The 57,671-nt window shown below is 37.3% G+C and carries 53 protein-coding genes (2 of these 53 cut by a window edge); 28 read left to right on the top strand and 25 right to left on the bottom strand.

Features of this window, described 5'->3' with window-relative positions:
- The 3 genes in view from MKZ18_RS20605 to MKZ18_RS20595 are tightly spaced (at most 44 nt apart) and all read left to right on the top strand, a layout consistent with a single transcriptional unit that may run on beyond the window.
- Window positions 1-69: the final stretch of a methionine ABC transporter permease gene (locus MKZ18_RS20605; RefSeq protein ID WP_062687018.1), read on the top strand. The gene continues 594 nt to the left of window position 1, outside the view; the window shows 69 of its 663 coding nt (coding positions 595-663); the start codon falls outside the window, past its left edge; it ends in the stop codon at window positions 67-69.
- A gap of 15 nt (window positions 70-84) precedes the next feature.
- The gene (locus MKZ18_RS20600; RefSeq protein WP_061786064.1) at window positions 85-915 is read left to right on the top strand and encodes a MetQ/NlpA family ABC transporter substrate-binding protein; all 831 of its coding nucleotides are present in this window, start codon (window positions 85-87) and stop codon (window positions 913-915) included.
- A 44-nt stretch (window positions 916-959) separates the two neighbouring features.
- Complete coding sequence (locus MKZ18_RS20595; RefSeq protein ID WP_235932381.1) at window positions 960-1,172, top strand: hypothetical protein; 213 nt, start codon at window positions 960-962, stop codon at window positions 1,170-1,172.
- 65 nt (window positions 1,173-1,237) lie between these two features.
- Here the strand turns inward: MKZ18_RS20595 and ahpF are convergent, their stop codons facing one another.
- Both ahpF and ahpC read right to left on the bottom strand, forming a co-directional pair.
- Window positions 1,238-2,767, bottom strand: coding sequence for an alkyl hydroperoxide reductase subunit F (gene ahpF / locus MKZ18_RS20590; RefSeq protein ID WP_318757801.1), 1,530 nt, complete (start codon window positions 2,765-2,767; stop codon window positions 1,238-1,240).
- A gap of 13 nt (window positions 2,768-2,780) precedes the next feature.
- On the bottom strand, window positions 2,781-3,344 hold the full coding sequence (gene ahpC, locus MKZ18_RS20585) for an alkyl hydroperoxide reductase subunit C (RefSeq protein WP_025910435.1): 564 nt from the start codon (window positions 3,342-3,344) through the stop codon (window positions 2,781-2,783).
- 634 nt (window positions 3,345-3,978) lie between these two features.
- Here ahpC and MKZ18_RS20580 point away from each other — a divergent pair.
- From MKZ18_RS20580 to MKZ18_RS20550, 7 genes are all read left to right on the top strand, one after another.
- A complete protein-coding gene (locus MKZ18_RS20580) occupies window positions 3,979-5,715 on the top strand; it encodes a cache domain-containing sensor histidine kinase (RefSeq protein ID WP_225002283.1) in 1,737 nt (578 codons plus the stop codon).
- A gap of 55 nt (window positions 5,716-5,770) precedes the next feature.
- The gene (locus MKZ18_RS20575; protein WP_225002284.1) at window positions 5,771-6,943 is read left to right on the top strand and encodes a response regulator transcription factor; all 1,173 of its coding nucleotides are present in this window, start codon (window positions 5,771-5,773) and stop codon (window positions 6,941-6,943) included.
- A 24-nt stretch (window positions 6,944-6,967) separates the two neighbouring features.
- Window positions 6,968-8,242 (top strand): ABC transporter substrate-binding protein, encoded by a 1,275-nt coding sequence (locus MKZ18_RS20570; RefSeq protein WP_341344596.1) that lies wholly within the window; start codon window positions 6,968-6,970, stop codon window positions 8,240-8,242.
- A gap of 239 nt (window positions 8,243-8,481) precedes the next feature.
- Window positions 8,482-9,972 carry a glycoside hydrolase family 68 protein gene (locus MKZ18_RS20565; RefSeq protein WP_100346542.1) on the top strand — a complete coding sequence of 497 codons (1,491 nt, stop codon included), beginning with the start codon at window positions 8,482-8,484 and terminating at the stop codon, window positions 9,970-9,972.
- A gap of 145 nt (window positions 9,973-10,117) precedes the next feature.
- The gene (locus MKZ18_RS20560) at window positions 10,118-11,662 is read left to right on the top strand and encodes a glycoside hydrolase family 32 protein (protein WP_445936760.1); all 1,545 of its coding nucleotides are present in this window, start codon (window positions 10,118-10,120) and stop codon (window positions 11,660-11,662) included.
- A 125-nt stretch (window positions 11,663-11,787) separates the two neighbouring features.
- A protein-coding gene (locus MKZ18_RS20555; protein WP_144594449.1) for an IS3 family transposase occupies window positions 11,788-12,938 on the top strand; the annotation gives its coding sequence in 2 pieces (ribosomal slippage) (window positions 11,788-12,061 and window positions 12,061-12,938; 1,152 coding nt in all).
- A 161-nt stretch (window positions 12,939-13,099) separates the two neighbouring features.
- On the top strand, window positions 13,100-14,545 hold the full coding sequence (locus MKZ18_RS20550) for a DEAD/DEAH box helicase (RefSeq protein ID WP_341344595.1): 1,446 nt from the start codon (window positions 13,100-13,102) through the stop codon (window positions 14,543-14,545).
- 325 nt (window positions 14,546-14,870) lie between these two features.
- Here the strand turns inward: MKZ18_RS20550 and MKZ18_RS20545 are convergent, their stop codons facing one another.
- Entirely contained in the window at window positions 14,871-16,322 is a 1,452-nt protein-coding gene (locus tag MKZ18_RS20545) for an alpha-amylase (protein WP_119543857.1), read from the bottom strand.
- A 180-nt stretch (window positions 16,323-16,502) separates the two neighbouring features.
- On the opposite strand from MKZ18_RS20545, the gene proB reads away from it, so the two are divergent.
- The 3 genes from proB (at window position 16,503) to MKZ18_RS20530 (ending at window position 18,674) form a co-directional block, all read left to right on the top strand.
- Window positions 16,503-17,324 (top strand): glutamate 5-kinase, encoded by an 822-nt coding sequence (gene proB, locus MKZ18_RS20540; RefSeq protein WP_025910426.1) that lies wholly within the window; start codon window positions 16,503-16,505, stop codon window positions 17,322-17,324.
- A 117-nt stretch (window positions 17,325-17,441) separates the two neighbouring features.
- Complete coding sequence (locus tag MKZ18_RS20535; protein ID WP_025910425.1) at window positions 17,442-18,203, top strand: threonine/serine exporter family protein; 762 nt, start codon at window positions 17,442-17,444, stop codon at window positions 18,201-18,203.
- 15 nt (window positions 18,204-18,218) lie between these two features.
- Entirely contained in the window at window positions 18,219-18,674 is a 456-nt protein-coding gene (locus tag MKZ18_RS20530) for a threonine/serine exporter family protein (RefSeq protein WP_025910424.1), read from the top strand.
- A 56-nt stretch (window positions 18,675-18,730) separates the two neighbouring features.
- Here the strand turns inward: MKZ18_RS20530 and MKZ18_RS20525 are convergent, their stop codons facing one another.
- The 10 genes from MKZ18_RS20525 to MKZ18_RS20480 form a co-directional block, all read right to left on the bottom strand.
- Window positions 18,731-20,803 carry an alkaline phosphatase family protein gene (locus MKZ18_RS20525; RefSeq protein WP_340841882.1) on the bottom strand — a complete coding sequence of 691 codons (2,073 nt, stop codon included), beginning with the start codon at window positions 20,801-20,803 and terminating at the stop codon, window positions 18,731-18,733.
- Between the two features lie 168 nt (window positions 20,804-20,971).
- Window positions 20,972-22,345 (bottom strand): O-antigen ligase family protein, encoded by a 1,374-nt coding sequence (locus tag MKZ18_RS20520; RefSeq protein WP_340841884.1) that lies wholly within the window; start codon window positions 22,343-22,345, stop codon window positions 20,972-20,974.
- Between the two features lie 25 nt (window positions 22,346-22,370).
- The gene (murJ, locus tag MKZ18_RS20515) at window positions 22,371-23,876 is read right to left on the bottom strand and encodes a murein biosynthesis integral membrane protein MurJ (RefSeq protein WP_340841885.1); all 1,506 of its coding nucleotides are present in this window, start codon (window positions 23,874-23,876) and stop codon (window positions 22,371-22,373) included.
- A gap of 27 nt (window positions 23,877-23,903) precedes the next feature.
- Window positions 23,904-24,239, bottom strand: a complete 336-nt coding sequence (locus MKZ18_RS20510) for an EamA family transporter (protein ID WP_224840091.1) — start codon at window positions 24,237-24,239, stop codon at window positions 23,904-23,906.
- A complete protein-coding gene (locus MKZ18_RS20505) occupies window positions 24,229-24,570 on the bottom strand; it encodes an EamA family transporter (RefSeq protein WP_025910418.1) in 342 nt (113 codons plus the stop codon). The genes MKZ18_RS20510 and MKZ18_RS20505 overlap by 11 nt, the downstream gene beginning before the upstream one ends.
- On the bottom strand, window positions 24,567-26,273 hold the full coding sequence (locus MKZ18_RS20500; protein ID WP_318757799.1) for a DUF6020 family protein: 1,707 nt from the start codon (window positions 26,271-26,273) through the stop codon (window positions 24,567-24,569). Before MKZ18_RS20500 ends, MKZ18_RS20505 begins: the two co-directional genes overlap by 4 nt.
- Before the next feature lie 5 nt (window positions 26,274-26,278).
- Window positions 26,279-27,208 (bottom strand): glycosyltransferase family 2 protein, encoded by a 930-nt coding sequence (locus MKZ18_RS20495; RefSeq protein WP_061785891.1) that lies wholly within the window; start codon window positions 27,206-27,208, stop codon window positions 26,279-26,281.
- A 2-nt stretch (window positions 27,209-27,210) separates the two neighbouring features.
- Complete coding sequence (locus MKZ18_RS20490; RefSeq protein ID WP_035320951.1) at window positions 27,211-28,305, bottom strand: glycosyltransferase; 1,095 nt, start codon at window positions 28,303-28,305, stop codon at window positions 27,211-27,213.
- Window positions 28,306-28,566: 261 nt separating this feature from the next.
- Entirely contained in the window at window positions 28,567-29,355 is a 789-nt protein-coding gene (locus MKZ18_RS20485; RefSeq protein WP_061785892.1) for an endonuclease/exonuclease/phosphatase family protein, read from the bottom strand.
- A 2-nt stretch (window positions 29,356-29,357) separates the two neighbouring features.
- A complete protein-coding gene (locus MKZ18_RS20480; RefSeq protein ID WP_025910413.1) occupies window positions 29,358-30,995 on the bottom strand; it encodes a PTS transporter subunit IIBC in 1,638 nt (545 codons plus the stop codon).
- 220 nt (window positions 30,996-31,215) lie between these two features.
- Here MKZ18_RS20480 and pgmB point away from each other — a divergent pair, with 220 nt between their 5' ends.
- Together pgmB and MKZ18_RS20470 are read left to right on the top strand one after the other, a co-directional pair.
- Window positions 31,216-31,881, top strand: a complete 666-nt coding sequence (gene pgmB, locus MKZ18_RS20475) for a beta-phosphoglucomutase (protein ID WP_119543843.1) — start codon at window positions 31,216-31,218, stop codon at window positions 31,879-31,881.
- A 115-nt stretch (window positions 31,882-31,996) separates the two neighbouring features.
- Window positions 31,997-32,860, top strand: a complete 864-nt coding sequence (locus MKZ18_RS20470) for a Cof-type HAD-IIB family hydrolase (protein WP_061785894.1) — start codon at window positions 31,997-31,999, stop codon at window positions 32,858-32,860.
- Between the two features lie 21 nt (window positions 32,861-32,881).
- Here MKZ18_RS20470 and pdxK read toward each other — a convergent pair whose 3' ends face one another.
- The 3 genes from pdxK to MKZ18_RS20455 all read right to left on the bottom strand — a co-directional run bounded on the left by pdxK (window position 32,882) and on the right by MKZ18_RS20455 (window position 36,862).
- A complete protein-coding gene (gene pdxK / locus MKZ18_RS20465; RefSeq protein WP_061785895.1) occupies window positions 32,882-33,706 on the bottom strand; it encodes a pyridoxine/pyridoxal/pyridoxamine kinase in 825 nt (274 codons plus the stop codon).
- Window positions 33,707-34,240: 534 nt separating this feature from the next.
- Window positions 34,241-35,374 carry an alanine dehydrogenase gene (ald, locus tag MKZ18_RS20460; RefSeq protein WP_061786190.1) on the bottom strand — a complete coding sequence of 378 codons (1,134 nt, stop codon included), beginning with the start codon at window positions 35,372-35,374 and terminating at the stop codon, window positions 34,241-34,243.
- A 240-nt stretch (window positions 35,375-35,614) separates the two neighbouring features.
- Window positions 35,615-36,862, bottom strand: coding sequence for a PucR family transcriptional regulator (locus tag MKZ18_RS20455; protein ID WP_119543841.1), 1,248 nt, complete (start codon window positions 36,860-36,862; stop codon window positions 35,615-35,617).
- Window positions 36,863-37,091: 229 nt separating this feature from the next.
- Between MKZ18_RS20455 and MKZ18_RS20450 the strand changes: the two genes are divergently transcribed.
- From MKZ18_RS20450 to MKZ18_RS20440, 3 genes are all read left to right on the top strand, one after another.
- Complete coding sequence (locus MKZ18_RS20450; protein WP_025910296.1) at window positions 37,092-38,501, top strand: alanine/glycine:cation symporter family protein; 1,410 nt, start codon at window positions 37,092-37,094, stop codon at window positions 38,499-38,501.
- Window positions 38,502-38,681: 180 nt separating this feature from the next.
- Window positions 38,682-40,094, top strand: a complete 1,413-nt coding sequence (gndA, locus tag MKZ18_RS20445; protein ID WP_025910295.1) for an NADP-dependent phosphogluconate dehydrogenase — start codon at window positions 38,682-38,684, stop codon at window positions 40,092-40,094.
- Window positions 40,095-40,267: 173 nt separating this feature from the next.
- A complete protein-coding gene (locus tag MKZ18_RS20440) occupies window positions 40,268-41,845 on the top strand; it encodes an IS1182 family transposase (protein ID WP_272162960.1) in 1,578 nt (525 codons plus the stop codon).
- A gap of 164 nt (window positions 41,846-42,009) precedes the next feature.
- On the opposite strand, the gene zwf is transcribed toward MKZ18_RS20440, so the two are convergent.
- Window positions 42,010-43,512, bottom strand: a complete 1,503-nt coding sequence (zwf, locus tag MKZ18_RS20435) for a glucose-6-phosphate dehydrogenase (protein WP_340841892.1) — start codon at window positions 43,510-43,512, stop codon at window positions 42,010-42,012.
- 204 nt (window positions 43,513-43,716) lie between these two features.
- Entirely contained in the window at window positions 43,717-44,163 is a 447-nt protein-coding gene (locus MKZ18_RS20430) for a staygreen family protein (RefSeq protein WP_163071239.1), read from the bottom strand.
- 183 nt (window positions 44,164-44,346) lie between these two features.
- Between MKZ18_RS20430 and MKZ18_RS20425 the strand changes: the two genes are divergently transcribed.
- The 3 genes from MKZ18_RS20425 (at window position 44,347) to MKZ18_RS20415 (ending at window position 45,821) form a co-directional block, all read left to right on the top strand.
- Window positions 44,347-45,027, top strand: coding sequence for a uracil-DNA glycosylase (locus MKZ18_RS20425; RefSeq protein ID WP_025908702.1), 681 nt, complete (start codon window positions 44,347-44,349; stop codon window positions 45,025-45,027).
- Between the two features lie 101 nt (window positions 45,028-45,128).
- On the top strand, window positions 45,129-45,437 hold the full coding sequence (locus MKZ18_RS20420; protein WP_025908703.1) for a YwdI family protein: 309 nt from the start codon (window positions 45,129-45,131) through the stop codon (window positions 45,435-45,437).
- A 15-nt stretch (window positions 45,438-45,452) separates the two neighbouring features.
- Entirely contained in the window at window positions 45,453-45,821 is a 369-nt protein-coding gene (locus MKZ18_RS20415) for a DUF423 domain-containing protein (RefSeq protein WP_025908704.1), read from the top strand.
- A 40-nt stretch (window positions 45,822-45,861) separates the two neighbouring features.
- On the opposite strand, the gene gerQ is transcribed toward MKZ18_RS20415, so the two are convergent.
- The 3 genes from gerQ to hemQ all read right to left on the bottom strand — a co-directional run bounded on the left by gerQ (window position 45,862) and on the right by hemQ (window position 47,653).
- Entirely contained in the window at window positions 45,862-46,344 is a 483-nt protein-coding gene (gene gerQ / locus MKZ18_RS20410) for a spore coat protein GerQ (RefSeq protein WP_061786193.1), read from the bottom strand.
- 27 nt (window positions 46,345-46,371) lie between these two features.
- Window positions 46,372-46,794 (bottom strand): cell wall hydrolase, encoded by a 423-nt coding sequence (locus tag MKZ18_RS20405; RefSeq protein ID WP_061786194.1) that lies wholly within the window; start codon window positions 46,792-46,794, stop codon window positions 46,372-46,374.
- A gap of 115 nt (window positions 46,795-46,909) precedes the next feature.
- Window positions 46,910-47,653, bottom strand: coding sequence for a hydrogen peroxide-dependent heme synthase (hemQ, locus tag MKZ18_RS20400; RefSeq protein ID WP_025908706.1), 744 nt, complete (start codon window positions 47,651-47,653; stop codon window positions 46,910-46,912).
- A 276-nt stretch (window positions 47,654-47,929) separates the two neighbouring features.
- Here hemQ and pta point away from each other — a divergent pair, with 276 nt between their 5' ends.
- On the top strand, window positions 47,930-48,901 hold the full coding sequence (gene pta, locus MKZ18_RS20395) for a phosphate acetyltransferase (protein ID WP_025908707.1): 972 nt from the start codon (window positions 47,930-47,932) through the stop codon (window positions 48,899-48,901).
- Between the two features lie 33 nt (window positions 48,902-48,934).
- On the opposite strand, the gene MKZ18_RS20390 is transcribed toward pta, so the two are convergent.
- Window positions 48,935-49,789 (bottom strand): lipoate--protein ligase family protein, encoded by an 855-nt coding sequence (locus MKZ18_RS20390; RefSeq protein ID WP_025908708.1) that lies wholly within the window; start codon window positions 49,787-49,789, stop codon window positions 48,935-48,937.
- A gap of 124 nt (window positions 49,790-49,913) precedes the next feature.
- Complete coding sequence (locus MKZ18_RS20385) at window positions 49,914-50,579, bottom strand: RsfA family transcriptional regulator (RefSeq protein ID WP_025908709.1); 666 nt, start codon at window positions 50,577-50,579, stop codon at window positions 49,914-49,916.
- Between the two features lie 209 nt (window positions 50,580-50,788).
- Between MKZ18_RS20385 and MKZ18_RS20380 the strand changes: the two genes are divergently transcribed.
- From MKZ18_RS20380 to MKZ18_RS20370, 3 genes are all read left to right on the top strand, one after another.
- The gene (locus MKZ18_RS20380) at window positions 50,789-51,013 is read left to right on the top strand and encodes a DUF1450 domain-containing protein (RefSeq protein WP_025908710.1); all 225 of its coding nucleotides are present in this window, start codon (window positions 50,789-50,791) and stop codon (window positions 51,011-51,013) included.
- 112 nt (window positions 51,014-51,125) lie between these two features.
- Window positions 51,126-52,427, top strand: coding sequence for an HD domain-containing protein (locus tag MKZ18_RS20375; protein WP_025908711.1), 1,302 nt, complete (start codon window positions 51,126-51,128; stop codon window positions 52,425-52,427).
- Window positions 52,428-52,456: 29 nt separating this feature from the next.
- Window positions 52,457-52,972: a YwgA family protein gene (locus MKZ18_RS20370; protein ID WP_061785338.1), complete on the top strand. Its 516-nt coding sequence runs from the start codon at window positions 52,457-52,459 to the stop codon at window positions 52,970-52,972.
- Window positions 52,973-53,035: 63 nt separating this feature from the next.
- On the opposite strand, the gene MKZ18_RS20365 is transcribed toward MKZ18_RS20370, so the two are convergent.
- The gene (locus MKZ18_RS20365) at window positions 53,036-53,221 is read right to left on the bottom strand and encodes a 2-hydroxymuconate tautomerase (protein WP_025908713.1); all 186 of its coding nucleotides are present in this window, start codon (window positions 53,219-53,221) and stop codon (window positions 53,036-53,038) included.
- Between the two features lie 146 nt (window positions 53,222-53,367).
- On the opposite strand from MKZ18_RS20365, the gene MKZ18_RS20360 reads away from it, so the two are divergent.
- Together MKZ18_RS20360 and MKZ18_RS20355 are read left to right on the top strand one after the other, a co-directional pair.
- Entirely contained in the window at window positions 53,368-54,015 is a 648-nt protein-coding gene (locus MKZ18_RS20360; protein ID WP_025908714.1) for a site-2 protease family protein, read from the top strand.
- 18 nt (window positions 54,016-54,033) lie between these two features.
- Window positions 54,034-54,543 carry a YwhD family protein gene (locus MKZ18_RS20355; protein ID WP_025908715.1) on the top strand — a complete coding sequence of 170 codons (510 nt, stop codon included), beginning with the start codon at window positions 54,034-54,036 and terminating at the stop codon, window positions 54,541-54,543.
- 40 nt (window positions 54,544-54,583) lie between these two features.
- On the opposite strand, the gene MKZ18_RS20350 is transcribed toward MKZ18_RS20355, so the two are convergent.
- Window positions 54,584-56,656, bottom strand: coding sequence for a transglycosylase domain-containing protein (locus tag MKZ18_RS20350; RefSeq protein ID WP_100346558.1), 2,073 nt, complete (start codon window positions 56,654-56,656; stop codon window positions 54,584-54,586).
- Between the two features lie 368 nt (window positions 56,657-57,024).
- Here MKZ18_RS20350 and speE point away from each other — a divergent pair, with 368 nt between their 5' ends.
- Window positions 57,025-57,671, top strand: partial view of a spermidine synthase gene (gene speE, locus MKZ18_RS20345; RefSeq protein WP_025908717.1) — the 5' portion only. The gene runs 181 nt beyond the window's last position; 647 of the gene's 828 nt are visible here — the first part of the coding sequence; its start codon is at window positions 57,025-57,027; the stop codon falls past the right edge of the window.

Here is a 57,671-nt window from a genome sequence, read left to right as displayed (position 1 = left end):
ATGATTGTGTTGGTGCAGCTCGTACAATTTGTTGGAATGACTGTGGCCAGAGTGTTGGATAAAAGATAAATAATGGAGGAAAAAATGAAAAAACTATTCTTTTTTATGTTGGTGCTTGTTGTAGCACTAAGTGGTTGTGGCCAAGCAAACGAAACAAATGAAAATAAAGATAAGCAAGGACAAGATGGAGAAGAAGTTACGTTAAAAGTAGCCTCTTTAATACCACCAATGACAGAGATTTTAGACCTTGTAAAGCCAAAGCTAAAGGAAGAAGGCATTGACTTACAAGTAGAAGTCTTGAGTGATAACGTACAGCCCAATAGCGCGCTTGCAGCTAGAGAAGTAGATGCAAACTTCTTTCAACACGTGCCTTATATGGAAGAATTTAATCGTAATAACAACGCAGAATTAGTAGCCGTTGAGCCAATTTATTTTGCAAATTATGGCGTATATTCAAAGAACTATAAGTCAGTAGAAGAATTACCTGATGGTGCGACTGTGGCCATTGCTAATGACGTTTCTAATATTGATCGTTCTCTTTCTTTGCTTGCGCAGCATGATGTTATCAAGTTAGGTGACAAGAAAGATACGTATTATACGAAGGCGGACATTAAAGAGAATCCCAAAAACCTTAAGTTTAAAGAAGTTGATTTACTGATGCTATCGAGAATGTATGATGATGCGGATGCGGTAGTCATGACGCCAGCTTATGCCGCGCCTCTTGGTTTAACACCAAAAAGTGATGCACTTCTTACTGAAGGAGTAGACAATGATTTTGCAATTACCTTAGTAGCGCGCAAAGATAACGCTGATTCAGATGCAATTAAGAAGCTAGCTGAAGCAATGACAAGCCCAGAAGTTCGTAAATTCTTAGAAGAAAAGTACGATGAAACAGCTATTCCAGCCTTTAAATAAATAAAAAAGTCATTTGAATATTTGGGAGGGGATCTATTAAAGGTTTGGCAGCACCATTCATTTTAGCTTTTATTTTAGGTGGAATGATGGAAAATTCGCTTCGTCAATCGTTGACGATTTCAGGGGGATCCTGGAATATTTTCTTGACGAGTCCATTGGCTATGTCACTGATTGTATTAACGATCTTAGCAGTGATAGTGCCAGCATGGAGAGGGCGTTCTAAGCGTAAAAAAGAAAATACTCAAATTGAAATGTAACTATAAAAAAAGAACCCTTGTCCAAAGCAAGGGTTCTTTCAATTGGATAAATCGTTAACTTTTAATCAGTTACGGATTAGATAATCAAAAGCACCTAAAGCTGCTGTTGCACCTGAACCCATGGAGATAATAATTTGTTTATAAGCACTGTCTGTGCAGTCTCCCGCAGCGAATACGCCAGGGATGTTAGTCGCACCATGCTTATCAACAACGATTTCTCCCATACGTGTACGTTCTACATCATCGCCTAACCAATCAGTGTTTGGTACTAAGCCTATTTGAACGAATACACCTTCTAATTCAACGTGTTTTTCTTCCTCTGTCTCACGATCAATGTAAGTAATACCGTTTACTTTATCAGTTCCGGTAATTTCTTTTGTTTGAGCATTTTTCACGACAGTTACGTTTGGAAGGCTGTTTAGACGCTCTTGTAATACAGCATCGGCTTTCAGTTCAGGCATATATTCAAAAACAGTTACGTGATTTACGATACCTGCAAGGTCAATCGCTGCTTCCACGCCTGAGTTTCCACCGCCAATAACGGCTACGCGTTTACCTTCGAATAAAGGACCATCGCAGTGTGGGCAGTAAGCTACACCTTTGTTTTTGAATTCTGCTTCTCCAGGTACACCAACATTACGCCAGCGAGCACCTGTTGAAAGGATGACTGTTTTACTTTTTAAAACAGCGCCATTATCCAGCTCAAGTTCGACAAGGTCTTTTTTCTTTAAGCTACGAGCGCGTACTAAATTCATTACGTCAATGCCGTAATCTTTAACATGCTCTTCTAAGCTTGCTACGAGTTTAGGACCTTCTGTTTTCTTAACGCTAATAAAGTTTTCGATGCCCATTGTGTCCATAACTTGTCCACCAAAGCGCTCGGCTACAATACCCGTGCGAATACCTTTACGCGCTGCATAAATCGCGGCACTTGCACCAGCCGGACCGCCACCAACAACAAGTACATCGTAAGGATCTTTATCAGCAAACTCTGCTGCATCTGGGCCGCTGCCCAGTTTATTTAAAATTTCTTCGATTGTCATACGACCGCTGCCAAACTCTTCACCATTAAGGTAAACAGTTGGAACTGCCATAATATCTTTGCTTTCTACTTCTTCTTTATAAGCCGCACCGTCAATCATTGTGTGAGAGATACCATTGTTTAAGATACTCATTAAGTTTAGAGCTTGTACAACATCTGGGCAGTTATGGCAGCTTAAGCTGATATAAGACTCAAATTTGTATTCGCCCTTAATGTTCTTAATCTGGTCAATCACTTTTTGATCAACTTTTGGTGCACGTCCACTTACTTGTAATAAAGCAAGAACTAATGAAGTAAACTCATGTCCTAAAGGGACGCCGGCAAATGTTACACCTGTATCTTCACCGATACGATTTACGCTAAAGCTCGGTGTACGCTCTAATTCAGCTTTTTCAACTTTAATGCGAGATGACATTGTTGCTAGTTCATCTACTAATGAAAGCATGTCGCGAGATACTTTATCTTCTCCCGCGCTTACTTTTAGCATAATGTCACTTTCTAATAATTGAAGATACTGATCTAGCTGTGCTTTGATATTTGCATCTAATAACATGTAATCAAACTCCTTAGATTTTACCTACAAGGTCAAGTCCTGGTGTTAGTGTTTCAGAACCTTCTTGCCATTTAGCTGGGCAAACTTCACCTGGGTTTTTACGTACATATTGTGCTGCTTTAATTTTGTTAACAAGTGTGCTTGCGTCGCGGCCGATACCACCAGCGTTGATTTCAACAGTTTGGATAATGCCATCTGGATCGATGATAAATGTTCCGCGATCAGCAAGACCTTCTTCTTCGTTTAATACTTCAAAGTTACGCGAGATTTTTTGTGAAGGGTCACCAATCATAATGTATTCAATTTTGTTAATTGTTTCTGAATGGTCATGCCATGCTTTGTGTGTGAAGTGTGTATCTGTAGAAACTGAATATACTTCTACGCCTAATTCTTTTAATGCTGCGTATTGGTCTTGTAAATCACCTAATTCAGTTGGACATACGAAAGTGAAATCTGCTGGGTAGAAGCAAACTACGCTCCATTTACCTTTAAAGTTTTCTTCAGTAACCTCAAGGAATTCACCTTGTTGGTAAGCTTGTGCTACAAATGGTTTTACTTCAGTTCCGATTAATGACATATCGAAATTCCTCCTCAATAAATTATAATAATTCTAATTCAATACTCATTATTATATAAAACCTGTTGTTTTGTCAAAGGAAATATAGCAAGTTTTTTAAAAAAGTTGTCTGATCGTCTGATTTCCTTTGAAAAGCAAGGTTTTGTACAGTGTTTCTACATATATCTTATCACTCTTGTGCGTTTTTTATCTAATAATATGATTGTATAAACTGGAAATGTATAAGTGTCTTTTTTATCTAATGGAGGAAAGGAAGTATGAAAATAAAAGGTGATGATTGAGAATAATTGAAGCCCGTTACATTAGCTTCATTTTGCTGACAACAGAAAAGTATACGGTGTCATTTGAAATAGGATAAAAATGGTATTTTATTTATATTCTAATTACATTTTTTGGGTTTAAATACCTATATAAAAAAATATCTTAAGAAGAAAATGTATAAAAATTCATGAATTATAAATAGTAAATCTTATAAAAAAACCAGTATAAACCAAAAAAACATTATTTTACATATTTTTAGGGGTAGTAAGTATTACTTCGGTATGATTGACGTAATATAAGCCCTGTTATAGTCTATAAATGCTTTAGGAAGGGCTTTTCAGGTGGTTTAACAACATAGAAAAGGAGCCAATAAATGAGAAGCTTTCAAGTTCGATTATTACTGCTTCTAGTAATATTTATTATCTTACCATACTTCCTGTCGGTGTTTATTATTTATGGAAATACAAAAAGTAGCATTGAGAACAAGGAGTTGGAAAAAAGCCGTGAAGAGCTACGTGAAGCGGGAAATGATCTTGAGCAACACTTTGAAAAAATGATTACATTGCCGTATTCCGTTTATAACATGCCAGATATACTACAAGTTTTTGATGAGGGCTTGCCAAAAGAAAATAGCAGTAATTTTTTATCTTTTGAAAAGAGTATTGAAACATTTTCAGCGACAAGGCCAGAATTGGTGCAGCTTCGCTTTTATTTTCACAAGGAAAAAGAATCATTGATTGTTTATAAATCAAATTTGAGCGCACCAAAAACACAAAGTAATTATGTCAAGCACCCTCCATTTAAACAGCTTTATCAATCAGAGCAAGATTATGTGATTGAAGAACCGCATAAAGCTAAAAATTATGACAACGTTCCAATTATCCCTAAGACAGAAGATTCCATGGTAGTAACAATGCATCATAAAATTAAAAACATTTTAAGTGAAGAGTTTCTTGGCTTTCTAACAATGGATATTGATATTACTTCGTACTCTCCATTAGTAAAACAGCTTGAGGGAGACGATGGTACATCGGTTTTCTTACTTAACGAAGATTATAAAGTAATGTATTCCAGTGATCCAAAGCAAATGGGACAAACGATTAGTAAAAAGGAGCTTACAGCATTGAGTGAGTCAACAGAGCTTGTACTCACTGAAAGCTTACAGGCACCACTGAATAACTGGCGAGTAGTGAAGATTATTTCTAAAGATGCCTTGTTTCAAGATGCTAAAAAAGCGGCTTATACAAACGTTGTGTTGGGATTGGGCGTGGTAGTGCTGGGAGTAATTATGGTTTTTCTAATCTCACGCATTGTCACAAAGCCAATAAGAGTTTTGAGTGATAAAGTACGATCCATTGAAGGTGGAAACATGGATGTGACGCTTACAACTTCTCGCAAAGATGAGATTGGCCATTTAGAAAATCATATGCAAGAAATGCTGCACCGTATTAACAATCATATTGATCGGGAATATAAGTTGGAGATTGAAGTAAAGAAAAGTCAGCTAAGAGCGCTCAAGTCTCAAGTGAATCCACATTTCTTATTCAATGCTTTGCAGTCAATAGGCGCTGTTGCTTTAGATTCTGGAGCAAAAGGGGTTTATGGATTGATCATTTCTTTATCAAAGATGATGCGTTACTCATTGCAAGCAGATCAATTAGTAACAGTAGATAAAGAGCTAGACTATATCCATTCTTATTTGGTGCTACAAAAAGAGCGGTTTGGAGAAGAGGTCGATGTTCAATTCTCAGTAGATAAAGAAGTTGAGAATGAGCTTATTCCGAGTATGCTCCTACAACCTTTAGTTGAAAATTATTTTAAGCATAGCTATGAAAAGCATAGTGACGAATCACGTTTAGAAATTATTGGTGAAAAAGAAAGGGGAGTTATTAAGCTAGCAGTGAAAAGTTATGGTCCAACCCTTCAAGAAGCTGAGCTGAATTCACTTCGTCAAACCATTTATAACCGTAGTGCTACACAAAAAGGTATAGGGTTGAAGAATATTTATGATCGGCTATTGCTACATTTTGGTCATGAAGCAGCGTTTCATATTGATAGCCTAGAGGGAAAAGGCTTTGAGGTAATGATGACAATTCCTATTAATAAGTAGAATTTCAATTTGAATAAAACAGCTATTGATTTGACTGCTAAGGGAGGTAAATATAGTGAAAGCGTTGATTGTTGATGACGAGAAAAATGTTCGTAAAGTGATGCGCCAACTAGGAGAATGGGAAAGCGTAGGAATCAATGAAGTGTTAGAAGCTACTAATGGCATAGAGGCTTTGGAGATAATTGAAAAAGAAAAGCCTGGTGTGATTTTTACGGATATTAAAATGCCAAAAATGAGTGGTTTACAGCTGATTGAAAGGTTAAATCAACATTCGTATACAGGAAAAGTCATACTTGTTACGGGGTATGATGATTATACATTTATGCGCAAAGCTATTCAATTAAATAGCTTTGATTACTTGCTGAAACCAATTGACCCCGAAGCTTTTCAACAAGTGTTAACAAAAGTAGTAGACTCTTTAGAGGCAGAACAAGAAGAAAACGAAGAAATACTAGCCGAGGCTAAAAAACTTCGTCACAGTCAACTAATGACGTCCTTATGTTTAAATGAAGGAACAGATACAGCATTTTTACATTCAATAATTCCAGAAGCGGAAGAAATAGATTTTACACTGCTATATTTTTATCAAGGACATCAATCTGATCCTTGTATTAATGAGCTTTCAAATGAATTACAAGCGCGCAATATGGGAGCAACTTTTACATTTCAGGGTGAGGAGAATCTGTACATTGTCCTAACGGCAAAACATCAATGGGTTTATGTAGAGCGGTGGATAAGTGAAAATATTTCAATTCCAATTCGTTTGGTTCAAGATTCATTCTCTTTCTTTAATCAAATTCCAGAGGTGTTTCACGGTCTTTTGACAGCACTAAAGGGCAATCAATATCGAGCAATTCGTCAAGTGGATGAGCTAGAAGCACTGAAGCGTATGCAAGAAATAGTAGCATATGTAGAAGACTATTATATGGAAGATATTAGCCTCCAGAAACTATCAAAAATGTTTTTTTTAACAAGAGAACATATATCAAGGAAATTTAAAAAAGAAACGGGTATGACGCTATCTAAATATGTAACAAATTTAAGAGTAAGACAAGCGAAACAGTGGTTATTAGAAACGGCTGAAACCATTCATTCTATTTCGTTAATGCTTGGTTATCAGGATGAAAAGTATTTCTCGAAGCTGTTTAAGAAGGTAGTTGGTTTAACTCCTTTTGAATACCGGGCTTTATACGCCAATGTAAGAGATAGTGAAAAATCATCTATATAGGCTAAGAGAGGCAAGGGTGAACAAATGAAAGAAAAAATATGCTACCTGTTTTTTGTCTCTCTTTTACTGAGTGTGTTGACAAGTTGTGGTTCTTCAAACGCTCAAACTGAAACGGAAAATAAAGAAACAGAACAGGTCGTCTTAACTATACGTAATCCTAAAGTCGAAATTGCAACGCAGTTTGAACAAATGGTACAGGAGTATGAAAGACAGAACCCAAATGTCAAAATCCATGTCGAAACGGTGGGTGGAGCATCGGATGATTTCTCTGATATCATTGCCCAAATTGCTGCAGGTCAAGGGCCCGATATCTTTACAAATATCGGCTATGATGCGACAAAAGAATGGATTAATTATTTAGAAGACTTGAGTAGCCAGCCTTGGGTTGAAAAAGCATATCCTGATACGTTAAAGCCAATTACGGTAGAAGACAAAGTATATGGCATGCCGATGGATATTGAAGGTTTTGGAATTGTTTATAATAGAGAGCTATTTCAAAAAGCTGGTATTCAATCTATTCCTCGCACGTATTCAGAGTTAAAAGTGGCAGCAGAGAAGCTTAAAAACATCGGTGTTACGCCTTTTGCAAACGGCTATTACGAAGAGTGGAAGTTGGGTTATCACTTAACTAGCCTTGCTTTTGCAATTCAGCAAGATCCAATAAAATTTAATCATCAGCTGAAAAAAGGGAAAGAAAGCTTTACGACAAACGTAATCGCAAAAGATTTGTTATCATTCTTAGACTTAACTCTCCAATATGGAAATCAATCTGCAACGAAAACAGATTATTATACTGAAGTGGAGATGTTAGCAAATGAAGAAGCAGTGATGATACTGCAGGGAAGCTGGGTACAGCCGCTATTAGATGAGGAAGCTCTCGATAAGTCGTTTGGTATTTTTCCAGTTCCATTAAATGATAAAGCCAACAGCAAAATCTTAACAGGTGTTCCAAACTACTGGGTTGTGAATAAAAAAGCATCTTCAATAAAAAAGCGAGAAGCTAAAAAATTCTTAAATTGGATGGTTTCATCAAGTGAAGGTCAGCAATTTATGACTGAACGGTTTGACTTTGCTCCAGCTTTTAAGCATATAAAAACAAATGATATAGGTCCCATTAGTAAAGAAGTACTGAATGTTTACCACACGAAAGAAACCTATAATTCCAATTGGTTTGCTTATTCATCATCTGCTAAGCGAGAAGCAGGTCGTACGCTAAAAAGATACTTAAATCGAGAGCTTTCAAAAGATGAAACACTTAGACAGTTAGATGAAGTTTTACGAGAAGATAGCAAGCCATAATCATTGAAGCCCTTTTTCGATTTGAGAAAGGGCTTCTTTTGTCGTTCTTTTGTCATGTATATCAATTTAAGACGAAAACTCAATCAATTTATGCCGTATTCAGTCGAAGCATTGTTTTTTATACTTAATGTATCAGGTATGGAACGAACGATCAATCAAGCCGGAACCAATTTAAGCCAAAGAAGTATCGTCCGTGTCTTACCAAAGCAGTGAAAACTATCTATTAGGAGGAAAAATTGATGAACTTTCGTAATTTTGCGTCAAAAGCAACGGTAGCATCCTTAAGTGCAGCAATTTTATTAGGAGGTAGCTTTACACCTGCTTCTGCTCAAGGTAAAGGTGTAGATGAAGCACAAGCAAAATCCTATAAAGAAACGTACGGTACTTCACAAATTACGCGTGAAGCAATGAAGAACATGGTAAACCAACATGGTGACAAGCGCTATACGGTACCAGGCTTTGATGAATCAACAATTAAAAATGTAGAATCAGCTGTTAAAACAGATAAAAATGGAAACAAAATTAAAATGGACGTATGGGATACGTGGCCATTGCAAAATGCTGACGGTACGGTAGCGGAATATAACGGTTATCACATTGTATTTGGTTTAGCTGGAGATCCTAAGAACCCTAACGATACATTTATCTACATGTTCTATAAAAAAGCAGGAGACAATTCCGTTGACGCTTGGAAAAATGCTGGTCGTGTATTTGACGATAATGACAAGTACGAAGCAAACGACGAGCACTTAAAAGGACAAATAGAAGAATGGTCAGGATCTGCATTATTCACAGATGACGGTGAAATTCGCTTATTCTATACAAACCGTGGTGATTTTAATGAAAGCCAAAAATTATTCGGTAAACAAACTCTTACAACAGCACAGGTTAATGTTTCTGAACAACAAGAAAACACGCTGAAAGTTGACGGTGTTGAAGATCATAAATCAATCTACGAAGGTGGAGACAGCAAAACGTATGAGTCTGTAAACAAAGCTTTCGAAGATCGTAACTTTATGAACAACCATACGCTACGTGACCCTCACTACATTGAAGATAAAGGTCGCAAATATTTAGTTTTTGAAGCAAACACAGGTACTGAATATGGTTATTCTGGTGAAGAGTCTCTTTATAATCGCGCTTACTACGGCAACGGTATGAAGTTCTTCCGCGATGAGTTTAAGAACCTTGACAATAGTGATAAGAAAGATGAAGCAGAGCTTGCAAACGGTGCGATTGGTATCGTTGAAATTAACGATGACTACACGTTGAAAAATGAAATGAAGCCACTAATTGTATCAAATACAGTAACAGATGAAATTGAACGTCCCAATATCTTCAAAAAAGATGGCAAGTTCTATTTATTTACAAGCACACGTGGTTCTAAAATGACGACTGATGGTGTCGATGATAAAGATATTTACATGCTTGGCTATGTGTCAAATTCTTTAACAGGTCCATATAAACCAATGAATGACACAGGTATTGTATTGCATCAAGATTTAGATCCAAATGATGTAACATGGACATACGCACACTACGTGATTCCACAAAAAGACTCTGACAAATTTGTTGTAACAAGCTATATGACAAACCGCGGATTCTTTGAAGATAAGAAATCAACGTTTGCACCTTCATTCTTACTTGATATGAAAGGCAACAAATCTTCAGTTGTCCAAAATGGTACTTTAGAACAAGGTCAAATCACGTATGATGAAAAGAAAAAATAATCTTTGATATGAAATGAAAAAGAAAATGTCATGATAGTGGCATTTTCTTTTTATTTATTGGGTAAAACCATTGGGTGACATAATACTTTTAATGAAGCGTGGTGATAGTATGGGCAGGTTGAATTCAATACAGAGAAGGTGGACTATGCTAGTTATCATTTTAGCAATCATAATAGGCGCTAGCATTTATGTATGGATGAATCAAATGAATAAAGAAGATAAGAGCGAAAAAAAACCTGTGGAATCAACATCTTATCGCTCGTCTTACCATTTTACGGCACCTGATAAATGGAAAAATGATCCACAAAAGCCGATTTTCTATAATGGACAGTATCACTACTATTACCTTTACAATAAGGATTATCCCGATGGTAATGGAACTGAATGGCGCCATGCAACTTCGGAAGACCTTGTTCATTGGAAAGATGAAGGAGTAGCAATTCCAAAGTACACGAATAAAAATGGAGATCCATGGTCAGGTTCTGTTGTTGTTGATCGTAACAATACAGCTGGATTTGGAGAGGATGCGTTTATCGCAGTTGTAACGCAACCTTCAGAAGACGGAGGGAAGCAAGAGCAGTATTTATGGTATAGCACAGATGAAGGAAAAACGTTTCAAAGTGCTGGCGATGAACCTGTATTATCCAATCCTGGCATAGAAGATTTTCGCGATCCCAAAATTATATGGGACGATGAACGTGATAAATGGGTGATGCTGCTTGCAGAAGGTTCTAAAATTGGATTTTATGAATCAGGGAATCTGAAAGAATGGAAGTTCACTGGTGACTTTCAAACGGAGGATTATGGCGTATTAGAGTGTCCAGATTTATTCCAAATGAGAGGCCCTAATGGCACTGTTAAGTGGGTGCTTGGTATGAGTGCAAATGGTGAAGCAGTCGATAAACCAAACAACTATGCTTATTGGATCGGTGACTTTAATGGAGAGAACTTTGAAAAAGAGCATGAAGAGCCCCAGTGGCTAGATTACGGTTTTGATTGGTATGGTGGCGTTACATTTGAAGATGGCCAGGCTGACGACAAGTTAAACAAGCGTTACGGACTTGCTTGGATGAACAAATGGTCATATGCAGACAACACTCCTACCATGGAAGCCGACGGATTTAATGGAACGGATTCAATTGTTCGAGAAATTACGCTACAAGAAGATGAACAGTACGGTTACGCATTAGCCTCTCAGCCTGTGGCTGATTTAAAACAGCTTGTAAAATCGGAGAAAAAATATAATGATATAACATTAATAGATGAATCTAACACACTGGACATGAAGGGAGAAACGTACCGAATAGAAGCTGATGTATCTTGGGAAGACAGCGAAAATATTGGTTTGCGTTTACGTGAATCAGAGGATAAGTCTCGACATGTTGATGTGGGATTAGCTATTTCTGAAAACTATTCCTACGTAAATCGAGCGTTTGTAGAAAATCCAGACGAAGAGAAAAAGTTTCAAGAAAGCCAAGCGCCTTTTGGTGGTAATAACAAAAATGCACGTCTTACGGTTCTCGTTGATAAAACAAGCGTAGAAGTGTTTATAGACGGTGGGAAAGTGGTGCATACCAATTTAGTATTTCCCTTAGCTGAAGACCAAGGCATTTCGCTATTTTCTTCTGGTGGTACAGCGACGTTTGAAAATGTGAAGGTTGAAGAGTTAGGAACAAATCAAAAAAAGTAAATAAGAATATGAAAAAGCTTCGGCCATAAGTGGGACTGACCCCATAAAGTGAGACAAATAAAAAACACCTTTAAGTTGAAAACTGGGTATGTAGTACCTAACAATCACTTGGAGGTGTTTTTTCTATGGGAACAAGAGTCAGTTATCCAGTCGAAATAAAGTTAAAAGCGATTGAAATGAGGTTAGCCGGTGTACCTGTAAAAGAAGTCTTATCACAACTAAACATTCGGAATCCTACCCAATTAAAAACATGGATGAAGTGGTATCAAAATGGGGATGTACACCGGTTGGAACAGCCAGTAGGCAAGCAATATGCCTATGGAAAAGGTCCTGATTTTGAAAACGAGACAGCTAAGTTAAAGACTGAGAACCGACAATTAAAGCAACAAATCGAGATTTTAAAAAAGTACAAGGAATTGGAAAGGAAGTGGTACCAGAAATCGCAGTGAACCTAGTGGAAGAGTTAAAAGAACAAATCCCTATTTATCAAATCTGTTTCCATCTTGGTATTCCTCGGTCCACTTACTACCGTTGGAAGCAGCATAGTCAACAGGATACACGAAAGAAATGGATGGAACAGCAAGTGGGTGAACAATGTCGTGCACACAAGTTTCGATATGGCTATCGGAAGATCACAGCTGTACTCAAGCGAACCATGAAGATTAACCACAAGTTTGTGCAGCGTACCATGCAGAAATACGGTTGGCAATGTCGCGTTAAACGGAAGAAACGGCAGCGAACAGGGCAACCTTATCAGGTTGCAGAGAATATATTAAATCGTGACTTTCGAGCTGAACGCCCTCTTCAAAAGCTTGTGACCGATATTACGTACTTGCCTTTTGGGCCGAAACCATTGTATCTTTCAAGTATTCAAGATTTATTTAACGGAGAAATTATTGCGTATTCCATTGGTGATTGTCAAAATGTCGCGTTTGTTTTAGACACGCTTAACCAACTCCCTTCTCTACCGGAAGGGTGCACGTTGCATAGTGATCAAGGCTCTGTGTACACATCGTATGCTTATCAACAAACAATTAAAGAGAAAGGCATTATCATGAGTATGTCCCGAAAAGGGACGCCTGCAGATAATGCCTCAATTGAATCGTTTCATTCCTCACTAAAGTCTGAAACGTTCTACCTTGACGAGTTGACATACACTACGACTACCATCATAGAGCAAACCGTCAAAAGCTATATTACGTATTATAACCATGCCCGTATTCAAACAAAATTAAACAACCAGTCTCCTGTACAATACAGAAAACGGGTTGTTTAAAAGGTGTTTTGATTCCTGTCTCAAAAACAGGGGTCAGTCCCAGTAGCCGAAGCTTTTTTATTGTTTGTTCTCTCTCATAAATCGTTTATACTAATAAAAGCTTATAAAGTGAATTCTATATGTAACAAGGAACGTTAAATAATAAAAAAGCGAGGAACCATATGTCCAGTTCAACATTTACTGATTACGCAATTAGTGATCCAATCATAAAGGCCATAGATGCCTTAGAATATAACCAACCAACACCAGTTCAAGCGCGTGTTATTCCCGAAGTATTAGAAGATAAAGACGTAATTGTAACCTCACAAACAGGAAGCGGAAAAACAGCTTCCTTTGCCATTCCACTATGTGAAAAAGTAGATTGGCTTGAAAACAAGCCACAAGTACTTGTGCTGACGCCTACCCGTGAATTAGCGGCACAGGTTAGTGATGAAATGAAGAGTATCGGTCGCTATAAGCGTGTTAATAGCGTGGCCATCTACGGCCGACAGTCTTTTATGAAGCAAAAGACTATGCTAAAACAAAAAACGCATATCGTAGTGGGGACACCTGGCCGCGTCTTAGATCATATTGAAAAAGGCACGTTATCTGTTGAATGTTTAAAATATGTTGTATTAGACGAAGCAGACGAAATGTTAAATATGGGTTTTATTGATCAAGTATCAGCGATTCTAGATAAGCTTCCGACTAGTCGAACTACGATGCTTTTCTCTGCAACGTTTCCAGCTGATATTGAAGGTTTAGCTAAGAAATATATGATTAATCCTGAGTGTATCCAAATCGAAACAGTAGGAAAAGCACCGCAGCTTATTACACATCACGTGATGGAAGTGGAAGAAGGGAGTAAGCTTTCCTTGTTATCAGATGTCACGGTTGCTGAAAACCCAGATAGCTGCATCATCTTTTGTCGAACACAAGAACGAGTAAAAGAAGTTTTTCAGTACTTAGACGAACGTGATTATTCTGCTGATTTACTGCACGGAGCGATGGTTCAAGAAGATCGATTTGAAGTAATGGATGACTTTAAGCGCGGTGAGTTTCGCTATCTAGTAGCCACTGACGTTGCTGCTAGAGGAATTGACGTCGAAGATATTACGCTTGTCATTAACTTTGATTTCCCACTTGAAAAAGAAAAATACGTGCATCGTACGGGTAGAACAGGACGTGCTGGTAAGTCAGGAAAAGCCATTACGTTTATGACGTCTTATGAGCAAAAGTTCTTAGAAGAAATTCGTGAATACAGCCAAGCTGATATTCAGTTAAGTAACCCACCATCTGTTGAAGAAGTAAAAGCTAACAGAACGGCTTTTCAAGAGAAAATGGAAGCACCGGTAGTTCTAAGAGAAGAGAAGCGTGAAAAAGTTAACCAAGATATTATGAAGTTATATTTTAATGGCGGTAAGAAAAAGAAAATTCGTGCGGTTGATTTTGTGGGAACTATTGCTAAATTGCCTGGTATGTCCGCTCAAGATATTGGGATTATTACCATCCAAGATAATCATTCGTACGTTGAGATTCTAAACGGTAAAGGTCCATCTGTATTGAAGGGATTAAAAAATAAAAGCATCAAAGGCAAGAAGTTAAAAGTGCATGAAGCGAAAAAGTGAAAAAGAGACTGAGACATAAGTAGTTCAGCCTCTACTATACCTGAACGGTTGAGAGTTCATAACTTTTAATCGTTCAGGTTTTTTTGGTTGATTGTGAAAACACTGTTGGAAACAGGGTGGAATGGAGCGTAGGACACTCGACTCCTGCGGGAAAGAGAGGAAAAACTGAGATCCCGCAGCGCAGCGAGGAAGCTCAGGTTCCTCCCCGCGGAAAGCGAGTGACCGTAGCGCAATGGAACGAACGTGTTCAGACAAACCAAAAAGATGGGAACAGCTATTGTTCGTCTCTTAGAAGCAATCATTTTGTTATGTCCCAAACTCTTTTCTATTGTTTAATCCATACGGATACACTTTGACTATTAACCGTAAAACAACCATAGCCATTCTCATCAATTGTAACCTGATCGTCTCGTTTTTCAAGCATATCAATCCAAGTACTACCAGCGTGCTCTTTTCCTACAAACATTTGCTTATCTCCTTCATCTCCATTTGAAAGAATGACAGCACAGCCAGAGCCTTCAATAGAGGGGTCTCCATGACGAACCCAGCCAATTGTATTGGGATGATCGAAATAGTCATCTTGGTCTCCATACGCTTTGTGGTAGCGCACCGATAAAAGCTTTGTGAGCATGTCCTTTTTTGCATCCATAGGGTTGTCCCCAGAGATACCGAAGAAATCCCCATAAAATATGCATGGGTATCCATCTTTTCGAAGTAAAATTAAGGCGTACGCTAATTCTTTAAACCAGTCTTCTATCCATGATTCAAGGGACTCGTTGGGCTGCGAATCATGATTATCTACAAAGGTAACCACATCTAATGGATGGATTTGGACAAGTGTATCATCAAATACTGTTTGTAAATCAAAATCTCTTCCTTTTTGTGAAGCTTCATATAACTTGTAGTGAAGAGGAACGTCGAAAATATCAATACCGTGTTCAACATGATCTAAAAAATCTGCTGCTGTTCTTAAGTCAGGATGCCAAAACTCGCCTATAAAATAAAAATCTTCTCCTTGCTCAGCAGCGACTTCTGATACAAATTCTTTGATAAAGTTATAGTTAATATGCTTAATGGCATCCAGTCGGTAGCCGTCACAATTTAACGTTTCTGCTAGCCATTTTCCCCAGGAAATCATTTCACCCTTAACATCGGGATGGTCGTAATCAATGTTGGCATACATGAGATAATCATAGTTTCCAAATTCCTGATCCACCTCTTCATTCCACTTTTTATTTTCACCAAGGATTTTAAAGATACCAGAACGATCTTCTTTAGCATCATAGTCTGTCCCGTTAAAATGTGTAAAATTCCATTGGAAATCTGAGTACTTATTGTTTCGACCGTTAAATGTAAATTTTGTCCACCCTTCAATATCAAAAGGCTCAGATATTTCGTTTGTTCGATTATCAGCATCTACTTCAATTACCTGAAAGGTCTCTGTTTCATCAGCCCCTGCTTTGTGGTTCATGACAATGTCAACATACACGCTGATTCCGTGGTCATGACACGCTTGAATTGCTTCGTGTAATTGCTCTTTTGTTCCATACTTTGTAGCGGTGCTTCCTTTTTGCTCAAATTCACCTAGGTCATAGACGTCGTATACGCTATAGCCATTGTCATCAGGTGAAGATGCCTTTGTAACTGGAGGAATCCAAACAGCATCAATGCCGGCTTCCTTTAGCTCAGGTGCTACTTCCTTTAAACGATTCCAATGATTTTGGTCAGCTGGCAAATGCCATTCAAAAAACTGAATCATTGTGTGATTACGTTCCATTCATCTCATCCTCTCACACCCGTTTTCTAGTTATATTCCTACTATGCGTCTTATCTAAACCATGTATAAAGGAAATAATTTCAAAAACAGAAATTATCGAGTAATCAAAAAGAATAAGACTTTTCTGATGAAGTCTGCTATAATTTTTTAAAATTATAAGCTTTTGGAGGAATGAACAGCATGGGGTATCGAGATCAATTACATAGCTGTAAACGTATCGTTGTCAAAGTAGGGACATCAACTTTAACATACGACAATGGAGAGATTCATTTAGGGCGCATTGAAAAATTAACGCGTGTTTTGTCTGATTTAATGAATTCAGGTAAAGAAGTGGTATTGGTTACATCAGGTGCAGTGCAAGTAGGAGTCAAGAAATTAAAGTTAGCAAATCGACCAACGTTAATTCGCGACAAGCAAGCAGCGGCCGCTGTAGGACAGTCAGAATTAATGCATATTTATAGTAAATTTTTCGGAGAATATAGTCATATTGTGGGGCAAGTGTTGTTAACCAAAGACGTTATTGAAGATGAACACGTTCGAAATAACGTCGTCAATACATTTGAAAAGTTGATTGAAGACCGCGTCATTCCAATTGTTAATGAGAATGATACCGTAGCAATTGACGAAATTGAGAATATTGTACGCTTTGGAGATAACGATAATTTATCGGCTATCGTTTCAGTACTTATTCAAGCTGATTTATTGGTGATTTTATCAGATATTGATGGCTTCTTTGACTCAGATCCAACAAAAAATGAGAATTCGATGCTTATTAAAGTCATTGAAAAAATCACGCCTGAGCTAGAAGAGTTTGCGGGAGGTAGTGGAACTTCTGTGGGAACAGGTGGAATGGTAACAAAATTAACGGCTGCGAAGCGTGCTACGGTAGAAGGGATTAACGTGGTTTTAGCAAACGGTAAAGACCCCGCTATCCTACGCGATTTAATTAATGGTAAAGAGCTAGGAACGCTGTTTTTATCTCAAAAGCAAAAAGTCCGTTAAGAAAAAAGTGTGGGAAATCCACACTTTTTTTAATTAAGCATTGCGTATCATCCTTTGTTTCTTATACACTGTATGCTGTAAGAAACAAACCAGACTTTAGACGTTTGGAGTGAGAAGATGAAAGAAAAGAAATTAGATAGATATGATATTATGGACGTCTGCTTACTGGCAGGGAAAATTATGCTAGAAAGTGGAGCAGAGACATATCGAGTAGAAGATACAATGATGAGGATTGCTGCTTCATTTGGCATTAAAACATCACATAGCTATGTAACTCCAACCGGAATTATGTTTTCTCTGGAGACGAGTGAGCCCACTAAAACGAAGCTCATACGTATTTCTGAACGTACAACAGATTTAAAGAAAGTAACGTTAGTTAACAGCGTATCGCGTCAAATCAGTCAAGGTCAACTGCAATTAGAAGAAGCATATGACGCTTTAGAAACTATCGCAGAATCCAACGTTGCGTTTCCTTTATGGGTCCAGCTCGCGGCTGCTTCTATTTCAAGCGGCTGTTTTTTAATCATGTTTCAAGGTCAATGGTTAGACTTCATTCCAGCTATGTTAGCCGGAGGACTTGGCTTTTTAGCACTTGTCTATTTCCATCGTATTATTCCAATTAAATTCTTTGCCGAGTTTACTGCTTCTCTAACCATTGGTACGCTTTCACTGCTATTTGTCACAATCGGTGTTGGAAGTGAACTTGATAAAATTATTATTGGATCGGTTATGCCTCTGGTGCCAGGGCTTTTAATTACCAATGCTGTAAGGGACCTAATGGCAGGACACTTGTTATCGGGTTTGTCTAAAGGTGCAGAGGCTTTCTTAACGGCTTTTGCCATTGGTGCTGGAATCGCAGTTGTATTTACATTGTTATAAGAAGGAGGGCTGCATATGACAATCATTGAGCAAATTATTACAAGCTTTATTGCTTCTGCTGCGTTTGGTATTATTTTTAACGTTCCACGTGAATCATTATTAAAGTGTGGTTTTGTTGGAATGATTGGCTGGTTAATTTACTTTCTGATGACGATGTACAATATTGATGAAGTACCAAGTACAGTAGCATCTGCGTTTTTTATTGCAATTATTAGCCAAATTTATGCAAAGGTATATCGCATGCCCATTATTATTTTTACAGTTGCAGGTATTATCCCACTCGTACCGGGGGGAATTGCCTATGACGCCATGCGAAACTTCGTAGAAAATGATTACAATACAGCAATTAGCTTAGCTGCAAAAGCATTTATGATTTCAGGATCAATTGCCATTGGAATCGTGTTTTCGGAAGTAGTTAATCAAATTATTCGACAGTCGAAATTAAATGTGAAAGCAAAATATCGTCCATAAAGAAAAGAGGTCCCCCAACCTCATTGAAACGAATCAATGGAGATGAGAGACCTTTTTTATTTATATAATGACTCTTTTCCATATTGCTTTCCGGATAAGGTGTCGAATTCTAATAGTTGATATTGCTTCATATATTGAATAGCGTCTCGCTTTAAAGAAGAGGTGTCATGAACAACTTCTCCTTCATCATTTAGATAAATTTGCTTACGAAATGCTGGAATATGTTCTTTCATTTTTAATAAATAGCTATAAAATAGAGTTGGCTTATAGTTTAATTCATCTACAATCATTGGCGCAAAATACATAGGACTAATCGTTCCTAACTCTTGCTCCATGTTTAAATTAAAGTTCGCCATAAATAAGAGTGGTGTTTCATAAAATTCTTTTGATTTTTGAAATTCGTCTGTGTTGCCAAAGCCACCCTCTATATAGCCTTGAAGATTTTTTCCTAGAGCAGGTAAATGATCTCCCCAAAATACAACAAGTGTAGGTTCATCGAGTTTTTGTATTTCAGTTTCTAATTTCTTCAGGGCGTCATCGGACTGCTTAATACCTTCAGCATAAATTTCAATTTCGCTTTTCATTTCAGGAGATAAGTTGTCACCTTCAACAGATATTGTTTTTTCACCATTATACTTTGTAGCTGGATATGGAAGGTGATTTCCGATTGTCACGGCGTGAATAAAAGCTGGCTTATCTGATTTTTTTAACGTATCTAAAACTTGATTAACAACTGAATCGTCCGAAACAAATCCTTCGTTATCTTTTTCCGTAAAGTCCATTTCATCAATAAATAAACTTTTTTCAAATCCTAGGTTTGGATAGACGTTTTGACGCATGTACATAATACCGTTATTTGGATGCATTGCTTCCGTATAGTAGCCTAATTCATTTAGATAAGAAGCAAACGAAGGATATTCTTTTTTGCTTAAAATGTGTTGAAAAGGCAAACCACCAGGGTTAAACGTATTCATTGAATAACTTGTTAGTGCTTCAAACTCTACGTTAGCTGTTTCGCCACCAAATGCAGGGCTGAGCATGGACCCAGAAGGGTACTTCTTCATTAGTTCTTTTGTGTGCTCTAATGGATCTTTTGAAAAAGAAAGGTCTAGCTTGGTAGGGTCCCAAAAAGATTCATTCATGACAAAGACAATGTTTGGTTTTTTGTCTGCTTTAGAATCACTACTGAATGGCTTCACTTCTTTTTTCATATTCTCGACAGCAGCTGTGACGCGTTTTTCAGAGTAACCCTCAGGTTCTTCCAAAATATTTGTCTTGATATTCGAAATCATGCCGATAACGGGACCGTTATAATAATAATTATTTTGCTGATTCCACGGCATAATGGCTGAATATTTTTCATAGTACTTTTCCGCAAAGGTATCTTCAAAAAACAGGAATGATTTTGAGATAAACATGATTGGAAGAATGAGTATAATACGGATTCGCCAATCAATTTTTAACTTAGGTGAACGTAACCATAGAACGAACAAGGCTATTACGCTAATAACCACAAATATGGTGGTTGAAAGGGAGATAGACTCTCGAATCATTGGTATAACCTCTTTTAATTGGGTAACTTGAATGAAATCATTCGGGAAGAGCGGTTCGTTTCTAAAAATCTTTTTGTAGTGGTTCGTTAACGCAAGGATAAAAAACAATAGAATTGAAATTCCACTACCAATATAGACTTCCCCCGTCAGCAAAATGACTCCAAATGCTAGTAAACCAAGAATAAATGAGCTTAATAAATAGCGATCTGTATACTCTTGAATCCATTCAATCGATTTACCAAGCTGATGTAAATCAATATGATAAATGAGAAATAAAAGGGCACCTACCAACCCAATAAACGTTGCAAATAAAAATGCAGAAATAAGATGGTAAACTCTAGAATTAGCAACCTGAGTAATTAGTTCTTTTTTAACAAGTATCCAAACAGTTAGAAAGCTTAATAATAAAGCGATAAGGCTAACAAGTATCGTAAAAAAGGCGGTGTGAATCTGCGCCCAATCAAAAGCGAGATTGTAGTCACCTGTAAATGAAATTATGGTTATCCCATATAAAAATATCGTTAGGAATAAGTAAAAGATAAAGGTAGGTAAAAACTGAATGATGCGCTGATACATAAAGCATTCCCCCAAAAAAATAATAGCTTTACAATCTTAACATAAATTTAATATTTTTGAAGGGAAAATGTTTTGGAAGGATAGATCAAAGGTAAATAACAAAAGACGGTTTTACCTGTAAATATTATAAAAAGCCGTTAAAGGATGGAGACCTCTAACGGCTTTAATTTAATCTAACGTATTTGATTTATAAAAGTGTATACAAGCAAGGTATGCCGCTGTTACAGCAAAATAAATAGTTACAGCGGGTGCCGTAAAGACGTGACCAGCAACAAACGCAATACCTAGTGCCAGTACAACAGATGTGCTATACATCATAAATGACTCATTCCAAAGCTGTGAAGGTTCGCTAATGAATCGTTTTACTACGTATAGAGCAATAATTAGAAGAGGTAAAATCCATAGGATAAATCCGATAATACCAAGTGAGAAGAATAGGTCATAAAAGTCCATTTCAATCATCTTTGGTGGTTGTTCTTCTGTGTAATTCCCTGCATAGCCCATCCCGACAAGCTTACGGGCGATAGGAGCTTCTGCATACTGCTCTTTATGGTGAGCTAAAAAGTCTTCGCGACTACTTAAAATAAGATTTTCAATATCGCTATTGTCTAACTTTTGTCGCTTTTTCTTTTTAGTATCAGTAGCACCATCTTCTTCTGACTGCTCTGGTTGCTGCTCTTTCTTTTTATTTTCTAGCAAATCGATATGCGCATATGTGTTTGTGAAAGCAGGAGAGATAGGAGTTGTAACTCCAACTACTACCAACAAAATAATTGAGATAACTAAATTAGATTTTACTGCACGTTGTTTTGTTGCAAAGAGTTTAAGTACTAATACAACAAATGCAACCCCTAACGATAAAATAACAGCTCCTAATCCTACCTTTGTTCCAATCATAATTGAAGATACTGCAAGTAAAATAAACGGAATCCAAAAGTAAAATTGCTTTAACGACTGTGTTTTCTTTAAGCCAAATAAAAGTGTTAAAGGTAATAATAGAGCAACGATTGCTCCAAGTTCGTTAGCAGCGTAAAACCAGCCTTTAAATCCAGTTTTATTGTATTGATAACTTTCTAAAGCTGTACCAGTAAGCATGGTGCCAATGAACACAATACTGATAATAAGAGAAGCAGTTAATAAGTTTTTATTGAGAGCTTTTGAGACATTTACAGATTGGCGATACATTGTAAAAACCACAATAGCTCCTAAGAGCGTTACGTTCATATAAACAACTTTATTAAAGAACTTTACTTCTTGAGCTAAATAGTAAGGGTCTTTCCATTGACTATTAAAGTAAATATTAACACCAAGGAATAGTGCAAAGACAATTAAATAAAGAATTGAATATCTGGCCCACTTGGACTTTTTGAAAAATACCAGTAAGATAATCCCCACAAATACCATATACATGAACCGGATAATAACACCGATTGAAAGAGGACTTTCTACATTTAAAACCATGTATGTTGTTAGCATATCAATAATTGGCTGTATTGAAATAAAACCAACAAACAGAAAAAATAACCAGTATGTGTTCTTCATATAGTAATCTCCTGTTTTAGTGAATTTAACGTTTTCGTTTACGTAAAACCATCATAATGCCATCTACTTTAAATATAAACGTCGATATTAAGTATACTAAACCTCCCACTAAGCATACAACCGTAAATCGACCCAGAACATGCAGGTCGTTTAAAGCTTGTATATCCTTCAGGATGTACATAGCGACCATAACGGGGATGCTAGCTACTAAAATTTTTGTTGTTTCCTTTAGTAAATAGCGGAAGTGGAAGCCATTGATGAGACGATTTAGCATAACGAACACAATGGCAGTATAGAAAAACCCCACAACGGACATTGAAAGTGCAAGCCCTTGATAACCTAAAAACTTCGTGAATGTTAAGTTAAAAATGACATTCAGTAGGATTGACAGTAGTCCGATACGCATTATAACGTGGCCTTTTCCTAATGAATAGAAGCCTTTTGCTAAAATTGCTTGTAGTGAGTAAAAGAACACCGATCCAAAATAATAATAAGAAGCATCAGTAGTTTTCAAGGTAGATGTAGCGTCAAATGCACCACGTTCATAAGCAATTTGAACAATATCTTTCATATAAAAGCTCATAATCACAAGTGTCGGAACAAGTAACATCAGCATAAATGTTAGCCCTTTTTCGATTCCTGTTTTAAACCGCTCTTCATTTTTATCGTTCAGAGCTTTTACAATGAGTGGGTAAATGATTGTCGCAACGGTCACACCAAAGATTGCTTGGGGAATACTAACTAATCGAAAGGCATAGTTCAAGTAAGAAATAACGCCTTCTCCAAATGACCCTGCAAAAAAGAAGTTAACTGTTAGGTTAATTTGTCCCACCATGATGGTAACACCCACAGGAATAAAAACTTTATAAAAGATCTTAACTTCTTCTCTATCTATCTTCTGCTTCCATAGCAGAAGATTCTTTGGTTTAAAGTACACAACTTTAATGAGAAAGGAAGCAAGAGTTCCTAATAGATATCCTAAGGCAATAGCGTATCCACCTATTACATCCTGGAGTAAAATCGTACTTAAGATAGTAAATAAGACAACAACGGTTTGAGAAAATACAGAGAAGGAATATTGACTGTTAGCATCAAATACACCTTCATATACCGCATTTACCCCAACTAAAGAAAGCGATAAGAAGTATAAAATTGCGGTATAGATACCAATATCAATCGCTGCTTTAGAAAAGTTAGGGTAGCTAGCAGGAAAATAAAAGAATGCTGCTATCGAGCCTAAAATAGAGATGACTAAGCAAATAAAAAACGTAGACTTTACAATGTTTGTAAGGTGCGATTTCCCTTTTCCTTCTTTTTCGTAGCGCAAATAGCTAGGGATAAAAGCATCTTTCATGCCCGTGAGCATAAATAGAATAAATGCGTTGGGAATAATCATCGCTGCGTTATAGGCATCTACGATATAGCTTGTACCAAAGTAATTGGCGATTACTAAATCTCGAATCATACTGGAAAACTTTAAAAACAAGGTTGAAACAAGTAATAAAATACTTGCAATCTTTAAGCTTTTCATAAATTAAAACTCCTGCCTTTATGCTGTTTAGCTATTAGCAATAATAAAACAACCAATGATGATAAGAGCGCATCCAATCATTTGTTTGACGGTTACTTTTTCTTTTAACAAAAAGTAGCCAAACAATAGTGTCCATACATAGGTAATGGACGTTAACGGGAAGACAACAGAGTAAGGCAGCAAGGTTAAGACATATACGTTTAACAATGCTGATATTCCGTAAAATGAGCCCCCACCTATCAAGTAGATAATAGCCATTTTCGTGTTTTTAGCGCTTAAAGCCGTGGAGATCTGTTTGAAAAAGACAGCTCCAACTGAACCTAGAAGTGTCATAATAAGTAAAATCGGTATACTAATCATCATGGTCACCTACCAATAGTACCCCAACAATAATAACAGCTGTACCAATTAGTTTCGTAAAGCTAACAGCTTCATTTAATAAAAAGAAACCTAATGCAATACTGATGACATATCCTAAGCTTAAAAAAGGGTGAAGAAGTGAAACTCTTTCATATTTAAAGGCTAAAATCATAAAAATAGCTCCAAATCCGTAGAGTAAGAAGCCAATTATTAACATAATGTTGAATGAACCATTGGATAACTTCCAGAGAAGCTGCCCAATGGCTGTAAACATGGAGGCAATGATAATTAAAAATATGCCTAATTTTCTATTGTACTGTACGTTGTTTGTCAAAACTGACCCCTCTCTTCTTCACCTTTTCTAACAAAAGCTAATCCGACAAAGAAGAAGCTGACAAATACGCTTGCTAGTAAGTAGCGGAAGTCTTGTGCAGGTAACGCTGCTAAAACTGATAACGTATTTAATAGCCATGGAAATAAAACAATGGAAGACGTGATTCCTTTTCTCGCAATGAAGAAAAGAGAAAATAATAAGATAACACAGTGATAAAAAGCAGGCTTCCATAAGAAAAATAAAGAAGGGCTTTTAAAGAATTCCAAATATGCTTTTGCTGTGTTTGTAATCAACGGTGAAACCACGGTATTTTCAAGTCCAAATTTATTTCCGTAGTATACGTTGGTTACATACGTGTCGGTATATCCATCTTCAAATGACGTTGTTTGCCATACCAGTGCCGTTTGTTTTAGAAATCCTTCCATTGCTAGATATGGATTCTTGATAACAATGCTCATGTAATTTTTAAAATATAAACCAAGGTCTTGAAAAATAAACTCCCGGTCGTAATATTCCCACGTGAATTTAATTGGGTCACTTTTATATGGATTATATTTTTCTTTCCAAAGTTCAATCGGGAGAACGTTGTTAAAGTATTCACGCTCAGATTTAGACATCTCTCCATCATTGACAATAATGTTGGCAATTTGTTGTGTCGGAATCGATAACGCTTCATTAGGATCAGAAGGTTTAACATCTAACCAGTTGAACACAGGGCCTGTGATAATTCGTTGTAAAATAAAAATCACTAAAAATAGCGGAACCAAGCGTTTCCAATACTTTCTAAACAATACGATTAAACATAAAAATGTAATAACGAACACAGGGAATCCATTATGTCTAAAAAAGGCTACACCAAAAGATGATAAAAGAAGCATAAAGATTCCATATTTAGACTGAATAAATGCTCCGTTTGATAAATATACTCTCGCAATATTTACCGTAAAAAATAGCAAAAAGGCGCTGTATAGGATATCTTTCCAGATAACAATGGAAAAGATTAAAAAACTCGGTATTAATAATACGAGTAATGTTAGAATTCCTAAAACAATAGGTGGAACTTGCTTTTTAATAAGAAAGTGAAACGTGTATAAATAAATACTAGACACGACTAAGATTTGAACAATCGTAATCATTCCAGGGTGATCCCATATTTGAGTTAGTATCATAATTAACCAAGTGATCATAATCGGGTGCCAGTCATTAAATTCACGAGTATGTGCTTGTTCCCACTGAGCCAGAGAATCGGGCGTCATTCCACCTGGGAAAAAGGCTAACCAATAAAAGGCGCTCATAGCTAAAATACAAATGCCAATAATCCATTTATATTTGTTTGGATAATCAACAGACGAATCTGGATTAAAATGTGCTTTAAAGGTTGTTGCACAAGCAATTACAAACCCTAATGCAATCACCCATCTTCCAAGAATATAAAGAATAAAGTCGAAGATAGTGGATGCTGTCATATGCAAGTTACTTAGTAAAGAAAACTGTATGATGAAGCTGACTGCTATGATCAGGAGCCATTGTATTGATGTAAATGAAGCATAAGCTCTATTTTTATAAATAAAAATAGAGCTTATGCCTACTAATACTAACAACATAAAAACAGAAGAAAAACTTACTCTGTCAGGGGCTCCAATAAAAATACCTATCAATGCAAAAGCAGTCGCTATTAAATAAAGAATAGGTTTTTTATTCACGGTAATTACTCCCTTATTTGTTCAATCTTCTTATTTAATTCTAGTTCATATTGTTTGCGGTTTAACGATGCAATTGTATCTAGGATAAGTCCAGAAACAAACGATAATACACCAAGCAGAATTAAGCCCGTTGCTAGGATTGATGAAGGGACTTTTGTAATAAAGCCTGTTTTGAAAAATTCATAAATAACAGGTGTTCCTACCGCTAATCCAGCAACTAAGAATAATAAAGTCCAAAGTGAGAAGAACTGTAACGGCTTGTACTCCTTGAATAGAGTAAAAATCATTTTAAGTACTTTATAACCATCAGAGAAGGTGTTTAGCTTTGACTCACTACCCTCTGGACGATCTCGATAATCAATAGGAATCTCTTTCAAACGGAAGCGTTTGTCCAAAGCATGTAAACTCATTTCTGTCTCAATTTCAAATCCAGGGCTCATGACAGGGATTGATTTTACAAATAGCCTGTCGTAAGCTCGGTATCCTGTCATGATATCGGTAATGTTACTTTTATATAGCTTATTAATTAATGAACGAACTAGGTTGTTTCCAAAGTTATGGAATGGACGTTTATTTTCTTCAAAATACGTACCGTTTGAAAGACGATCACCAATAGTCATATTTGCTTCTTTGTTTCTAATAGGTTCAATAAGCTGGTGAACAAACTCAGCTGGGTACGTGTCATCACCATCAACCATTACATAACAATCAGCGTCTATATCTTGGAACATTGATCGAACAACGTTTCCTTTTCCTTGCTTTAATTCTTTTTTAACAATAGCTCCATGAGCTAATGCAATTTCACTTGTTTTGTCTTTAGAATTGTTATCATAGACGTAAATATCAGCTTCGGGTAACTCTTGCTTAAAGTCATCAATTACTTTTCCAATTGTTACTTCTTCGTTGTAACAAGGAATTAAAACTGCGATTTTCATTCTTACACCTCATTAAAGAAAATTGTTGGTAGTTGCTGAGAAATCTCATCTACACTGTATAACTTAGCTGTTTTCACAGCTTGTGATGACATGTTTTCCTTCTGTTCCGCAGATGATTCCATAAAAAGGCGCAATTTCTCCTTCAGCTCTCCTGCCTGACCAGGTTCAAAGAAAAGGCCATTTTGACCATCAATAATGTAATCTTTGAGTCCACCGATACGGCTACCGATTACAGGAGCTCCACAGGCCATGGCTTCTAATCCTACTAGACCTAAGCTTTCTCCTTTACGGATTGTTGGAAAGACAAATGCGTCGATTACATTATAGACATAGGCTAAAGAGGATTGTGGGAGCAAAGGAAAGTGAATGATTTTATCTGCTAAATTCAACTCTTGAACCATCTGTTTAAACTTTGGCTCGTCCTTTCCACTACCAACATAAATGTATTTATAATCCGTAAGGCTTTCAGCTTCTAACTGCGCGATGGCTTGTAAATAAAACTCCCATCCTTTACCGACATCAATGCGACTTACACAGCCAATATAACGTTGCTTTGGATTTAAATTCAACTCTTTATAAGCCTCTTCTTTAGTAGAAAATGAATAAAACAATTTAAAATTAACGCCTCCGCTAGGAAAGATATAAATAGGCGTTGTCACTCCATACTTCTCTTGAACTAGTTCTTTATAGTAAGGAGATGGAGTAATAATTTTATGTGAACGATGCAACAGTTCTTTTACCCGTGGCTGAAACTTTTCTTGTGAAGGGACTTCGGGAACGACATCTGAACCGTGAACGTTTGTTACAATCTTCACACGTTTATTTAACTTCTTTAAAATAAGCAAGGGTAGAGCATTGTGAGAAGCATAATGCACATAAAGGTAGTCATACTTTTTTGTTAAGCCACTTGCTATTATTTTTAAATAATGCGAAGCATATCCAACTAGCTTTCCGAGTTTGCCTGTTCGTTTTGTCATGACAGCTTTGTCTACTGAAACACCATTATCAAGTAATATCTGCTCAGTATTTTTCACAAAGACACCATAGCTTGGAAAATCTTTAGATGGATACATATTAGAAATGAGCAAAATTTTCATTTTGATTCTGCACCTATCTTCTTTGATTTTAGTATTTTCGCTATGTTGACACATGAATTAAATGTTAGATAAGTAAATAAAAGGAATATTAATTCTTGTATTAACAACAACACATTATAGCATATTTACATTTTTAAATGTCAAAGTATTATACAATCAACAAAGATTTAATAAAGCTTTATATTATTATCATGTGCATTTACTATCATTCCATGTGAAAAGCTGTTGAAGTCTAGGCTTCAACAGCTTTGTTTAACGTGATTATGTTAATGCTACTTCTACGCCAAAATGGTCGGAAACAACAGGTTTATTAGTACCATTAAAGATGACGTGGGATTTAGCTATCTTATAAGGGTCACTTGTTAAGATTAAATCAATACGAAGCTTTTCTTTGTTTTCATCCCATCCAGCAATTTTACCTTGGACCGTAATTCCTTCATCTTTTTCAAGAGCAAGGTCATAGGTGTCGTATAAAGGGTGCTTTTTCATATAGTCATATCCTTCATTTCGAATAAAGGCATTGTTGTTAAAGTCACCTAATAAGAAAAATGGATGATCTTTTTTTATGGAAGTCCATAGAGAGTCAAACTGGTCTTTAAACGGTTCTTTATCATCTTCCCACCAACCTAGATGACAAGAGTAAAATGATAGCAGTTCGTCGTTATAAGAAATTGTTGCTCCAACAACTCTTCTTGTTTTCCAGTCGTTTACGTCAGATGTTCTTGAAATGAAGAAAGAGTGCTCTTCAACAACAGGGTGCTTTGTTAAGATAGCCAAGCCTTCCTCGTAAACTTCATACCCGATGTGAGCCATGTCCCATACAAGCTCATAATCGTGAACACCTAGCTTTTTCAATTCTTGTAACAGAACATATCCATAATTATCAGATTTAATATGCTTATTCACATAAGGAGCCTCCATATGCTGGCTAACTTCTTGTAGAGCAATTACATCATAATCTTTCTCTTTAATTACAGAAGCTAGACAAGAAATCTTGTCTAGCTGGTTTTCTTCTTGCCAAGAATGGCAGTTTAAAGTGAGTAATTTCATCTTCACGCTCCTAGTAAGTCTTGAATATCAGATTTAAGAACATCAGCTTTTGGACCATAAATAGCTTGAACACCTTTATCTTTTACGATTAAGCCTAGAGCTCCGTTTTGTTTCCATTCCGCCTCAGTAGCCACGGAGCTAGTATCTTTTACTGTTACACGAAGGCGAGTCATACAAGCGTCAACATCTTCAATGTTTTGTTGACCACCTAACAATTCAATAATAACAGGTGCTAGAGAATCATTTTTTACGTTTGAAGTACCGCTAGTTGAAGCTTCATCTTCGATATAGTTTCCGTTACGTCCCGGAGTAGGGAAGTTGAAACGTTTAATCATAAAGTTTGCTACTGCAAAGTTTAATCCGAAGAATACAAGACACGCAATAATAAAGTTTACTAAATCTAACCATAATCCTGCTTTAACAATCATTGGCGTACGTGTAATCAATTCGATAACACCGAATGCGTGAACGCGGACATCAATAATATCAACAATGGCAAAGGCCATACCTGTCATGATTGCGTATACAACATAAAGAACTGGAGCAGCAAACATGAACATGAATTCGATTGGCTCTGTAACACCAGTTAGGAATACAGCTAGCGCAGCAGAGAAGAACATTGATTTATACTTTCTGCGTTTATCTGCATCAACGTTGCGGTACATTGCAAAAGCAATACCGATTAACGCAGCACAAGATAGAATCATTTGACCAACTTTAAAGCGAGCTGGCGTTACTTCATTTAACAATTGTTGATAGCTAGCTGTGTCACCAGCTGCTAGGAAGTTATTTAAGTCAGCAATCCAAGCTAACCATAATGGATCTTGACCAGCTACTGTTGAGCCAGCACCAGAACCTGTTAAAATTTGATACGTTCCACCAAGTTCAGTATAGTTGATTGGAACCGTTAACATATGATGTAAACCGAAAGGTAATAATAGACGTTCTAATGCACCAAAAATAAATGGAGCCAAGATTGGTGCTGTGTCACGAGATGTTGCAATCCACTGACCAAAGCTGTTTAAAGCACCTTGGATGAATGGCCATACAATCGATAAAATAATTGCTGTAACAATTGATCCACCAATAACAACAAAAGGTACAAAGCGTTTACCGTTAAAGAATGATAAAGCTTCAGGTAATTTATCGTAGTTGTAATACTTGTTAAATAAGTTGGCTCCAAGGAAACCGGCAATGATACCAACGAATACGCCCATGTTTAAAGCAGGAGCACCTAAAATTGATGTGAAGTAATCTTTTACAACAAGTTCTTGTCCGAATAGAGACGTAATTTTTGCTTCAGGATCTGCTAGCATATCGGCGTTAACCCCGAAGATTGCACCAGTAATACGGTTAATCAACACAAAAGCGATTAGTGCAGCGAATGCTCCACCCGCACGTTCTTTTGCCCAAGATCCTCCAATCGCTACCGCAAACAAGATATGGAGGTTTGTAATAATACCCCAACCTATATCTTCCATCACTCGGGCAATCGTTTGCACAAGTGCCATTTCTCCACCAGTCATACCAACTAGCTTTCCAAGTGAAATCATAATACCTGCAGCTGGCATAACAGCTACAACAACCAGTAAGGCTTTACCAAACTTCTGCCAAAAATCAAATGAAAAGAATTTCTTCATGACTATTTCCCCTCCCCGTTGTATGGGCTTTCAATATGTTGTGTGCGTTTACAGTTATTTTATAGCTGAAACGAATATAAATAGTGCAACCGTTTGCATAAATTTATTTTAATAAAAAGGCTTTCATAATGCAATACTTTTTTGAAAAATAAAAGTAGGAAATTTATTTCAATAATCGATATGATAAAAAGAATAGATAGTTGAAGAGGAGAGATTTCATATGCAGGCACAGTTTGAAGCGCTTATTTTTGACTTAGATGGTGTAATTGTTGATACAATAAACCTATACTACCAAGCAAATAAAATGATTGCTGATGAAACAGGTGTTCATTTTACACACGATTGGAATCAACAAATCCAGGGAATTAGCCGCTATGAGACAGTTAAGCAAATTGTAAGACAAAGTGACAAATTTTATTCTGAAGAAGAGATGCATGCATTAGCGGAAAAGAAAAACCGTCATTATCAAGTGTTAATTGAAACGTTAGATGAAAAGGCCATCTTACCAGGCATTTTTCAGTTGATAAAAGAAGCAAAAGCAGCTGAGACCAAGCTTGCAATCGCTTCTTCTAGTTCAAACGCGATGCATGTATTAGAAAAAATCGGTTTGCAGTCTTATTTTGATAAGGTTGTAACTAGTAGAGACGTAACGCGTGGGAAGCCAGATCCAGAAATTTTTTTAACAGCAGCAAAAGCGATAGGTACCCACCCTAAAAACTGTGTTGCGATTGAGGATGGAATTGCAGGCTTAACCGCGATTAAACAAACGGATATGTTTTCCATAGGAGTAGGATTACATGAAGGAATGGAACAAGCAGATTGGCAAGTAGCTTCTACTCATGAACTAACGTTTAAGAGCGTGAACAAGAAGTTTGTAAACCGTTAATTGGCTGAATGTAACGTCGTCTATACAAATACTTATTATATTGTTTACATAGAAGTCAAAGACTACGTAATAAAACATGTTAACCTAAAAATAAAAAACAGCAGGGGGACTCAGAATGATTAAATGCGTTGCAACTGACATGGATGGAACATTAGTAAATAGCGAACAAAAAATTAGTGTAGAGAACAGCAAAGCAATTAAAGCTGCACAGCGTGAAGGTGTAGAAGTTATTGTGGCGACTGGACGCTCTTATGAAGAAGCTGCTTTTTTACTAAAAGAAGCTGGCATTGAGACGTTTCTTATTTGTACAAATGGAGCAGAGGTAAGAAATAAAAAAGGTGAGAAGTTAGAAGCGTTTGGAATGTCTCTGGATAAAATTAAAGCTGTTGAAGAGGTTTTTAATAAGCATGAGCTGTACTTTGAGGTGTATACAAGTGATGGAACATACTCAAATGACTATGATAAAGCACTTTCTGTTGTAATGGATATTTATATGAGTGCTAGCTTAAAAAATCAATACGATGAGTTATTAAAAGCAGCTAAAAAGCGATTTGAAGAAGGAAAAGTAAAGTTAATTGAAGAGTATGAGCCACTCTTTCAGGATTCAAATATATTGATTTATAAAATGTTGGCTTTCTCATTCGATGATGAGAAGCTAAATCGTGCGCGTGAAGAGTTAAAAGCTTTTCATGGAATTGCTGTAAGCTCTTCAGGTAAAGAAAATATTGAAGTGAATAGTGAAGAAGCTCAAAAAGGAATTGCATTAGAAAAGTTCGTCAAAAGCCGAGGTATCTCCTTACAAGAAACAATGGCAATTGGTGATAATTATAATGACCTTTCGATGTTTCATAAAGCAGGAAGAGCCGTTGCAATGGGCAATGCACCGGATGAAATAAAGCGTCATGCTCATGTCGTAACAAAAACGAATGATGAACATGGTGTAGCGGAAGCTATTGAGAGTATCTTTAAGCCAGTATAAAAAGCACGCTTGCGCGTGCTTTTAATTTGTTATTAACACATTTTTACGACGATAAGCACCGTGGTTTGTTGGACCTACGTATTGGTTTAATGGGAAAGAATGGCGAATTGCTTCAGTAATAAACTCTTTAGCTGTATAAATAGCTGATTTTACATCATTACCTTTGGCTAATTGTGCTGTAATCGCTGCAGAGTATGTGCAGCCAGCCCCATGAGTGAAAGTCGTTTGGATTAGTTCAGATTCTAACAGTTCAAATGTTTGGCCGTCATATAGAACGTCTACAGCCTTATCGTGATTTAGTTTACTTCCGCCTTTAACTAATACAAACTGTGCACCTAGTTCATGGATTTTTTTCGCAGCTTCTTTCATTTCATCAATTGTTTTAATAGCTCCAATGCCGCTTAGTTGTCCTGCTTCAAACAAGTTTGGAGTAACAACCGTTGCTCTTGGCACTAATACATCGCGTAGACTAACTGCTGTTTCTGGGTGTAATACTTCATCTTCCCCTTTACACACCATAACAGGATCAATTACTACATTTTTAAGAGCGTGCTCATCAATTACTTTTGCTGCTAGCTCAATAATTTCAACTGAGCCCAGCATGCCTGTTTTAAGAGCCTGCACACCTACGCCTTTTACAATGGTATCTAACTGTTTGGCAACAGTTGATGTTTCTTGTGGAAAAACATTGTGTGACCAGCCGTTTTCTGGATCCATTGTAACAATTGTAGTAAGAGCGGTCATGCCATAAACACCTAACTCTTGAAATGTTTTTAAATCGGCTTGAATACCTGCACCACCACTAGTATCTGAGCCAGCAATTGTTAGTACTTTATTCATACTCATGGAAAATCTCCCTTCAATCTAAGCTATTTATTTTCTTCTATTCTAGCGCTTTTATAGTAGAGATTCAATTTACAAAATTAAACTTTTTAGAATTAACAATAACTATTCAATGAGAGGTAATAATATTTTACTAATATATAATTCAAAAGGGAGGAATAGGAGGGTGAGAGATGATGGATGTTTTCTTTGAATAATTTGTTATAAACAACAAGAGTTTGGGACATAACAAAATGATTGCTTCTAAAAGACGAACACTAGCTGTTCCCATCTCTTTGATTTGTCTCAACACGTTCGTTCCATTGCGCTACGGTCACTCGCTTTCCGCGGGGAGGAACCTGAGCTTCCTCGCTGCGCTGCGGGATCTCCGTTTTCCCTCTCTTTCCCGCAGGAGTCGAGTGTCCTACGCTCCATTCCACCCCGTTTCCAACATTGTTTTCACAGTCAACAAAAAACCTGAACGATTAAAAGTTATGAACTCTCAATCGTTCAGGTATAGTAGAGGCTGAACTACTTATGTCTCAGTCTCTTGATTTATTAAATAGAAGTTAATTCTTTGTTTAAAGCAACTTCAACCGGTACATAATCATAGCCTAGGTCGCGTGCAACTGCTTCATACGTAATTGCGCCATTTGCTACGTTTACACCTAATTTAAGTGCTGGGTTTTCTTGAATTGCTTTATAAGCACCTTTAGATGCAATTTGTAAAGCGTATGGTACAGTTACGTTTGTAAGAGCAATTGTAGATGTACGAGGTACTGCACCTGGCATATTTGCAACAGCATAGTGAACTACACCGTGCTTTTCGTACGTTGGTTGATCGTGAGTAGTGATATGATCAACTGTTTCAACAATACCACCTTGGTCAATTGCTACGTCAACAATAACAGATCCTGGTTTCATTGATTGTACCATTTCTTCTGTTACAAGCTTAGGTGCTTTTGCACCTGGGATTAACACAGCGCCAATCAATAAGTCTGCTTGAGCAACAGCATCAGCGATGTTATAAGGGTTTGAAACCAGCGTATTGATTTGGTTTCCGAAAATGTCGTCTAATTGACGAAGGCGTTCAGGGCTTAGGTCAATAATTGTTACATCTGCACCAAGTCCGATTGCTAACTTAGCAGCATTTGTTCCAACAACACCGCCACCAATAATTGTTACTTTTCCGCGGCTTACTCCAGGTACGCCAGCCAATAGAATTCCTTTACCGCCGTTTGATTTTTGTAAGAATTGAGCACCGATTTGAGAAGCCATGCGTCCCGCTACTTCACTCATTGGTGTTAATAATGGCAACGTTCTGTTTACTGCAACTGTTTCATATGCGATAGCCGTGACACCTTTATCTTTAAGCGCTTGTGCTAAAGCAGGTTCTGCAGCTAAGTGTAAATAAGTAAATAAAATTAAACCTGGGCGGAAATAATCATATTCGCTAGGTAGAGGCTCTTTTACTTTCATGACCATTTCAGCTTGAGCCCAAACGTCAGCAGCTAATTCAACAATTTCTGCTCCAGCTTTCATGTAGTCTTCATTCGTAAATCCACTTCCGATTCCTGCTTCTGCTTCTACTAAGACACGATGACCTGTACCAACAAATGATGCTACTCCTGCAGGCGTAATCGCTACACGGTTTTCGTTGTTTTTAATTTCTTTTGGTACACCAATAATCATAATATGTTTCCTCCCTTAAAATAGACGAAATCTTATTTCTAGCTACAGTATATAAAAAACTTCTTTCTTTTTCTTTGTCAGGAAAAAAGAAATCAATCGTATTATTTTGTGAAAACACACAAATGGAAGCGTTTACTATTTTGATTTTTCTGATTATTTGTTAGTTGTTCTGACATAGGTTGGGTCTTTTGGTCTATCAATAAGCAAAGAGCCATCCTATATGCAGAATGGCTCTTTTACTTAATTTGATGGGTTATTTTTATATTTTTGTAATTTAATATCTAAATAAAGCGTAATTTTTTGGTTTGTATCTTTTAAGTTAATATCACCAATCTCTGAAATACGCTTTAAACGGTAACTTAAAGTATTAATGTGAACGTTTAAAACTTTAGCAGCATCGTTAATGTTGTTGTCTGAATCTAAAAATACTTCGAGTGTTTCCACTAAGGTACTATTGTGGCGCAAATCATACTCGTTTAATTTAGCTAATGAGTAATTTTCAAAGTGATCTTGCGTTCTTTTCTCTAGCAGTACATCTAAAAATTGATAGATCCCTAATTCTTGATAGCCTGCGATGTGGGCCGTTTCTTTCGGGAACTTTCTCTTAATGTTCAATACGTTTAGTGCTTCATTGTAACTTTTGGCGATATGATCATAAGAAGAATACATGCTGCTAAAGCTAGCTTCAATTTGCTCAATTGAGAACCTTTCTTTCATTGTATCTTTAAAGAATGTTACAAAATCATGCTGATCTTTTAATGGAGTTAAAATTGAATCCAAAGAAAGGAACAGAATAAGATCATTGCAATCAATTGTATATAGAATAATTTTCAAACGATGCATGGTTTTTAGTAAATAAGAAATTTGGCGTTCAGCTTCTGGCATAATATCTTCCTGAAATCGAAATACTGCAATTGAAAAAGACGTGGGTGGAGTAATTTGCGCATCATAAAAAGCTTGCGTGATATCCTCTTTTGACTCCATATGTCCTGTGAGCAGCTTCCAAAAAAACTCTTGTGAACGTTCTTCGCGCTTATATTTACGAATTTGAAGTTGAAGTAATTTATTGCGAAGTACGGTAGCAGCTTTTTTTAATAGAAGTAACTCTTCTTCATTTAAGGTTTTATCGACTTCTACAGCCCAAATAAAACCTAATACTTCGTCGTTTTTCCAAATTGAAATAGCTACACGATTCCCTAGTCCAATTTCATTGATATTTTCAACGCGAATAGGGTCATCCGTTTTTAATAATTGAGGAATAATACCTTCTTTCCACAAGTTATTAATTACTTTCTCGGGTACGCGTCGACCGATAATCGTTGCGATACGCGCCTGATCTGTCCGCTCGTCATGCGTACTATATGCCAAAAGACGGTGGTTCGAATCTTCAATAGTAATTGGGCATTGTAAAACTTCACTAATACGGTCTGCAAACTCTTCAAGTGTGTCAAAGTTTTCCTTAAATGGATCTCGAATCGGTTTGTTCATATTAAATCCCTCTTTAATAAAAATAATTACATATTGATTTATCATAAATCTTTTGATAATCTTTTGACTATTGATTAAAAACATTTTGTGAAAATAGACAAAAACAAACTATCCTTTTTAATGATTTTAACAAAAAAACTTGTCTGAGAAAATGTTAAAATTATATCAGGGAATCATTTATTAGAGCTTATTTAGAATGTAAGCGCTAACAGATGGGGAGGAAGCATCAATGGACATTCTAGATATTTTAGGGAAAATCAATGGAATTCTTTGGGGAACACCGAGCTTAATTCTTTTATTTGGGACAGGCTTATTTTTAACCTTTGCATTAAGGGGTTTACAGTTCCGTAAGTTGATGTATGCGTTCAAATTAGGATTTACAAAAGAAAAAGAAGAAGATGCAAAAGCTGAAGGTGATGTAAGTAATTTTAAAGCCTTGATGACAGCTTTGGCTGCAACAATTGGTAACGGTAATATCGCTGGTGTAGCCACGGCTATCACGTTAGGTGGCCCAGGGGCAATCTTCTGGATGTGGATTGTAGGTTTACTGGGTATGGCTACAAAGTACGCTGAAGCATTATTAGCAATGAAATTCCGTGTGAAAAATGATAAAGGTGAGTACTCAGGCGGTCCGATGTACTATGTGGAAAAAGGGCTGGGACCGAAATTTAAAATTTTGGCTATCGCATTTGCTCTTTTTGGAGCCTTTGCAGCATTAGGTATTGGAAACAGCGTTCAGTCTAATACCATTGCAAGCGTTGTAGATGAAAGCTTTGGTATTAGTGGAATTGTGACGGGAATCGTATTAGCGGTTTTAACAACTCTGATCATCTTTGGTGGTATTCAACGCATTAGTACCGTAGCAGGGTTTTTTGTACCGATGATGGCTTTACTATACATTGCAGGGTCATTATTAATTATTTTCTTAAACGTTGATAAAATTATTCCATCATTTGCATTGATTTTCGAATATGCATTTTCACCAGTAGCTGCAACAAGTGGATTTGTTGGTATCGCGGTTTCTGAAGCAATTCGTAGTGGGGTATCACGTGGAATCTTCTCAAATGAAGCCGGTTTAGGAACAGCAGCTTTAATTGCAGGAAATGCTCGGTCGGATCATCCGGTTAAACAAGCCCTTGTAGCGATGACGGGTACATTCATTGTCACCATCATCGTTTGTACGATGACGGGGTTAGTACTAATTATTACAGGCTTCTGGGATCCAACAGGAGGTGCTATCTCTGGTGTGGCGCATAATGCCAACTTAGATGGCGGAGCTTTAACTTCAGCAGCCTTTGCGTCGTCCTTAGGTCAAATTGGTGAATATATTGTTGCATTTTCTGTTATTTTTTTCGGATTCTCAACAATTGTAGGTTGGTATGTATACGGAGAAAAATGTTTTGAATATTTATTTGGTACGAAAGCAACAGGTCTTTATCGTACAATTTATGTAGCGGCTTGTGGCCTTGGAGCAGTAGCAAACTTAACGGTTGTTTGGGCGTTTGCAGATATGGCAAATGCGCTGATGATGATTCCAAACTTAATTGCTCTTGTGTTGTTATATAAGGTTGTTGTTCATGAAACAAACGATTATTTTGAAAATCATTACAAAGTAGCAACAATGAAAAAAGCAAGCTAATATTAAAAAGCGTCTGCATAAGCAGGCGCTTTCGTTTTTTTTTTAATACAACCATGGTACTATACAAATATGTATAATAGATGATATGAAGGTTACTGCATTCTAGCTTGAATGTTTTTATGTGGTTCAGTTAAGATTAAAGTGACTAATTCATATTAAAAAACGAAGGGAAGAGAGAACATGACAAAGCAGCAAATTGGTGTTATTGGCTTAGCGGTTATGGGGAAAAACCTTGCGCTAAACATTGAAAGCAGAGGCTATTCAGTATCTGTTTACAACCGCTCACCGGAAAAAACAGAAGAGTTTTTAAAATCCGAGGCAGAAGGTAAAAACTTTGTTGGTACATACAGTGTCGAAGAGTTTGTTAATTCTCTTGAAAAACCACGTAAAATCTTATTAATGGTTAAAGCTGGTGCAGCAACAGATGCAACAATTGATTCATTAAAACCATACCTTGAAAAAGGTGATATTTTAATTGACGGTGGTAACACATTCTTCCAAGATACAATTCGTCGAAATAAAGAATTAGAAGAGCTTGGTATTAACTTTGTTGGTACAGGCGTTTCAGGTGGAGAAGAAGGTGCGCTAAAAGGTCCTTCAATCATGCCTGGTGGTCAAAAAGAAGCTTACGAGTTAGTAGAGCCAATCTTAAAGTCTATCTCTGCTAAAGTAAACGGAGATGACTGCTGCACATACATCGGACCAAATGGTGCGGGTCACTATGTAAAAATGGTTCATAACGGAATTGAATATGGTGATATGCAACTGATTTCTGAAGCGTATTTCATTATGAAAAACGTTTTAGGTTTAGAAGCAGATGAATTACATGAGGTATTTGCTGAGTGGAATAAAGGAGAGCTAGATAGCTATCTTATCGAAATTACAGCTGATATCTTTACAAAAAAAGACGACGAAACAGGCAAGCCGCTTGTTGATGTGATCTTAGATACAGCAGGACAAAAAGGTACTGGTAAATGGACAAGCCAAAGCTCATTAGACTTAGGTGTGCCTCTACCAATCATCACAGAATCTGTATTTGCTCGTTTTATTTCAGCAATGAAAGAAGAGCGTGTAAAAGCAAGTAAAGTATTAAGTGGTCCAGAAGCAACTTCTTACGAAGGCGATAAAACAGAACTAATCGAAGCAATTCGAAAAGCGCTATATATGAGTAAAATTTGTTCATACGCACAAGGATTCGCTCAAATGAAAGCTGCGTCTGAAGAGTATGATTGGAATTTACAATATGGGGATATTGCGATGATCTTCCGCGGTGGTTGTATCATTCGTGCACAATTCCTACAAAAAATTAAAGAAGCATACGATCGTGATGCAGACTTAACAAACCTATTGTTAGACCCATACTTCAAAGACATCGTAGAAGGATATCAATCTGCGCTTCGTGAAGTTATTTCAATCGCGGTTAAGCAAGGTATTCCAGTGCCAAGTTTCTCAAGCGCGTTAGCTTACTATGACAGCTACCGTACAGAAACACTGCCAGCAAACCTTTTACAAGCGCAACGCGACTACTTTGGAGCTCATACGTACCAACGTATTGATAAAGAAGGCGTATTCCACACTGAGTGGTTAAAATAAGAAGAATAAATAAGAAAGAGGCTGGGACAAAACCCTCCTCTGAACCGAAAAAGCCGGTGAAATTTTACGACGAGTAAAATTTCACCGGCTTTGTTTATTTTTACATTAAAATAAGGACCACTTCTGATAAAATAAAGTTACCATACAAAATCTTATCGGAAAGAAGGGTCCTTATGTTTAAAGATTATAACATGAATCAAGTGGTTTTGCCTTTAGAATTAGAAATAAAATTGCAAGAAAATGATATTGCCTTCGCCGTTCACCATCTCGTTGAACATATTCCAGATGAAGCCTTTGCCGGCTTCTTACAGAAAACGGGGTGTCCTGCTTACCATCCACGCATGATGATGAAAATCATTTTATGTGCCTACACACAGTCAGTTTTTTCAGGAAGAAAAATTGAAGCGCTTCTCAAAGATAGTATACGTATGATGTGGCTAGCTCAAGGTTACGAACCGAGCTATCGGACAATCAATCGATTTCGTGTTCACCCAGAAGTTCAAGTGCTTCTTCGTGAGTGCTTTGTCCAGTTTCGATGTCAGCTTATTCAAGAGAACGAGATTGATAATGAAGCAATCTTCATTGATGGAACGAAGATTGAAGCAAATGCCAATAAGTTCACATTTGTCTGGCGCAAATCAATCGAAAAGTATAGTGCGAGCCTCTTGGAGAAATCAACCCAGCTGTATGACGAACTAGTAGAAAGAGAAATTATTCCACAGATCGAACGAGAAAGTTCGGACGAACTTTCTGTTGAAGAATTATCTCTAATCACTAAAAAATTAGAAGAAAAGGTTGAAGAGTTGACAAAAGAAATTGAAGCAAGTGAAGATGCCGATGAACGAAAACAACTGCGATCAAGCAGAAAAGAACCGAAGAAAGCGTATAAGCAATTTCAAGACTTTGTGAAACGTAAGTTAAAGTATGAAAAAGACATGGAGATTTTTAACGAACGGAATAGTTATTCAAAAACAGATCATGATGCCACGTTTATGCGTATGAAGGATGACTACATGAAGAATGGCCAACTGAAGGCGGGGTATAATGTGCAAATTGCGACAGAAGGTCAATATACACTTGCTTACGATGTCTTTTCAAATCCAACGGACACACGAACACTTTGTCCGTTTCTTGACGCAATTGAACATCACTACTTCGAACTCCCAGACTATATTGTCGCAGATGCGGGATATGGAAGTGAAGAGAATTACCTCGATGTGCAGAACAGAAAGCGTACGCCTCTTATCACATATAGTATGTATCGAAAAGAGAAGAAAAAACGCGTTAAGAATGACCCATTTCAGACAGCGAATTGGGATTATCATGAAGAAGATGATTCCTTTACTTGTCCCAACGGGAATAAGTTGACGTTTCGTTACAAATCGCATCGCACAGACCGTTACGGATTTACAAGGTTATTCAATGTGTACGAATGTGAAGACTGTTCAGGTTGTCCTTTTCGTTCACAATGTACGAAGGCGAAGGAAGGAAAGAACCGAAGAATCCATTATAACGAAAAGTGGGAACAACAAAAGAAAAGCATTCAACAGCTGCTTTCAGAAGAAAAAACGGGTAAAATCTACGGAAAACGTAAGATTGACGTAGAACCAGTTTTTGGATATCTGAAGGCTAATTTGCGTTTCACTCGAATGTCCGTAAGAGGCAAAGAGAACGTGAAAAACGAATTAGGGTTTGCGTTCATGGCGGTGAATGTACGAAAGTACATCGCCTCCAGCGTAAAATGTGCATAGACCAATCAAACAGATCAACAAAAAAGGGTTCTCATCATCAAAATGCGATGATGAGAACCCTTTTTCATTATTTTTGGCTAGTTATGTCCCAGCCTCTTTCTCTATTCGACAAAGGACTTGTCGAATAAAAACGCAGCGAAATATTCGCTGCGTTTTTATTTATATTATTTATCGTTTGAGAAGTTACTTTCCCCAACAGGCCACCATTGGAAGCTTTCTTCAGCAAGAAGAGCATCTGATGCTTTTGGTCCCATTGAACCTGATTCATAGTTCGGGAAGTCTTTTGCTTTGTTTTGTTCCCAAGCTTCTGAAATAGTATCAACAAACTTCCATGATAGAGCAACTTCATCCCAATGTGTAAAGTTTGTTGCATCCCCAAGCATGCAATCGTAAATTAGGCGTTCATAAGCTTCTGGCGTATTCATCTTATCTCCGCAGTTGTTGCAGTAGTTAAGGTTAATTGGTGTAGAAGCCGTTGCTCCTGGTGTTTTACGCGCATTTAGGTGAAGAGTAATTCCTTCTTCTGGTTGAATATGAATTACAAGCAGGTTAGGGTGAATATCTTTACCACGATTGAAATATAAGTTCATTGGTAAATCTTTAAATTGAACAACAATCGTTGTTGCTTTTTCTTTCATACGTTTACCTGTACGAATATAAATTGGCACACCAGCCCATCTAAAGTTGTCAATCATCAGTTTACCTGAAACGAATGTTGCAGTATTAGATTCTTCATCTACAGAATTTTCTTCACGGTAGCCAATTACTTCGTTTTCTTCCACGATACCTTTTCCATATTGGCCGCGTACAAAGTATTGATCTACCTCATCTATTGACATTGAACGAAGTGCGCGTAATACTTTTACCTTTTCGCTACGAATTTCTTCTGGTGTTAGTTTAATTGGTGGCTCCATAGCTAATAAAGCAACCATTTGTAAGATATGGTTTTGAACCATGTCACGTAGTGCACCTGAAGATTCGTAATAGCGTCCACGATCTTCTACACCAAGCGTTTCACTTGATGTAATTTGGATATTTGAAATATATTGGTTGTTCCAAAGTGGCTCAAATAAAGCATTTGCAAAGCGAATGACTTCGATGTTTTGAACCATTTCTTTTCCAAGGTAGTGGTCAATACGATAAATTTGATCTTCAGAGAAAGCGTGACGAATTTGTTCGTTAAGCTCTTTAGCAGATTGATAATCGTGACCAAATGGCTTTTCAATTACTAGACGGCTCCAGCCTTCAGTAGCTGTTAAGCCTTCATTTTTTAAATTAGACGCAATTGTTCCAAAGAATTCTGGGGCCATTGCTAAATAGAAAATGCGATTTCCAGGAACGTTATATTGTGTATCAAGCTCTTCTGTTAATGTTTTTAACTCTTGATAAGATTCTACGTTTGTAACGTCAAATGGCTGGTAGTAGAAGTGTGAAGCAAACTTATCAATATCAGTGTCTTCTGTTTGCAGATTACCCACAGACTTTTTAACATTTTCACGCAACTCTTCGTTTGTCCATGGTCTTCTGGCTACTCCAACAACTGCAAAATCTTCGGATAATTTATTTTCTCTGTATAAGCGGAAAATAGATGGAAATAGTTTGCGTTTTGCTAAATCACCTGTAGCTCCAAAAATTACAATAATTGATTTTGGTTGTTCATTTGTCATTGCTTCTAGACCCTCTCTTTATCAAAATTACGTTTAGTGTACGCTAATATATCTAATATAAAATTGTAACGATTTATAAATGGTAAAGCAAATCTATATGATTTGTAGTTATTATTCCATGTTTTGAATGAGTTTAAAAGTATTTTGTTTGGTAAATGAAAAAAGCTACGCCAATTGAATGGCGGTAGCTAAGTTTTGGAAGCGCTATCTGTATTGATATAATGCACCTAATGATTTTTTACCATCTAAAAAAGAATGCGAAGAGTCCGTATATAAAAAAATTGGACAATGTTCTAGCAACGGGTGCTTTTGAAAGAATAATTTTTCAGAATGATATAGGGTATTTAAATAGACAGGCAAAATTTCTAAGAGGTGAATATAACGCTCTAGTGCTGCATCTTCTGAAATAGTATGGTCAATATAAAAATAAAGTGAAAGTGAATAGAAGCCTTTATTAAATAAAAAAGACGCCAAGCATTCATTACGACTTTTGCTGATATGATCGTAGGCAAATTCTAAACCGACGTAAATGGATGGTATTGACGATTGATGAGATGGGAAAATGGTATATTTTCGAGGAATCATCGGTTCGGTAGATGTAATTCCTAATCCATATGTGACATCTACTTGGCGGGGACTAGCAATTATCATATAAACCCCTCCTTATATGAAAAGATGCACTCCTTATAGTGTATACAAAAGCGACTTGAACATGACTTCAACTGGAGAGATATGGTGATTATAATGTGCTCTTCACTGAAAGTGTAGAGTTTAGGTACAATAACAAAAGAGTGAATGGTTACACAATGATTAAATATGAAGGGAACGAATGGGATGTCTATTTTAAAAAATGATTGGAATGAGTTATTAAAGGCAGAATTCGAAAAGGAATATTATATCCAACTTCGTCAATTCCTTGTAAATGAATATAATAGTGAAACTGTATATCCTGAACGTTATGATATTTTTAACGCTCTACATTATACCCCTTACAAGGATGTTAAGGTTTTATTATTGGGTCAAGACCCTTATCACGGACCTGGTCAAGCTCACGGTTTAAGCTTTTCAGTTCAGCCCGGAGTGAAAACGCCGCCTTCACTTGTCAATATTTATAAAGAATTACATCAAGAGCTTGGTTGTGAAATTCCCAATAATGGATATTTGATTAAATGGGCTAAGCAGGGAGTGTTGCTTTTAAACACGGTATTAACGGTTCGACGCAGCGAACCGAATTCCCATAAAGGAAAAGGGTGGGAGATTTTCACAGATCGCATTATTGAACTGGTTGCACAAAAAGAGGAACCCGTGGTGTTCTTACTTTGGGGTAAGCATGCGCAAGCCAAGAAAAGCTTAATTACGGGAAATCACCATTTAATTTTAGAGAGTCCTCATCCAAGTCCATTCTCTGCTAACCGTGGATTTTTTGGCAATAATCATTTTCGCTTAACGAATGATTTTTTACAAAAGCATGAGTGTACGCCAATTGATTGGCAAATTGATAACATCAAATCGTGAACATTTATCGAACTACAATTGAATCATCGCTCAGCCTGTGAATTTTTGATAAACTATAAACAGATTAGATTCGCAATGGGCAAAGTAAAAGAGGTGAAATAATGGAAATAAAGTTAGAACAGCTATTAGATAAAATGAGCGCAGAGCTAGCAAAAGCGAAACAAGAAGCGCATCATTCTGCTCGTGTGAGAGATCAATTAATTGCAATTAAAACATTATGTGAACTGGCATTAACGGATGGAAATTCTTCTTCAGTACAACCAACGGCTCCATCAAGCGTTGTTATGCCTTCACAAATTCAAGCTCAGCCTTCGATGCAACAACAAATTATTCAATCATCTACGCAAAATTTTGAAGGGAAAAAGCTTGCTTCAGACGATGCTAACGGGGATAGCTTATTTGATTTTTAAAAAAGGAGTAGAGACATGAAAATCTTTGTTATTTTAGGTGCTATTAATGCAGCTTTAGCTGTTGCGTTAGGTGCATTCGGCGCTCACGGTTTAGAAGGTAAGATATCGGAGAAATATTTAGAGGTATGGAAAACAGGCGTCCAGTATCATATGTTTCATGCTATTGGTTTATTCGTAGTCGCTCTTTTACTTGCAAAAGCTCCTCAGTCATCATTGTTGTCAACGTCAGGTTGGCTTATGATGGCTGGTATTATATTATTTTCAGGTAGCTTATATGTTTTAAGTATATCCGGAATTAAGGTACTAGGTGCCATAACGCCTCTGGGTGGAGTGGCTTTCATCACAGCGTGGATATTGATTGTTATTGCAGCCTTAAAGTGGTGAAAAAAAGGCCCCTAGCGTTCAGCTAGGGGCCTTTTATCTATTATCGAGGTGAATAGTTGCTTAATGGAGGTCCGCTACTGTTAAATGGATAGGTATACTGAATTTCCTCATCGAACGTAATATAATCTAAGTAAACCATTAATAGTAAGTAGCGTTTCCCTGTTTGTGGATCACTTAAGATCAAGTGGTCACGCCCAGCAGCTTCAATAATACCTTTAAAGACTTTAGCGTTCCATTGGTTATTATTTTCAAATGTCATATAAACCGTTGCAACTTTTCCGCGGTTTAGACGCAAAATGTTTTCAATATATGACTCTTCTAGTGGTAGCTGACCAGGGTCTTGAGGCGCCCCTGATCCTCCGGAAGGAATTTGAGGAGGCATTTGTCCCGATGGACTTTGTTGCTGACCTCCACCAACTCCTTGTGGCTGTTGATAAGGTGTATAGTAAGGATAGTTATAGCTCATATATGGGTTTTGCATATAAGGCTGGGTCTGATTTTGATTACCTTTTGGCTTTTTCATAGTACCCTCCTTTAATTCTACATGTATTTAGTAAACGCTCGGACAATCTGCTCGAGTTGGTGCAAAAAAGCAATGAGACTTGAATCTTCCGGTATTTGGTTGGTTATACCATGTAGCGGGACAGCTGCCGCCTGGTTTAAAAAACCATAGAGAATTCGTAGCTGGTGAAAATCTTTCTCCTCTTAATGCACGGCGAGCTAAATCAATTTCTGCTTGCCGTGCACGCTGATAAAAATATCCTTTCTGCGTGGCTTCAAAGCCTCCAGGGCTTTGGAAGACCATCTGTCTAATAGTTCGAATATTTTTAAAGTCTAAACAAGAGGCTCTTGCTCGGTTAACACCCACATTACCTACAAGGAGCATTCCTTGTTTTCCTTCACCTTCAGCTTCAGCTCGAAGAAGTCTGGCTAGAAGCTTAACATCTTCTTCGGTGTGCGCGACAACCGCCATTTCCTCACCTCACTTACCTGTGACGCTATTGTATGTATATGAATAAAAGAAGAGAATATGACCATAAAAAAGGCACAAAAAATGCTTCCCCTAATGAGAGGGGAAGCAAAAAGGTTTAGACTGAAAGGAAATGACTGAATCGATCAATTTCAAGTAAGTTACCAACAAAGAAGCTACCAAATTCTCCGTAGCGTGCACTTACCTCATCAAATCTCATTTCATATACGAGTTTTTTAAATTGTAATACGTCATCAGCGAATAGCGTAACGCCCCATTCGTAGTCATCAAAGCCAACAGAGCCCGTAATGATTTGTTTTACTTTACCTGCATATTGACGACCAATCATGCCGTGACTACGCATTAAGCTACGACGCTCTTCCATCGGTAACATGTACCAGTTGTCGTTACCTTGACGGCGCTTATCCATTGGATAGAAGCAAACATACTTCGATTTTGGAAGAGTCGGGTATAAGCGTGCACGGATATGTGGATTTTCATACGGATCTTCACCTGCTGGTAAGTAGTTACTTAGCTCAACAACGGATACATACGAGTAAGCTGGCACAGTAAATTCTGCTAGCTTTGTTTTATTAAATTCATTTTCAATTTCATTTAATTCTTCCATTGTTGGACGTACAAGCATGATCATAAAATCTGCTTTTTGACCGACAATACTATATAGTGCATGACTTCCTTCAGCTGCATTTTCCGTACTTGTCCATTTTTCTGTTAAAGCTAAAAATTCATGGATAGCTGTTTCGCGTTCTTCATTTGATAACTGTTTCCATGCTGTCCAATTAATTGTTCGAAAATCATGAAGAGCATACCATCCATCTAGTGTTTGAGCTGCTTCTGCCATATTCTTTCACTCCTAAATTACAGTATAATGACTTCTAGTTTTACTATATCATAGTTTATCCGAATGATTGGATTGAAAAACTCATGAATTGTGATTAAAAAAGCACAATTTACGCTATGATAAAAGGGAAGTTGAAAGTATATTTAATTGAATTTTAGGAATTTAAAGACTTTTTATGGTTATCAAATTGTTAAAGGACATGCCTTTGATTTTTTTTCGAAGTGGAGTATCCTATTACGTGGAAACTGTTTTTTAACATATTGAGGAGGACTTAGTTTGAGCAATTTATTTACTGGTTTAAAAGAAAAGGTATCTGCAAGCAATGTATCAATCGTATTCCCAGAAGGTTTAGATGAGCGTGTTCTTGGAGCGGTAGCTCGTTTGGCTGCAGATAAAGTCGTAACGCCAATCGTTGTTGGAAACGAAGAAGAAGTACAAGCTAAAGCAAAAAGCTTGAACTTAATTTTAGATGGAGTGCAAATCTTTGATCCTCATAACTACGATGGATTTGATGAAATGGTAGCTTCATTTGTAGAACGTCGTAAAGGAAAAGCGACTGAAGAAGCGGCGCGTAAAATTTTATTAGACGAAAATTACTTCGGCACAATGCTTGTTCATATGGGTAAAGCAGATGGCCTTGTAAGCGGAGCTGCACATTCAACAGCTGATACAGTGCGTCCAGCGCTACAAATTATTAAAACAAGAGAAGGCGTAACAAAAACATCAGGAGTATTCATCATGGTTCGTGGTGACGAGAAGTACGTATTTGCTGACTGTGCAATTAACATTTCGCCAAACAGCCAAGACTTAGCTGAAATTGCAATTGAAAGTGCACGCACAGCTAACATGTTTGATGTAGATCCACGTGTTGCAATGCTTAGCTTCTCAACAAAAGGATCAGCTAAATCACCGGAAACTGAAAAAGTAGCGGAAGCTGTTAAAATTGCAAAAGAGATGGCGCCAAGCCTAACTTTAGACGGTGAATTCCAGTTTGATGCAGCATTTGTACCATCTGTTGCTGAAAAGAAAGCACCGGGTTCAGATATAAAAGGTGATGCAAACGTATTTGTATTCCCAAGTCTTGAAGCTGGTAATATTGGATACAAAATCGCTCAACGCTTAGGTAATTTTGAAGCGGTTGGTCCTATTCTTCAAGGTTTAAACAAGCCGGTTAACGACCTTTCACGTGGTTGTAACGAAGAGGATGTATACAAATTAGCTTTAATTACAGCTGCTCAAGCACTGTAAAAGCATAAAAAAACGCCGTTAAACGGCGTTTTTTTATGTGTTTAGAACAGAACCTAGTGCTTTTTCATTTCGGTCATACATTCGCTGTAGCTGTGTATCAAACAATTCAAGTTCCGCTGCTTGTAGGGGAATCATTTCTAACGAAGCTCCGGTGGATTGTAATGTTTGGAGCGTTAGCATCATTAGATCGCTTACGGTTAATTCAACGTTTAACAGCTGTGAAAGAGAAGCCATTGTCTCTGGAACAATCGTTGGGTATGTAAACTTTGTCTCAGCTTCTTGTAGGCCTCTTTTGTAAAATTCTTTAATAACACTGGCTCTTTTTGCTCCATCACCTGATACGCAGAGATAAATCTGTACAGCTACTCCACCTCGTACACGACGCTGTGAGATACCTGCAAATTTTTGACCATCGATGCTCAAGTCGTAGCTTCCAGGACAGTACGAACCGACAATTTCTTTTGCTTCAATATCAGTTGTGTGAGAAGCAAACATCGCTTTAATTAAATCAAACATCGCATCATATCCTCGGTCGATATCAATGCCTTTTTCTGCATCCGGAAAGATAAGTGAAATGTTCAGTACACCTTCGTCAAGTACGACGGCTAGCCCTCCAGAGTTACGAACAATTGGTTTATAGCCTTGTTCTTGCAAATAGTGAATGCCCTCGGCTAAATGCGGTAGCTTTGTGTCTTGGATACCAAGAACAATCGTATCGTGATGCACCCAAGAGCGAACCGTAGCTGGAGACGCGTTTCTTCCAACACTTGTGCAAAGCGTATCATCTATCGCGAAAGATTGCTTTGCATCAAAGCCCGGACCTAAGCTTGATTGATCAATGATGCGCCATTTTGGCTGTAGTAAAAGATTTGGTTTATATATAGACATGTTCCATAACTCCTTTATGAAGTAAACGAACATATTATAGCACATTTAAACGTTAGGGTTTGGTATGCCTCAGGTTATAACCTATGAAAAAAGGTGGCATAGGAATGCCGCCTTTGGATTGGTATTATTCAGCTAATTTTTCTAAATTCCCGTTGCGATCCATTTTAAATGAAGTCGCTGAGCGATCCTCTTCATCAAATAACACCAGTTTGCGAGCACGGTTCATGATTTGCATCAATGTTTCATAGTCTTCTTGAATAGTAGTAGCATTTGCTTCAAGTTGAGTTACTTGTTTTTCAAGCTCTTGGATTTTACGATGTAGGTCATCATTTTCCTTACGTAAACGAGAATTCTCATGTTGAATTGCTTGCATGTTTCCAGTTTGGCCTCTAAATGTTTCTAAATAGCGGATGACTACGTCAATCGATAAATCGTCGTTAGAAGTTGTTATAGTAGGGGAAGAGACTGGTATTGCTTCGTACACTTCCTCTGTAACGTTTTCTATACTTGGTGTAGGTGGTGTATATAAAAGCTTTTTCTTACCTTGTTCTTGTCCGAGGGCACGCATGCGTTGCTTACGCTGTTTTTTCGCGAGCTGGAGCGCTTTTTCATACTGATGTCTTACCACGGCATTCCAGCGAAATCCGCAAGCCGCAGACGTACGATTTAGTTCATCTCCAACTTCTTCAAACGCGTTTAACTGAGTGCTTCCTTCTCTTACATGTCTTAAAACTGTTTCTGCTAAAAGTAAATCATTTTCTTCTGTCCACGCATCTTGTCTATCTTTCACGTATTTCACTCCTCATTTTTATATGATTGGTAGCTACCATGTTTTGTAGTATTCAGTATGTACAGATTAGCGTATAGTTATACTATTTTTTCTAGAAGTATGATAGATTTTGGCATTTTTCGAAACTTGCACTCCTATGCAAATAGCGGTAAAATACCCTTTAGGCAAAAAAAGATATGTGTAAGCACTTTTGAAAGGATTGTGTCAGCATGGCAAATGAATTTAGAATTTGTGATGATTGTCAGGCAACAAATGTGAAGACGTTGTTACCTCGACTTCAAAAAATAGATGCATGTGCAGATGTGAAAGTGGGCTGTCAATCGTACTGTGGTCCAGGACGTAAAAAATCATTTGCATTTGTAAATAATCGCCCTGTAGCTGCACCAACAGAGGACGAGCTAATTGAAAAAATTGAGAAAAAACTAAACAAATAAAATAAAATCACCTTTGTTCTAAGCAAAAGGTGATTTTTTATTCTGACTAGGAATTTTTAAACACCTTGTCGAAGAAGACATACTAACAACGTCAAGATAGAGAGGTATGTAAATGGCATATCTAAATGAAAAACTTAGTGAAGAAAAAGTATTTAAAGACCCTGTACATCGCTACATCCACGTACGAGACCGATTGATTTGGGAGCTGATCGGTACATCTGAATTTCAGCGTTTACGTCGAATTCGCCAGCTTGGAACAACCTATTTAACGTTTCACGGTGCCGAACATAGTCGTTTTAATCACTCTCTAGGAGTATATGAGATTGTTCGCCGAATCATTGATGATGTGTTTCGAAATCGTCCAGAATGGGACGATGATGAACGACTTCTTTGTTTATGCGCAGCGCTTCTACACGATTTAGGGCATGGTCCATTCTCTCATTCTTTTGAAAAAGTATTTCACCTTGATCATGAAGAGTTTACTCAAGCGATTATTTTGGGGAATACAGAAGTAAACCGTGTATTGAAAAAAGCTGGAGCAGATTTTCCGAAAAAAGTAGCAGAAGTTATTGCAAAAACGTATAAAAATAAGCTGGTTGTAAGCTTGATTTCAAGCCAAATCGACGCCGATCGAATGGATTATTTACAGCGTGATGCCTATTATACGGGGGTGAGCTATGGACACTTCGATATGGAGCGTATCCTGCGCGTAATGCGTCCACAAGAAGATCAAGCTGTCATTAAGCATAGCGGTATGCATGCAGTTGAGGATTACATCATGAGTCGCTACCAAATGTATTGGCAGATTTATTTTCACCCTGTAACTCGTAGTGCAGAAGTTATCTTAACTAAAATTCTACATCGTGCGAAAGAACTTCATCAAAAATCCTATGAGTTTCGCCAGCCGCCTGTTCATTTTTACTCTATTTTTAAAGATGAAATATCGCTCGAAGAGTACTTAAGGCTGGACGAGTCTGTTGTCATGTTTTATTTTCAGGCTTGGCAAGATGAAGAAGATAATATTTTAGCGGATTTATGTCGCAGATTTATGAACCGTAACCTATTTAAATACATTGAGTTCAATCCAAACCTTCAAATGAAGATGTGGATGGAGCTAACAACATTATTTAAAAAAGCTGGAATTGACCCTGATTATTATTTAGTTGTTGATTCATCCAGTGACTTACCGTACGACTTTTATCGTCCAGGTGAAGAAGAAGAACGCTTGCCAATCCATTTGTTGATGCCAAATGATGAAGTAAGGGAGCTATCGCGACAGTCTGAAATTGTTGAATCGATTTCGGGGAAAAAACGAACGGATCACAAACTTTATTTTCCACAAGATTTAATTGACCAGCTATCGTCAAAAAGAAAAGTGAAAGAACAAATTTTACAGCTATTAAAAAGTAATTAGAGTTAAATAGTATAGGAGTTGAAAGGGCTGTGTTAAATGATCACGCGAAGATTATTAAAGTGTTCTCAGCAGCGGGAGAAATTGTAGGGAGAAAAAAGCTCCAAAAAATGATTTTTATTGGAAAAAAGCTAGAGTTTCCTTTTTATGAACGCTATAATTTCCATTTTTTTGGTCCATATTCAGAAGAGCTTACCCTTCGAGTAGAAGAATTGTGTAATCTAGGCTTCTTGCAGGAATTGAAAGAAAATAAGGGTGGCTACATGCAGTACCGATATGCGCTAACTCAGGCTGGAAATGAATTCTTAAGCCATTATGAGCTAGAGTTACCCCACCTAGAGGAAGTCATGACGGATATGAACAACCAGTCTTCAAAATTTTTAGAGCTTGTCTCAACGATTTTATACTTTGATGGGTTATCGAAAGAAGAAGTGAGTGAAAAAGTGTTTACGTTAAAGAGTAAACAGAACTATACAGAAGAAGATATTGAACAAGCATATGCATATATTGAAAATTTAAAAGCAGTGACGTTTGACCGTGTTCACTAATACAAAGCAAAGCCCTCTGCATCCGTTCAGAGGGCTTTGTTCAATGAATAAACGATATGTAGTTTATTGGTCGCTTAATCGTTTACCGTTTACTGCATAGTGGTTTTTTGACATTTCTTCAATAAAAACCGCAATCTTTTCAGAAGGGGCACCTGTTGTTTCAGATACAGCAGCCGTTACTTTTTCAACAAGGGCTCTTTTTTGATCTTCAGTGCGACCTTCAAGCATTTTTACTGTTACATATGGCATACTAATTTCACTCCTTTTCTTCAGTGTCTTCTTCAGTGTAGTCCTTTTACATTGAAAAATACACCCTCATCTAATGATGAAATAATTAAATTATAGTATACTCGATGTATTATTGTAATTCAGAATGATTATAAAGGAGAGAGCGAGTGAATCAATTTTTAGCTTTTCCGCTTGAATATATTCCGTACGTTGCTATTACGCTAATTATCGCATTTACGCTACATGAATTTGCCCATGCTTTTGTTGCATACAAGTTTGGAGACGAGACGGCAAAGAAACAAGGGCGTTTGACACTGTCGCCTCTTTCACATTTAGATCCACTAGGAACAATTCTCCTACTGGTAGTGGGATTTGGATGGGCTAAGCCCGTACCAGTTAATCGCTTTTTCTTTAAGAATCCCCGTCTAGCTGGCGTATTGGTTTCAATTGCAGGGCCGCTTAGTAACTTATTCCTTGCATTTTTAGGGGTTCTTGGTTGGTTTTTGATTTTGCAGTTTGCGGGTTATATAGATCCACTATATAAGTTTTTTAATATGTTTATCACCATTAATATTGTTTTATTTTTATTTAATTTGCTGCCATTTCCGCCGCTCGATGGCTACCGTATCGTAGAAGATCTTGTTCCAAACACAGTGCGAGCAAAAATGACGCAGTATGAGTCGTGGGGAATCTTGTTATTTTTAGTGTTAATTATTACACCGCTCGATCGCTATATCATTGCCCCTATATATGACATTGGAATCCCATTTTTTGTTGAGCTATTTCAACAACTTCTGGGACCTTTATTAACTTAAGTAAGGAGCGTTTTAACAATGGATCAACCGAAAAAAAAGAAGAATATTGGATTTAATATTATTAAGAATGATTCAACAGATGGACATGGAGGCTTTGGGGTTGGTGCGCTAAGCTTAGAAAATATTTCACCTGTTTTTGTATGCCCATCAGACGAAGAAGCTTTTGTTGATATCGGTGCGATGCATGCTCGAAGCGTGGTTGAAAAGGGAATTAAGTTTTTATCCAACAAAGACGAAGTTCCTAACGGCAAGCTCTATTGGCTTGTCTGGGTAACCATTGACCGCAATCCAGCAGGCCCTTATTATGCTGGCGTAACGGCATGTGAAATGACCGTAGATCGTGAAATTCGCCGCGGTTATAAGTCGCTTCCAGAGCATGTAAATAAGATGGATAAATCTATGAAGCGTCGCATTATGGTAGACGAAATGGATAATAAGTCAAAAGCAATCTTAAAAGATTTTCTATCTGCTCATGATAAGGAAATATGGGAACGTTCTAGTGATGAACTAAAAGAAGCTTTATCATAAAAAGGAGAGGCCCTCAGTCTAAGCTGAGGGCCTCTCCTTTTTAAAACCAATCGCGGAGGCGATGAAAGAATCCATCTTGTTCTTTCTGCTTCTGTGGCGCCTGGTTTTTCTCTTCAGAAACGCCTTTATCGCGACAATACGTAGTCGGTTGGGTACCTGTTAAATAGTATGCTTTATATTTTTTCGAACAGGACTTTGTTGCGATATCCCCCGTTTCGGGGTTAATATTTACGCTGACTAACCCTTTTGGTGCTTTGAATGCTTGTTTCTTCTTTCCTTCAAGCGCATCTTCCATAAACAATGCCCACATTTTTTTTGCATAAGCTTTTTCTTCAACACGCTCAATCTGTTTGCCTTGGTCATAGCCTACCCAAACACCTGATACAAGCTGAGGGGTGTAGCCAATCATCCAGCTATCTGTCGGCGTAGTACCAGATTTACCAGCATAATCTCTTGACAAGTATTTTAGAATTGGCTTTCCAGTTACTGTTGTATAGCCGTTTAATTCTTTTTGGAACATGCCTGTCATCAAATGCGTTGTTAGAAATGCTAATCGCTTGTCAACAATTTGTTTCTTTTCTTGAGGTGCTTCATACACCATGTCTCCACCAGCTGTTTCAATGCGCTTAATGAATGTTGGTGAAATTTCTTTTCCACCGTTTGCAAAAATGCCATATGCATTGACCATATCAATCACGCGAACAGGTGATGTTCCAAGAGCAAGGGACGGTACCTGCTTCAGTGGAGTTGAAACTCCTAATGACTTAGCCGTTTCGACCAATCGGTGCTCCCCGATAAATAAATGTGTTTTAACAGCATAGATGTTATCTGACAGCGCAATAGCCTGTGCTAGTGTAATGGGATTGTTTGCATAGTAGCTGTTATAGTTACTGGGTTTATATGTTGAAACCCCATCATCTAACGTGAAGGTTGTCTCTTCACTTTGCATCGCGGTAGATTCCGTAAAGCCGTCTGCTAAAGCAGCATAATATAAGAATGGCTTCATCGTAGAGCCCGGCTGGCGCACAGCTTGAGTTGCTCTGTTGAATGGGCTTTTCTTATAATCTCTACCGCCAATGAGCGCTTTAACTGCACCTGTTTTTGGATCCATTGCGACAAATGCTGTTTGAATATCAGAATCTTTATTCATAACGGTATTCATTGCTTCTTCTGCTTTCTTTTGCACGTCAATATCAAGCGTTGTGTAAATGCGTAAGCCATTTGAATGAATCATTGCTTCTGTAATTCCCAATTCATTCGTTAACTGAGATAAAGCTGCACTCATGAAGTAAGACGCATCCTGTTTCTTTGCGTTTGCTTCATCTTGTGCTTTTTTTGCATAGAACAAAGGTGTTACAAATGCTTTATCCGCTTCTTTTTGTGAAATTTTTCCTTGGTCAACAAGTAAGTTTAAGATGATGCGCTGACGCTCTTTTGCATTTTCTTCATGAAGCAGAGGAGAATAGTAAGTAGGCCCTTTCGGAATCCCAGCTAGCATACTAGCTTCACTTAGCGTTAAGTCCTTTGCTTTTTTATTAAAATACGTTTTTGAAGCAGCCTCGACTCCATAGGCGCCGTGTCCATAGTAAATGGTATTTAAATAACCTTCAAAAATTTTATCCTTGTCGTAATTAAATTCCAGGCGAATGGTATAAAGCGCTTCTTGGAATTTTCTTGTCCATGTTTTATCGTGTTCTAAAAAAAGATTTCGTGCGTACTGCTGCGTAATTGTGCTAGCACCTTGTACCTTACTCATTGCTTTAATATCGGCAACAATTGCCCCGCCAATACGTTTAATATCAAAGCCGTTATGATCATAAAACCGCTTGTCTTCAACTGCTAATGTAGCTTCTTTAATATTGTCAGATACGCTTTCTAGAGGGACCCAATAGCGTTTTTGACCGTTGTGTAATTCGTCTAATACTTTGCCATTGCTGGAATAGAAAATAGCGGTTTGCGGGACAGTTAGCGTAGGTGGACCAGCGATTTTGGCATATAAAAATATACTGATATAAGCAATCCCAATACATACAGTACATAAAAGTGCAAGAACAAGTAGAATGCGAAAAAGACGTCTAGCTTTCTTAAAGTGTTCAATTAATACAGTTTCCATTGTCATCACCTCATGAGTTAACTCCTTCGTTTCCTAAAAAAGTTACGTTTTAAAGGGTACCCAGATTGATACAGTCTTTTTATTATCAAAAGATTTTTTTACGAGCTAGATCCATTTATTTAAGCCTTTTAATGTGTAGGTTTATATAGGTAGTTTAGGTAAATATAGGCTTTTGAAATGAGGTTATAGCAATTTAAAGGAATATATAGTTTAGTATGAAAAAGAAAAAGCTCTTTTAAACCTAGAAGTCTAAAAAAAACCTTTGCTTTTCACTTAAATTCATCTATACTTTTTTTCATGTTTGTATAAATTATGTTAGGGTAATCTATGCATAGGCTAAATTCTCAAAATAGAAGGGAAGAGTTTAAATGGAATTATGGTTTACTGAGAAACAAACGAAGAATTTCGGAATTACGGCGAAAATTAAGCGCACTTTACATACAGAACAAACTGAGTTTCAAAAGCTAGACATGATTGAAACAGAAGAGTTTGGTAACATGCTAGTTCTTGATGGAATGGTAATGACAACTCAAAAAGATGAGTTTGTTTATCATGAAATGGTGGCACACGTGCCATTATTTACACATCCCAATCCTGAAAATGTCTTAGTAGTAGGCGGCGGAGATGGTGGCGTAATCCGTGAAGTATTAAAGCATCCTAGCGTAAAGAAAGCGACGCTAGTTGAAATTGATGGAAAAGTTATTGAATACTCTAAGAAGTATTTACCGGAGATTGCTGGTGAATTGGAGAATGAGCGCGTTGAGGTAAAGGTCGGCGACGGCTTTATGCATATCGCAGAAAGCGAAAATGAATATGATGTTATTATGGTTGATTCAACTGAGCCAGTAGGTCCAGCGGTGAATTTATTTACAAAAGGCTTCTACGCTGGGATTTCAAAAGCGTTAAAAGAAGACGGAATTTTTGTAGCTCAAACGGACAACCCTTGGTTTACTCCAGAGTTAATTACAAACGTACAGCGTGATGTAAAAGAAATTTTCCCGATTACTCGTCTTTA

This window comes from Priestia sp. FSL W8-0001 (assembly GCF_038050335.1).
Lineage (GTDB): Bacteria > Bacillota > Bacilli > Bacillales > Bacillaceae_H > Priestia > Priestia flexa.
Note: the sequence above shows the minus strand (reverse complement) of the source record. Positions and strands in the feature narration are given on the sequence as shown.

Bases quoted from the DNA above. Each gene is read 5' to 3' on its own strand.
- MKZ18_RS20600 (WP_061786064.1), top strand. From the start codon at position 85: ATGAAAAAACTATTCTTTTTTATGTTGGTGCTTGTTGTAGCACTAAGT.
- ahpF (WP_318757801.1), bottom strand. From the start codon at position 2,767: ATGTTATTAGATGCAAATATCAAAGCACAGCTAGATCAGTATCTTCAA.
- ahpC (WP_025910435.1), bottom strand. From the start codon at position 3,344: ATGTCATTAATCGGAACTGAAGTAAAACCATTTGTAGCACAAGCTTAC.
- MKZ18_RS20580 (WP_225002283.1), top strand. From the start codon at position 3,979: ATGAGAAGCTTTCAAGTTCGATTATTACTGCTTCTAGTAATATTTATT.
- MKZ18_RS20570 (WP_341344596.1), top strand. From the start codon at position 6,968: ATGAAAGAAAAAATATGCTACCTGTTTTTTGTCTCTCTTTTACTGAGT.
- MKZ18_RS20565 (WP_100346542.1), top strand. From the start codon at position 8,482: ATGAACTTTCGTAATTTTGCGTCAAAAGCAACGGTAGCATCCTTAAGT.
- MKZ18_RS20560 (WP_445936760.1), top strand. From the start codon at position 10,118: ATGCTAGTTATCATTTTAGCAATCATAATAGGCGCTAGCATTTATGTA.
- MKZ18_RS20550 (WP_341344595.1), top strand. From the start codon at position 13,100: ATGTCCAGTTCAACATTTACTGATTACGCAATTAGTGATCCAATCATA.
- MKZ18_RS20545 (WP_119543857.1), bottom strand. From the start codon at position 16,322: ATGGAACGTAATCACACAATGATTCAGTTTTTTGAATGGCATTTGCCA.
- proB (WP_025910426.1), top strand. From the start codon at position 16,503: ATGGGGTATCGAGATCAATTACATAGCTGTAAACGTATCGTTGTCAAA.
- MKZ18_RS20535 (WP_025910425.1), top strand. From the start codon at position 17,442: ATGAAAGAAAAGAAATTAGATAGATATGATATTATGGACGTCTGCTTA.
- MKZ18_RS20530 (WP_025910424.1), top strand. From the start codon at position 18,219: ATGACAATCATTGAGCAAATTATTACAAGCTTTATTGCTTCTGCTGCG.
- MKZ18_RS20525 (WP_340841882.1), bottom strand. From the start codon at position 20,803: ATGTATCAGCGCATCATTCAGTTTTTACCTACCTTTATCTTTTACTTA.
- MKZ18_RS20520 (WP_340841884.1), bottom strand. From the start codon at position 22,345: ATGAAGAACACATACTGGTTATTTTTTCTGTTTGTTGGTTTTATTTCA.
- murJ (WP_340841885.1), bottom strand. From the start codon at position 23,876: ATGAAAAGCTTAAAGATTGCAAGTATTTTATTACTTGTTTCAACCTTG.
- MKZ18_RS20510 (WP_224840091.1), bottom strand. From the start codon at position 24,239: ATGATGATTAGTATACCGATTTTACTTATTATGACACTTCTAGGTTCA.
- MKZ18_RS20495 (WP_061785891.1), bottom strand. From the start codon at position 27,208: ATGAAAATCGCAGTTTTAATTCCTTGTTACAACGAAGAAGTAACAATT.
- MKZ18_RS20490 (WP_035320951.1), bottom strand. From the start codon at position 28,305: ATGAAAATTTTGCTCATTTCTAATATGTATCCATCTAAAGATTTTCCA.
- MKZ18_RS20485 (WP_061785892.1), bottom strand. From the start codon at position 29,355: ATGAAATTACTCACTTTAAACTGCCATTCTTGGCAAGAAGAAAACCAG.
- MKZ18_RS20480 (WP_025910413.1), bottom strand. From the start codon at position 30,995: ATGAAGAAATTCTTTTCATTTGATTTTTGGCAGAAGTTTGGTAAAGCC.
- pgmB (WP_119543843.1), top strand. From the start codon at position 31,216: ATGCAGGCACAGTTTGAAGCGCTTATTTTTGACTTAGATGGTGTAATT.
- MKZ18_RS20470 (WP_061785894.1), top strand. From the start codon at position 31,997: ATGATTAAATGCGTTGCAACTGACATGGATGGAACATTAGTAAATAGC.
- pdxK (WP_061785895.1), bottom strand. From the start codon at position 33,706: ATGAGTATGAATAAAGTACTAACAATTGCTGGCTCAGATACTAGTGGT.
- ald (WP_061786190.1), bottom strand. From the start codon at position 35,374: ATGATTATTGGTGTACCAAAAGAAATTAAAAACAACGAAAACCGTGTA.
- MKZ18_RS20455 (WP_119543841.1), bottom strand. From the start codon at position 36,862: ATGAACAAACCGATTCGAGATCCATTTAAGGAAAACTTTGACACACTT.
- MKZ18_RS20450 (WP_025910296.1), top strand. From the start codon at position 37,092: ATGGACATTCTAGATATTTTAGGGAAAATCAATGGAATTCTTTGGGGA.
- gndA (WP_025910295.1), top strand. From the start codon at position 38,682: ATGACAAAGCAGCAAATTGGTGTTATTGGCTTAGCGGTTATGGGGAAA.
- MKZ18_RS20440 (WP_272162960.1), top strand. From the start codon at position 40,268: ATGTTTAAAGATTATAACATGAATCAAGTGGTTTTGCCTTTAGAATTA.
- zwf (WP_340841892.1), bottom strand. From the start codon at position 43,512: ATGACAAATGAACAACCAAAATCAATTATTGTAATTTTTGGAGCTACA.
- MKZ18_RS20430 (WP_163071239.1), bottom strand. From the start codon at position 44,163: ATGATAATTGCTAGTCCCCGCCAAGTAGATGTCACATATGGATTAGGA.
- MKZ18_RS20425 (WP_025908702.1), top strand. From the start codon at position 44,347: ATGTCTATTTTAAAAAATGATTGGAATGAGTTATTAAAGGCAGAATTC.
- MKZ18_RS20420 (WP_025908703.1), top strand. From the start codon at position 45,129: ATGGAAATAAAGTTAGAACAGCTATTAGATAAAATGAGCGCAGAGCTA.
- MKZ18_RS20415 (WP_025908704.1), top strand. From the start codon at position 45,453: ATGAAAATCTTTGTTATTTTAGGTGCTATTAATGCAGCTTTAGCTGTT.
- gerQ (WP_061786193.1), bottom strand. From the start codon at position 46,344: ATGAAAAAGCCAAAAGGTAATCAAAATCAGACCCAGCCTTATATGCAA.
- MKZ18_RS20405 (WP_061786194.1), bottom strand. From the start codon at position 46,794: ATGGCGGTTGTCGCGCACACCGAAGAAGATGTTAAGCTTCTAGCCAGA.
- hemQ (WP_025908706.1), bottom strand. From the start codon at position 47,653: ATGGCAGAAGCAGCTCAAACACTAGATGGATGGTATGCTCTTCATGAT.
- MKZ18_RS20390 (WP_025908708.1), bottom strand. From the start codon at position 49,789: ATGTCTATATATAAACCAAATCTTTTACTACAGCCAAAATGGCGCATC.
- MKZ18_RS20380 (WP_025908710.1), top strand. From the start codon at position 50,789: ATGGCAAATGAATTTAGAATTTGTGATGATTGTCAGGCAACAAATGTG.
- MKZ18_RS20375 (WP_025908711.1), top strand. From the start codon at position 51,126: ATGGCATATCTAAATGAAAAACTTAGTGAAGAAAAAGTATTTAAAGAC.
- MKZ18_RS20365 (WP_025908713.1), bottom strand. From the start codon at position 53,221: ATGCCATATGTAACAGTAAAAATGCTTGAAGGTCGCACTGAAGATCAA.
- MKZ18_RS20355 (WP_025908715.1), top strand. From the start codon at position 54,034: ATGGATCAACCGAAAAAAAAGAAGAATATTGGATTTAATATTATTAAG.
- MKZ18_RS20350 (WP_100346558.1), bottom strand. From the start codon at position 56,656: ATGGAAACTGTATTAATTGAACACTTTAAGAAAGCTAGACGTCTTTTT.